Annotated in this window: 60 protein-coding genes, 1 pseudogene and 1 riboswitch (1 of these 62 cut by a window edge); of the genes and pseudogenes, 38 read left to right on the top strand and 23 right to left on the bottom strand. The window is 76.6% G+C overall.

Annotated elements, in window-relative coordinates:
* From topA to AB8M62_RS11530, 6 genes are all read left to right on the top strand, one after another.
* Window positions 1-2,463: the 3' portion of a type I DNA topoisomerase gene (topA, locus tag AB8M62_RS11555; protein ID WP_369052605.1), read on the top strand. Its footprint begins 396 nt before the window's first position; only the last 2,463 of its 2,859 coding nucleotides appear in the window; the start codon falls outside the window, past its left edge; it ends in the stop codon at window positions 2,461-2,463.
* A 65-nt stretch (window positions 2,464-2,528) separates the two neighbouring features.
* Window positions 2,529-3,200, top strand: a complete 672-nt coding sequence (gene tmk / locus AB8M62_RS11550) for a dTMP kinase (protein ID WP_373694919.1) — start codon at window positions 2,529-2,531, stop codon at window positions 3,198-3,200.
* Entirely contained in the window at window positions 3,197-4,438 is a 1,242-nt protein-coding gene (locus AB8M62_RS11545) for a DNA polymerase III subunit delta' (protein WP_369052603.1), read from the top strand. The genes tmk and AB8M62_RS11545 overlap by 4 nt, the downstream gene beginning before the upstream one ends.
* Window positions 4,439-4,582: 144 nt before the next feature.
* Window positions 4,583-5,575 carry a dihydroxyacetone kinase subunit DhaK gene (gene dhaK / locus AB8M62_RS11540; protein WP_369052601.1) on the top strand — a complete coding sequence of 331 codons (993 nt, stop codon included), beginning with the start codon at window positions 4,583-4,585 and terminating at the stop codon, window positions 5,573-5,575.
* The gene (gene dhaL, locus AB8M62_RS11535) at window positions 5,563-6,231 is read left to right on the top strand and encodes a dihydroxyacetone kinase subunit DhaL (protein WP_373694923.1); all 669 of its coding nucleotides are present in this window, start codon (window positions 5,563-5,565) and stop codon (window positions 6,229-6,231) included. Before dhaK ends, dhaL begins: the two co-directional genes overlap by 13 nt.
* Complete coding sequence (locus AB8M62_RS11530) at window positions 6,228-6,623, top strand: PTS-dependent dihydroxyacetone kinase phosphotransferase subunit DhaM (protein WP_369052600.1); 396 nt, start codon at window positions 6,228-6,230, stop codon at window positions 6,621-6,623. Before dhaL ends, AB8M62_RS11530 begins: the two co-directional genes overlap by 4 nt.
* 196 nt (window positions 6,624-6,819) lie before the next feature.
* Here the strand turns inward: AB8M62_RS11530 and AB8M62_RS11525 are convergent, their stop codons facing one another.
* Both AB8M62_RS11525 and AB8M62_RS11520 read right to left on the bottom strand, forming a co-directional pair.
* Window positions 6,820-8,370, bottom strand: a complete 1,551-nt coding sequence (locus AB8M62_RS11525; RefSeq protein WP_369052598.1) for a GAF domain-containing protein — start codon at window positions 8,368-8,370, stop codon at window positions 6,820-6,822.
* A 152-nt stretch (window positions 8,371-8,522) separates the two neighbouring features.
* The gene (locus AB8M62_RS11520; RefSeq protein ID WP_369052596.1) at window positions 8,523-9,446 is read right to left on the bottom strand and encodes a ribonuclease Z; all 924 of its coding nucleotides are present in this window, start codon (window positions 9,444-9,446) and stop codon (window positions 8,523-8,525) included.
* Between the two features lie 177 nt (window positions 9,447-9,623).
* On the opposite strand from AB8M62_RS11520, the gene AB8M62_RS11515 reads away from it, so the two are divergent.
* Window positions 9,624-10,163, top strand: coding sequence for a cell wall-binding repeat-containing protein (locus tag AB8M62_RS11515; RefSeq protein ID WP_369052594.1), 540 nt, complete (start codon window positions 9,624-9,626; stop codon window positions 10,161-10,163).
* 259 nt (window positions 10,164-10,422) lie between these two features.
* On the top strand, window positions 10,423-13,071 hold the full coding sequence (gene clpB, locus AB8M62_RS11510) for an ATP-dependent chaperone ClpB (protein ID WP_369069646.1): 2,649 nt from the start codon (window positions 10,423-10,425) through the stop codon (window positions 13,069-13,071).
* Window positions 13,072-13,134: 63 nt separating this feature from the next.
* Here the strand turns inward: clpB and AB8M62_RS11505 are convergent, their stop codons facing one another.
* Window positions 13,135-13,962: an AraC family transcriptional regulator gene (locus AB8M62_RS11505; protein WP_369069644.1), complete on the bottom strand. Its 828-nt coding sequence runs from the start codon at window positions 13,960-13,962 to the stop codon at window positions 13,135-13,137.
* 48 nt (window positions 13,963-14,010) lie between these two features.
* On the opposite strand from AB8M62_RS11505, the gene AB8M62_RS11500 reads away from it, so the two are divergent.
* From AB8M62_RS11500 to AB8M62_RS11485, 4 genes are all read left to right on the top strand, one after another.
* Complete coding sequence (locus AB8M62_RS11500) at window positions 14,011-14,466, top strand: DUF2000 family protein (protein ID WP_369069643.1); 456 nt, start codon at window positions 14,011-14,013, stop codon at window positions 14,464-14,466.
* A 51-nt stretch (window positions 14,467-14,517) separates the two neighbouring features.
* Window positions 14,518-15,444: an aminoglycoside phosphotransferase family protein gene (locus tag AB8M62_RS11495; protein WP_369069642.1), complete on the top strand. Its 927-nt coding sequence runs from the start codon at window positions 14,518-14,520 to the stop codon at window positions 15,442-15,444.
* A gap of 42 nt (window positions 15,445-15,486) precedes the next feature.
* The gene (locus tag AB8M62_RS11490; protein ID WP_369069641.1) at window positions 15,487-16,074 is read left to right on the top strand and encodes a DUF1684 domain-containing protein; all 588 of its coding nucleotides are present in this window, start codon (window positions 15,487-15,489) and stop codon (window positions 16,072-16,074) included.
* Between the two features lie 113 nt (window positions 16,075-16,187).
* The gene (locus tag AB8M62_RS11485; protein WP_369052587.1) at window positions 16,188-16,997 is read left to right on the top strand and encodes a DUF892 family protein; all 810 of its coding nucleotides are present in this window, start codon (window positions 16,188-16,190) and stop codon (window positions 16,995-16,997) included.
* A gap of 38 nt (window positions 16,998-17,035) precedes the next feature.
* On the opposite strand, the gene AB8M62_RS11480 is transcribed toward AB8M62_RS11485, so the two are convergent.
* Entirely contained in the window at window positions 17,036-17,590 is a 555-nt protein-coding gene (locus AB8M62_RS11480; RefSeq protein ID WP_369056058.1) for a tetratricopeptide repeat protein, read from the bottom strand.
* A gap of 106 nt (window positions 17,591-17,696) precedes the next feature.
* Window positions 17,697-18,515, bottom strand: coding sequence for an exodeoxyribonuclease III (locus AB8M62_RS11475; RefSeq protein ID WP_369056057.1), 819 nt, complete (start codon window positions 18,513-18,515; stop codon window positions 17,697-17,699).
* A gap of 60 nt (window positions 18,516-18,575) precedes the next feature.
* Here AB8M62_RS11475 and pyrE point away from each other — a divergent pair, with 60 nt between their 5' ends.
* The 4 genes from pyrE (at window position 18,576) to AB8M62_RS11455 (ending at window position 21,394) form a co-directional block, all read left to right on the top strand.
* Window positions 18,576-19,157: an orotate phosphoribosyltransferase gene (gene pyrE, locus AB8M62_RS11470; protein WP_369056056.1), complete on the top strand. Its 582-nt coding sequence runs from the start codon at window positions 18,576-18,578 to the stop codon at window positions 19,155-19,157.
* Between the two features lies 1 nt (window position 19,158).
* Complete coding sequence (locus AB8M62_RS11465; protein ID WP_369056055.1) at window positions 19,159-19,503, top strand: hypothetical protein; 345 nt, start codon at window positions 19,159-19,161, stop codon at window positions 19,501-19,503.
* A 50-nt stretch (window positions 19,504-19,553) separates the two neighbouring features.
* Window positions 19,554-20,381, top strand: a complete 828-nt coding sequence (locus tag AB8M62_RS11460) for a putative RNA methyltransferase (RefSeq protein ID WP_373694922.1) — start codon at window positions 19,554-19,556, stop codon at window positions 20,379-20,381.
* Between the two features lie 173 nt (window positions 20,382-20,554).
* On the top strand, window positions 20,555-21,394 hold the full coding sequence (locus AB8M62_RS11455) for a DUF559 domain-containing protein (protein WP_369069640.1): 840 nt from the start codon (window positions 20,555-20,557) through the stop codon (window positions 21,392-21,394).
* Between the two features lie 131 nt (window positions 21,395-21,525).
* Here the strand turns inward: AB8M62_RS11455 and AB8M62_RS11450 are convergent, their stop codons facing one another.
* The 5 genes and pseudogenes from AB8M62_RS11450 to AB8M62_RS11430 form a co-directional block, all read right to left on the bottom strand.
* The gene (locus AB8M62_RS11450) at window positions 21,526-21,747 is read right to left on the bottom strand and encodes a hypothetical protein (protein WP_369069639.1); all 222 of its coding nucleotides are present in this window, start codon (window positions 21,745-21,747) and stop codon (window positions 21,526-21,528) included.
* Window positions 21,748-21,841: 94 nt separating this feature from the next.
* Window positions 21,842-22,117 (bottom strand): annotated as a pseudogene (locus AB8M62_RS11445) (YigZ family protein); the annotation flags it as partial.
* Between the two features lie 32 nt (window positions 22,118-22,149).
* Window positions 22,150-22,773 (bottom strand): DedA family protein, encoded by a 624-nt coding sequence (locus AB8M62_RS11440; RefSeq protein WP_369056052.1) that lies wholly within the window; start codon window positions 22,771-22,773, stop codon window positions 22,150-22,152.
* Window positions 22,774-22,809: 36 nt separating this feature from the next.
* Window positions 22,810-23,241, bottom strand: coding sequence for an acyl-CoA thioesterase (locus AB8M62_RS11435; protein WP_369056051.1), 432 nt, complete (start codon window positions 23,239-23,241; stop codon window positions 22,810-22,812).
* A gap of 48 nt (window positions 23,242-23,289) precedes the next feature.
* Window positions 23,290-24,015, bottom strand: a complete 726-nt coding sequence (locus AB8M62_RS11430) for a DedA family protein (protein WP_369056050.1) — start codon at window positions 24,013-24,015, stop codon at window positions 23,290-23,292.
* 255 nt (window positions 24,016-24,270) lie between these two features.
* Here AB8M62_RS11430 and AB8M62_RS11425 point away from each other — a divergent pair, with 255 nt between their 5' ends.
* The 7 genes from AB8M62_RS11425 (at window position 24,271) to AB8M62_RS11395 (ending at window position 30,915) form a co-directional block, all read left to right on the top strand.
* Entirely contained in the window at window positions 24,271-25,728 is a 1,458-nt protein-coding gene (locus tag AB8M62_RS11425; RefSeq protein ID WP_369056049.1) for an amidohydrolase family protein, read from the top strand.
* A gap of 44 nt (window positions 25,729-25,772) precedes the next feature.
* Window positions 25,773-26,576, top strand: a complete 804-nt coding sequence (locus AB8M62_RS11420) for an IclR family transcriptional regulator domain-containing protein (protein ID WP_369056048.1) — start codon at window positions 25,773-25,775, stop codon at window positions 26,574-26,576.
* 78 nt (window positions 26,577-26,654) lie between these two features.
* Window positions 26,655-27,875, top strand: coding sequence for a CaiB/BaiF CoA transferase family protein (locus AB8M62_RS11415; RefSeq protein WP_369069638.1), 1,221 nt, complete (start codon window positions 26,655-26,657; stop codon window positions 27,873-27,875).
* Window positions 27,868-28,671 (top strand): citryl-CoA lyase, encoded by an 804-nt coding sequence (locus tag AB8M62_RS11410; RefSeq protein ID WP_369069637.1) that lies wholly within the window; start codon window positions 27,868-27,870, stop codon window positions 28,669-28,671. Before AB8M62_RS11415 ends, AB8M62_RS11410 begins: the two co-directional genes overlap by 8 nt.
* A gap of 45 nt (window positions 28,672-28,716) precedes the next feature.
* On the top strand, window positions 28,717-29,580 hold the full coding sequence (locus tag AB8M62_RS11405) for a DODA-type extradiol aromatic ring-opening family dioxygenase (RefSeq protein ID WP_369056045.1): 864 nt from the start codon (window positions 28,717-28,719) through the stop codon (window positions 29,578-29,580).
* Complete coding sequence (locus tag AB8M62_RS11400) at window positions 29,577-29,939, top strand: hypothetical protein (RefSeq protein WP_369069636.1); 363 nt, start codon at window positions 29,577-29,579, stop codon at window positions 29,937-29,939. The genes AB8M62_RS11405 and AB8M62_RS11400 overlap by 4 nt, the downstream gene beginning before the upstream one ends.
* A gap of 22 nt (window positions 29,940-29,961) precedes the next feature.
* Entirely contained in the window at window positions 29,962-30,915 is a 954-nt protein-coding gene (locus tag AB8M62_RS11395) for a zinc-binding dehydrogenase (RefSeq protein WP_369069670.1), read from the top strand.
* Between the two features lie 32 nt (window positions 30,916-30,947).
* On the opposite strand, the gene AB8M62_RS11390 is transcribed toward AB8M62_RS11395, so the two are convergent.
* From AB8M62_RS11390 to AB8M62_RS11370, 5 genes are all read right to left on the bottom strand, one after another.
* Window positions 30,948-31,799, bottom strand: coding sequence for an SDR family oxidoreductase (locus tag AB8M62_RS11390; protein WP_373694921.1), 852 nt, complete (start codon window positions 31,797-31,799; stop codon window positions 30,948-30,950).
* A gap of 50 nt (window positions 31,800-31,849) precedes the next feature.
* Complete coding sequence (locus AB8M62_RS11385; RefSeq protein WP_369069634.1) at window positions 31,850-32,605, bottom strand: SDR family oxidoreductase; 756 nt, start codon at window positions 32,603-32,605, stop codon at window positions 31,850-31,852.
* Window positions 32,606-32,767: 162 nt separating this feature from the next.
* Complete coding sequence (locus AB8M62_RS11380; RefSeq protein ID WP_369069633.1) at window positions 32,768-33,742, bottom strand: helix-turn-helix domain-containing protein; 975 nt, start codon at window positions 33,740-33,742, stop codon at window positions 32,768-32,770.
* Between the two features lie 119 nt (window positions 33,743-33,861).
* Window positions 33,862-34,980: a Gfo/Idh/MocA family protein gene (locus AB8M62_RS11375; protein ID WP_369056039.1), complete on the bottom strand. Its 1,119-nt coding sequence runs from the start codon at window positions 34,978-34,980 to the stop codon at window positions 33,862-33,864.
* Complete coding sequence (locus tag AB8M62_RS11370; protein ID WP_369069631.1) at window positions 34,977-35,765, bottom strand: sugar phosphate isomerase/epimerase family protein; 789 nt, start codon at window positions 35,763-35,765, stop codon at window positions 34,977-34,979. The genes AB8M62_RS11375 and AB8M62_RS11370 overlap by 4 nt, the downstream gene beginning before the upstream one ends.
* Window positions 35,766-35,970: 205 nt before the next feature.
* Between AB8M62_RS11370 and AB8M62_RS11365 the strand changes: the two genes are divergently transcribed.
* The 3 genes from AB8M62_RS11365 to AB8M62_RS11355 all read left to right on the top strand — a co-directional run bounded on the left by AB8M62_RS11365 (window position 35,971) and on the right by AB8M62_RS11355 (window position 38,377).
* Window positions 35,971-36,393, top strand: a complete 423-nt coding sequence (locus AB8M62_RS11365) for an ankyrin repeat domain-containing protein (RefSeq protein ID WP_369069630.1) — start codon at window positions 35,971-35,973, stop codon at window positions 36,391-36,393.
* Window positions 36,390-37,055 (top strand): TrmH family RNA methyltransferase, encoded by a 666-nt coding sequence (locus AB8M62_RS11360; protein WP_369069669.1) that lies wholly within the window; start codon window positions 36,390-36,392, stop codon window positions 37,053-37,055. Before AB8M62_RS11365 ends, AB8M62_RS11360 begins: the two co-directional genes overlap by 4 nt.
* A gap of 128 nt (window positions 37,056-37,183) precedes the next feature.
* Window positions 37,184-38,377: a Gfo/Idh/MocA family protein gene (locus AB8M62_RS11355; RefSeq protein WP_369069629.1), complete on the top strand. Its 1,194-nt coding sequence runs from the start codon at window positions 37,184-37,186 to the stop codon at window positions 38,375-38,377.
* 75 nt (window positions 38,378-38,452) lie between these two features.
* On the opposite strand, the gene AB8M62_RS11350 is transcribed toward AB8M62_RS11355, so the two are convergent.
* The 3 genes from AB8M62_RS11350 to AB8M62_RS11340 all read right to left on the bottom strand — a co-directional run bounded on the left by AB8M62_RS11350 (window position 38,453) and on the right by AB8M62_RS11340 (window position 42,719).
* On the bottom strand, window positions 38,453-39,112 hold the full coding sequence (locus tag AB8M62_RS11350) for a LysM peptidoglycan-binding domain-containing protein (protein ID WP_369056035.1): 660 nt from the start codon (window positions 39,110-39,112) through the stop codon (window positions 38,453-38,455).
* A 1-nt stretch (window position 39,113) separates the two neighbouring features.
* Window positions 39,114-39,294, bottom strand: a riboswitch (cyclic di-AMP (ydaO/yuaA leader).
* 200 nt (window positions 39,295-39,494) lie between these two features.
* Entirely contained in the window at window positions 39,495-40,289 is a 795-nt protein-coding gene (locus AB8M62_RS11345) for a lysophospholipid acyltransferase family protein (protein ID WP_369056034.1), read from the bottom strand.
* 135 nt (window positions 40,290-40,424) lie between these two features.
* Window positions 40,425-42,719 (bottom strand): SDR family oxidoreductase, encoded by a 2,295-nt coding sequence (locus tag AB8M62_RS11340; protein ID WP_369069628.1) that lies wholly within the window; start codon window positions 42,717-42,719, stop codon window positions 40,425-40,427.
* Window positions 42,720-42,795: 76 nt separating this feature from the next.
* Here AB8M62_RS11340 and AB8M62_RS11335 point away from each other — a divergent pair, with 76 nt between their 5' ends.
* From AB8M62_RS11335 to AB8M62_RS11310, 6 genes are all read left to right on the top strand, one after another.
* A complete protein-coding gene (locus AB8M62_RS11335) occupies window positions 42,796-43,593 on the top strand; it encodes a nitrilase-related carbon-nitrogen hydrolase (protein WP_369056032.1) in 798 nt (265 codons plus the stop codon).
* A gap of 106 nt (window positions 43,594-43,699) precedes the next feature.
* Window positions 43,700-45,880 carry a carbon starvation CstA family protein gene (locus AB8M62_RS11330; protein WP_373694918.1) on the top strand — a complete coding sequence of 727 codons (2,181 nt, stop codon included), beginning with the start codon at window positions 43,700-43,702 and terminating at the stop codon, window positions 45,878-45,880.
* On the top strand, window positions 45,877-46,053 hold the full coding sequence (locus AB8M62_RS11325) for a CstA-like transporter-associated (seleno)protein (protein ID WP_369056031.1): 177 nt from the start codon (window positions 45,877-45,879) through the stop codon (window positions 46,051-46,053). Before AB8M62_RS11330 ends, AB8M62_RS11325 begins: the two co-directional genes overlap by 4 nt.
* Before the next feature lie 56 nt (window positions 46,054-46,109).
* Window positions 46,110-46,355, top strand: coding sequence for a hypothetical protein (locus AB8M62_RS11320; protein ID WP_369056030.1), 246 nt, complete (start codon window positions 46,110-46,112; stop codon window positions 46,353-46,355).
* Window positions 46,356-46,419: 64 nt separating this feature from the next.
* Complete coding sequence (locus tag AB8M62_RS11315; RefSeq protein ID WP_369056061.1) at window positions 46,420-46,767, top strand: metallopeptidase family protein; 348 nt, start codon at window positions 46,420-46,422, stop codon at window positions 46,765-46,767.
* A 58-nt stretch (window positions 46,768-46,825) separates the two neighbouring features.
* Window positions 46,826-47,173 (top strand): tetratricopeptide repeat protein, encoded by a 348-nt coding sequence (locus AB8M62_RS11310; RefSeq protein ID WP_369056029.1) that lies wholly within the window; start codon window positions 46,826-46,828, stop codon window positions 47,171-47,173.
* A 27-nt stretch (window positions 47,174-47,200) separates the two neighbouring features.
* On the opposite strand, the gene AB8M62_RS11305 is transcribed toward AB8M62_RS11310, so the two are convergent.
* The 3 genes from AB8M62_RS11305 to AB8M62_RS11295 are packed head-to-tail and all read right to left on the bottom strand — an operon-like array spanning window position 47,201 to window position 50,194.
* Entirely contained in the window at window positions 47,201-47,941 is a 741-nt protein-coding gene (locus tag AB8M62_RS11305; protein WP_369056060.1) for an HAD-IIA family hydrolase, read from the bottom strand.
* Between the two features lie 58 nt (window positions 47,942-47,999).
* Window positions 48,000-48,686, bottom strand: coding sequence for a deoxyribose-phosphate aldolase (deoC, locus tag AB8M62_RS11300; RefSeq protein ID WP_369056028.1), 687 nt, complete (start codon window positions 48,684-48,686; stop codon window positions 48,000-48,002).
* Entirely contained in the window at window positions 48,683-50,194 is a 1,512-nt protein-coding gene (locus AB8M62_RS11295) for a GGDEF domain-containing protein (RefSeq protein ID WP_369069626.1), read from the bottom strand. Before AB8M62_RS11295 ends, deoC begins: the two co-directional genes overlap by 4 nt.
* Window positions 50,195-50,301: 107 nt before the next feature.
* Here AB8M62_RS11295 and dprE1 point away from each other — a divergent pair, with 107 nt between their 5' ends.
* The 3 genes from dprE1 to AB8M62_RS11280 are packed head-to-tail and all read left to right on the top strand — an operon-like array spanning window position 50,302 to window position 52,664.
* On the top strand, window positions 50,302-51,714 hold the full coding sequence (dprE1, locus tag AB8M62_RS11290) for a decaprenylphosphoryl-beta-D-ribose oxidase (protein WP_373694917.1): 1,413 nt from the start codon (window positions 50,302-50,304) through the stop codon (window positions 51,712-51,714).
* 22 nt (window positions 51,715-51,736) lie between these two features.
* Window positions 51,737-52,369, top strand: a complete 633-nt coding sequence (locus tag AB8M62_RS11285; protein WP_369069624.1) for a cyclase family protein — start codon at window positions 51,737-51,739, stop codon at window positions 52,367-52,369.
* 1 nt (window position 52,370) lies between these two features.
* A complete protein-coding gene (locus AB8M62_RS11280) occupies window positions 52,371-52,664 on the top strand; it encodes a hypothetical protein (protein WP_369069623.1) in 294 nt (97 codons plus the stop codon).
* A 9-nt stretch (window positions 52,665-52,673) separates the two neighbouring features.
* Here AB8M62_RS11280 and AB8M62_RS11275 read toward each other — a convergent pair whose 3' ends face one another.
* The gene (locus tag AB8M62_RS11275; protein ID WP_369056024.1) at window positions 52,674-53,051 is read right to left on the bottom strand and encodes a VOC family protein; all 378 of its coding nucleotides are present in this window, start codon (window positions 53,049-53,051) and stop codon (window positions 52,674-52,676) included.
* Between the two features lie 92 nt (window positions 53,052-53,143).
* Between AB8M62_RS11275 and AB8M62_RS11270 the strand changes: the two genes are divergently transcribed.
* The 3 genes from AB8M62_RS11270 to AB8M62_RS11260 all read left to right on the top strand — a co-directional run bounded on the left by AB8M62_RS11270 (window position 53,144) and on the right by AB8M62_RS11260 (window position 55,016).
* On the top strand, window positions 53,144-53,920 hold the full coding sequence (locus AB8M62_RS11270) for a TetR/AcrR family transcriptional regulator (protein ID WP_369056023.1): 777 nt from the start codon (window positions 53,144-53,146) through the stop codon (window positions 53,918-53,920).
* Window positions 53,921-54,012: 92 nt separating this feature from the next.
* Window positions 54,013-54,549, top strand: coding sequence for a dihydrofolate reductase family protein (locus tag AB8M62_RS11265; protein WP_369056022.1), 537 nt, complete (start codon window positions 54,013-54,015; stop codon window positions 54,547-54,549).
* Window positions 54,546-55,016, top strand: coding sequence for a GyrI-like domain-containing protein (locus tag AB8M62_RS11260; protein WP_369056021.1), 471 nt, complete (start codon window positions 54,546-54,548; stop codon window positions 55,014-55,016). Before AB8M62_RS11265 ends, AB8M62_RS11260 begins: the two co-directional genes overlap by 4 nt.
* A 6-nt stretch (window positions 55,017-55,022) precedes the next feature.
* Here AB8M62_RS11260 and bla read toward each other — a convergent pair whose 3' ends face one another.
* On the bottom strand, window positions 55,023-55,997 hold the full coding sequence (bla, locus tag AB8M62_RS11255; protein ID WP_369069622.1) for a class A beta-lactamase: 975 nt from the start codon (window positions 55,995-55,997) through the stop codon (window positions 55,023-55,025).
* Window positions 55,998-56,023 lie beyond the last annotated feature (26 nt).

Below are 56,023 nucleotides of genomic sequence, written 5' to 3'. Positions count from 1 at the left end.
ATGGTGTTCGGCGAGATCACCCGCGAGGCGATCCGCCAGGCCGCGCAGGAGATGCGCGACATCGACGACCGCCTCGTCGACGCGCAGGAGACCCGCCGCATCCTGGACCGCCTGTACGGCTACGAGCTGTCGCCGGTGCTGTGGCGCAAGGTGCGCGCGGGCCTGTCCGCCGGGCGCGTGCAGTCGGTGGCGACCCGCCTGTGCGTGGAGCGCGAGCGCGAGCGCATGGCGTTCCGGGCGGCCTCGTACGCGGACGTGACGGGCCGCTTCAGCCCCCAGGGGGAGGCGGGCGAGTTCTCCGCGCGCCTGGTGCAGCTGGACGGCGCCCGCGTGGCCACGGGCCGCGACTTCGAGGACACCGGCGAGCTGAAGCGCTCCTCGGCCTCGGCGGGCGTCGCGCACCTGGACGCGGCGGCCGCCCAGGCGCTGGCGCGCTCGCTGGACGACGCGGCGTTCGCGGTGCGCTCGGTGGAGGAGAAGCCGTACTCGCGGCGCCCGGCGGCGCCGTTCATCACCTCCTCCCTGCAGCAGGAGGCCTCGCGCAAGCTGCGGCTGAACGCGCGCGCCACGATGCGCGCGGCGCAGCGGCTGTACGAGGGCGGCTACATCACCTACATGCGCACCGACTCGATCCAGCTGTCGGCGCAGGCGCTGTCGGCGGCGCGGGCGCAGGCCCGCGAGCTGTACGGGCCCGAGTACGTGCCGGACGCCCCGCGCGCGTACGCCTCGAAGTCGAAGAACGCGCAGGAGGCGCACGAGGCGATCCGCCCCGCCGGTGAGACGTTCCGCACCCCGGCGCAGGTGTCGGGGGAGCTGCGCGGGGACGAGTTCCGCCTGTACGACCTCATCTGGAAGCGCACGGTCGCCTCGCAGATGCACGACGCGCGGGGCACGACGGCCACGGTGCGCCTGGGCGCGACGTCGGCCGACGGGCGCGACGCGGAGTTCTCCGCGAGCGGCACGATCATCACGTTCCGCGGGTTCCTCGCCGCCTACGAGGAGGGCCGCGACGAGGTCCGCGACGCCGGACCGGACGCCGCGGACACCGAGCGCCGGCTGCCGCCGCTGGAGCGCGGGCGGGCGCTGAGCGTGGCGGACCTGGCCGCGGACGTGCACGAGACGTCCCCGCCGCCGCGCTACACCGAGGCGACGCTGGTGAAGACGCTGGAGGAGAAGGGGATCGGTCGCCCCTCCACGTTCGCCTCGATCATCTCCACGATCGTCGACCGCGGGTACGTGCGCTACAAGGGTTCCGCGCTGGTGCCCACCTGGCTGGCGTTCGCGGTGACGCGGCTGCTGGAGGAGCACTTCCCGCGGCTGGTGGACTACGACTTCACCGCCGAGATGGAGAACGACCTCGACGCGATCAGCCGCGGCGAGGCCGAGCGGGTGGACTGGCTGACGCGCTTCTACTTCGGCGCGGGCGGCCCGGCGGGTCCGGCCGGCGCGGCCGCGGCCCCGGACGGCGCTCCGTCCGGCGGTGCCGCCACCGGTGCCGCGGAGGGCATCAAGGGCCTGGCCGACGACCTGGGCTCGATCGACGCCCGGGAGATCTCCACGGTCCCGATCGGCGAGGGCATCGTCCTGCGGGTGGGTCGCTACGGCCCGTACCTGGAGGGCCCGGACGCCGAGACCGGTGAGCTGCTGAAGGCGTCGGTGCCCGAGGACGTCGCGCCGGACGAGATGACGGTGGAGAAGGCGCGCGAGCTGCTGACCTCCCAGTCCGACGACGACCGCGTGCTGGGGCAGGACCCGGCGAGCGGCCGCACCGTGGTGGCGCGGGTGGGCCGCTACGGCCCGTACGTCACCGAGCTGATCGAGGACGACGCGCCGGCCACGGCCGTCGAGGAGCGCGCCGCGGCGAAGAAGACCGCCAAGAAGGCGGCGAAGACCAAGCCGCGCACGTCGTCGCTGTTCAAGGACATGTCCGTGGAGACCGTCACGCTGGAGCAGGCGCTGGCGCTGCTGTCGCTGCCCCGGGTGGTCGGCGCCGACCCGGAGTCCGGCGAGGAGATCACCGCGCAGAACGGCCGCTACGGGCCGTACCTCAAGCGCGGCACCGACTCGCGGTCGCTGGCGAGCGAGGACCAGATCTTCGACATCACGCTGGCGGAGGCGCTGGCGGTGTACGCGCAGCCCAAGACGCGCCGCGGGCAGGTGGCGCGGCCGCCGCTGAAGGAGCTGGGCCCGGACCCGGAGACGGGGCAGCCGATCGTCGTCAAGGACGGCCGCTTCGGCCCGTACGCGACGGACGGGACGACCAACGCGACGCTGCGCAAGGACGACGACCCGGAGACGCTGACGCTGGAGCGGGCCGCGGAGCTGCTGGCGGACAAGCGCGCCAAGGGCCCGGCGCCGAAGAAGACCGCGGCGAAGAAGACGGCTCCGGCGAAGAAGACGGCCGCGAAGAAGACCGCCGCCCGGAAGACGGCGGCGAAGAAGACGGCGCCGGCGGAGGGCTGAGCGGGCCCGGGCGGGTCCGGGGCGGTCCCGGGGCGGTGTCGGCGCCGGGTCCTACCCTGGCGACCGTGACCGATACCGCCCTCCCGGGGACCTTCGTCGCCCTGGAGGGCGGTGACGGCTCGGGCAAGTCCACGCAGGTGCGGCTGCTGGCCGAGCACCTCGCCGGCACCGGCCGCGAGGTGGTCGTGACGCGCGAGCCGGGCGGCACGGAGCTGGGCCGCGAGGTGCGCGCGCTGGTGCTGGCCGCCCCGGGCGGGCCGGCGCTGGACCCGCGCGCGGAGGCGCTGCTGTTCGCCGCCGACCGCGCCCAGCACGTCGCGCAGGTCGTGCGCCCGGCGCTGGCGCGCGGCGCGGTGGTCGTCACCGACCGGTACGTGGACTCCTCGCTGGCCTACCAGGGCGCCGGGCGCGCGCTGGCGGTGGACGAGGTGGAGCGCCTGTCGGCGTGGGCGACGGCCGGGCTGCTCCCGGACCTGACGGTGGTGCTGGACGTGGACCCGGCGACGGCCGCGGCCCGGCGGGGGCGCGACACCTCCCGGGCGGGGGAGGACCGGCTGGAGGCGGAGTCGCGGGCCTTCCACGCGCGGGTGCGCGAGCAGTTCCTGCTGCTGGCCCGCCGCGACCCCGCCCGCTACCTGGTCCTGGACGCGACGGCGCCGGCGGACGTGGTCGCGGCGCGGGTGCGCGGGCGGGTCGCGGAGCTGCTGGGGGCGGCCACCGGGGCGGGGCGGGCGTGAGCGCCGCGCCGCCGGGGGCCCCGGGCGCGACGAGCGGCGTGTGGTCGCAGGTCGTCGGCCAGGAGCCGGCCGTGGCGGTGCTGTCGCGCGCGGCCGCGGCGGCGCGCGCGGCGGCCGCCGCCACGACCGCGAGCGCCGCGGCCGTGGCCGGGGTCGCGGCGGCGGGCATGACGCACGCCTGGCTGCTGACGGGCCCGCCGGGCTCGGGGCGGTCCGTGGCCGCCCGCGCGTTCGCCGCGGCCCTGGCGTGCGAGGACCCGGCGCGGGTGGGCTGCGGGACGTGCGCGGGCTGCCGCACGGCGCTGTCGGGCGCGCACGCCGACGTGACGGTGTTCGCCACCGAGCACACGTGGATCCGCCGCCAGGACGTCGAGCCGCTCATCGCCACGGCGCAGCGGCGCCCGTCGGTGGGCCGCTGGCGGGTGATCGTCGTGGAGGACGCCGACCGGCTCAACGAGACGTCCGGCAACGTGCTGCTGAAGACCATCGAGGAGCCGCCGCCGCAGACGGTGTGGCTGCTGTGCGCGCCGGCCGTCGACGACGTGCTGCCCACGATCCGCTCGCGCGCCCGGCACGTGCCGCTGCGGGTGCCGCCGGCCGACGCGGTGGCCGAGCTGCTGGTGCGCCGCGACGGCGTGGACCCGGCGATGGCGGCGTTCGCGGCGCGCGCGGCGCAGAGCCACGTCGGGCTGGCCCGGCGCCTGGCCCGCGACGAGGGTGCGCGCATCCGGCGCCGGGAGGTCCTGCGGCTGCCGGAGCGGCTGCGCGGGGTCGGCGACGCGGTCGTGGCGGCCGGGGAGCTGGTGGAGGTCGCCGCGGAGGAGGCGAGCGCGTCCACCGCCGAGCGCGACGCCCGGGAGAAGGCGGAGCTGATGCGCTCGCTGGGCGCCGACGGCCCCTCCCCGGTGCCGCCGGCGGTGCGCGCGCAGGTGCGGGCGCTGGAGGAGGACCAGAAGCGGCGGGCGCGGCGCGCGCAGAACGACGTGCTGGACCGCGCGCTGGTGGACCTGCTGGGCTTCTACCGCGACGTGCTGGTGGTGCAGCTGGGCGCGCCGGTGGAGCTGGTCAACGGCGACGTGGCCGCGGCGCTGCGCCGGGCGGCCGCCGAGTGCTCCCCGGAGGAGACGGTGCGCCGCACGGAGGCGGTCCAGCTGGCCCGCGAGCGCCTGGCGCAGAACGTCGCCCCGCTGCTGGCGGTGGAGGCGATGGCCCTGCAGCTGCGCCCGCGCGAGCGCTGAGGACGGCCCGCGCGAGCGCTCCGGCGACCGCCCGGGCGGCCCCGCCGGAGGTCCGTTGACACCCGTCGGCGGCGTGCCTAGCTTGCCGATCACGTCAGCGCGGACGCTCCCGGCGGCCGCGGCGTCGCGCCTCCTGGAGGAACCGTGGCCCAGCTGCTCAACGACCCCGCCGAAGCCGTCCCCGACGCGCTGCGCGGCATGGCCGCCTGCCACCCCGACCTGCACGTTGACCTGGAGAACCGGGTGGTGCGCCGCGCCGGCGGGCCCCGGCCGGGCAAGGTCGGCCTCGTCTCCGGGGGCGGGTCGGGCCACGAGCCCCTGCACGCGGGGTTCGTCGGCCACGGGATGCTCGACGCCGCCTGCTGCGGCGCGGTGTTCACCTCGCCCGTGCCGGACCAGGTGCTGGCGGCCACGAAGGCCGTGGACTCCGGCGCGGGCGTCCTGCACGTGGTGAAGAACTACACCGGCGACGTCCTGAACTTCCGGATGGCGGCGGAGGAGGCCGACGAGGAGGACGTGCGGGTGGAGACGGTGCTCGTCGACGACGACGTGGCCGTCACCGACAGCACGTGGACGGCGGGCCGGCGCGGCACGGGCGCCACCCTGTTCGTGGAGAAGGTCGTGGGCGCCGCGGCGGAGGAGGGGCTGGAGCTGGCGGAGCTGGCCGCGCTGGGCCGCGAGGTGGTCTCGCGCAGCCGCAGCTTCGGGGTGGCGCTGACGGCGTGCACGACACCCGGCTCGGACCGGCCGGGCTTCGACCTGGCGGCCGGCGAGATGGAGGTCGGCATCGGCATCCACGGCGAGCCGGGCCGCGAGCGGGTGCCGCTGGCCCCGGCGCGGGAGGTGGCGCGCACGAGCGTGACGGCGATCGCCGACGACATGCCCCTGGACGGGGAGGTGCTGCTCATGGTCAACGGGATGGGCGGCACGCCGCTGCTGGAGCTGTACGTGCTGGCCGCGGACGTGCGCGCGGCCGTGGAGGAGCGCGGCGGGCGGGTGGTCCGCGCGCTGGTGGGCAACTACGTCACGAGCCTGGAGATGCAGGGCAGCATGGTCAGCGTGTGCCGCCTGGACGAGCGGCTGACCCGCTGGTGGGACGCGCCGGTGCAGACGCCGGCGCTGCGCTGGGGCCGGTGAGCGCGGTGGGGGGGACGGCGCTGGACGCGGACGCCGCGCGCGCCTGGGTGCGCCGGTTCGCCGAGCTGGTGCAGGAGTCCGCGGTCGAGCTGACCGACCTGGACCGCCCGATCGGCGACTCCGACCACGGGGTGAACCTGCGCCGGGGGGCCGTCGCGGTGCTGGCGGCCCTGGACGGCCCGGACGCGCCGGCGACGGCCGCGGACGTGCTGCGCGCGGCGGGCACGACGCTGGTGAGCACGGTCGGCGGGGCCAGCGGCCCCCTGTACGGGACGGCGCTGCGCCGGGTGGGCAAGGCGCTGGTGGGGGTGGACGCCGCGGGCGGGCCGGAGCTGGCGCGGGCGCTGCGCGCGGGCGTGGACGCGGTGGTGCGCCTGGGCGGCGCGGAGGTCGGCGACGCGACGATGGTCGACGCCCTGCTGCCGGCCGTGGAGGCGCTGGAGCGGGAGGTGGCGGCGGGGACGGCGCTGCCGGAGGCGGTGGGGGCCGCGGTGCGCGCGGCGCAGGAGGGCGCGGAGTCCACCGACGCGCTGGTCGCGCGCAAGGGCCGGGCCAGCTACCTGGGCGAGCGCAGCGCCGGGCACCGCGACCCGGGCGCGGTGTCGTCGGTGCTGCTGCTGCGGGCGCTCGCGGACGCGCTGGGGGGTCCCGCGTGAGCGTGCGGCTGGTCCTGCTCTCGCACAGCGCGACGGCGGCGGCGGGGGTGGCGGAGCTGGCCGGTCAGGTCGCCGGCGGGGCGGTGCTGGAGGCGGTGGGCGGCACGGCGGACGGGCGGCTGGGCACGGACGCCGGCGCGCTGGAGGCCGCCGCCCGCCGCGGCCTGGACGCCGGCGACGACGTCGCGGTCCTGGTGGACCTGGGCAGCGCGGTGCTGATGGCGAAGGCGTGGCTGGCCGACCTGGACGACGAGGAGCTGGAGCGGGTGGCGCTGGTGGACGCGCCGTTCCTGGAGGGCGCGGTGGCCGCCGCGGTCACCGCCGCCACCGGCGCGGACCTGACCGAGGTGGTCGCCCGCGCCGAGGAGGCCCGCGCCCTGCGCAAGCGCTGACCCGCACGCCAGCCTCCACCCGCGTCCACCCGCCTGCGGTTCCGCCGCCCCTCCTCGCTCTCCACCCGCCGTGATCATGCACGGTTGAGTCCTCACCCATCCGTGATCACCGTGATCTCGCTGGGAATCCCAGCAAGATCACGGTGGGGTGGAGGGGGCGGGGAGGGGAGCCGGCAGCGGGGGCGGCCGGGAGGGGTCAGTCGAGGATCGCCCGGGTCGTCGAGCGCTGCTCGGTCAGGACTCCGCTGATGAGCTCCTGCGTGCGGTTGATCTCCGCGACGGCGCTGTGGATGTCGCCGAGGGAGGCCACGACCTCCTGGACGCGCGCCTGGATCGCCGCCACGGTCGCGCTGACGTCGGCCGTGGCGCGGGCCGTCTCGGTCGACAGCTCCTTGACCTCCCCGGCCACGACGGCGAACCCGCGGCCGGCGTCCCCGGCGCGCGCGGCCTCGATGGTCGCGTTGAGGGCGAGCAGGTTGGTCTGCGCGGCGATCGACTGGATGGCCCGCACGACCTGGTCGATCTGCTGGCTGGCCTCGCCGAGGGCGGCGACCTGCGCGTTGGCCTCGTCGGCGAGCTGCTCGCCGCGCGCGGCGACGGCGGAGGCGGAGGCGACGTTGGCGTCGACCTCGTCGATGGAGGCCAGCAGCTGCCCGCCGGCCTCGCGCAGCCGCGCCTCGGAGGCGAAGCGCTCCAGCGCCTGGCCGACGAGGAAGGCGGTGTTGCGCAGGGCGCTCTGCCGGCTCGGGTGCATGATCAGCGTGCGGGTGGCGAAGAAGTCCATCGTGCCGATGAACTTCCCGCCGACGGTGATGGGCAGGCACACGCCGGACTTCACGCCCGCGGCCTGGGCGGCGGGGCGGCGCACGCAGTCGGTGAGCTCACCGAGGTCCTCCACGAAGACGAGGTCCTGGCGGGCCCAGGTGCGCCCGGACAGCCCGACGCCCTTGGCGAAGGAGGCGCTGCGGGTGACGCGGCGGAACTCCTCGCCGGCGTCGCCGGACTCCTGCGCGAACCGCAGGACCTGCGCGTCCTCGTCCAGGCGCCAGAACGAGCCGTACTGCCAGTCGAAGTCGCGGCGGATGGTCTCCAGCGCGGTCGTCAGGGCCTGCTGCTCGTCGCGGGCGGTGACCAGCTCGCGGATGACGGTGGAGACGGCCTCGGTGTCCTGCGCGGACTTCTCGCGCCGCACGGACTCGGCGACGCGGGTGATGGCCTCGGAGACGAGGACGCCGACGGTGCGCAGCACGGCCAGGCGGCCGGGGGAGGGCTCGATGCGCTCGGTGGTGAAGAAGTCCATCGTCCCGACGACCTGCCCGTCCTCCACGACGGGGAAGCAGATGCCGCTGCGCACGCCGGCGCGCACGGCGGCGGGGGCGCGCACGCAGTCGGCGAGCTCGCCGAGGTCGGGGACGAAGACGAGGTCGCGCTGGCGCCAGGCGCGCCCGGACAGCCCGACGCCCTCGGCGAAGCTGGCGTCCAGCGTCACCCGGCGGAACTCCTCGCCGGCGTCGCCGCGCTCGACGGCGAAGCGCAGGACGCGGGCGGCGGGGTCCAGGCGCCAGTAGGAGCCGTACGCCCAGTCGAAGCGGTCGCGCACGACGTCCAGGGCGGTGCCGACGGCCTGGTCGACGGTCGTGGCGGCGGCCAGGGCGACGACGACGGCGGTGACGGCCTCGACGTCGGCCTGCTGCTCGGCGAGCTGCTTGAGGGTCTGCGGGGCGGGGTCGCGGCGCTTGGCGAACATCGGGTTCCTCCGGGTGTGGGGAGCACGGCGGCGGTGCCGGTCGGTCGTCCCCGGCGCCCGGGGCCGGACCCGCGGAGGAGCGTCCACGGTGTCGTCGGCGGTGCACGGGCCCGCCTTGAGGGGCGTGTGAGCCGTCTCACGCGCCCGCCGGGTCAGCGGCGCGCGGGGACGGGCACGACGTCGAGGTCGGCGGCCACGTGCACCTCGACGTCCGCGCCGGCGTCGGCGAGGGCCGCGCGGGCCTCGGCGGCGAACTCACCGGGGTCGGTGTAGCGCTGGGAGAAGTGGGTCAGGACGAGGCGGCGCACCCCGGCGCGCGCGGCGGCGGTCGCGGCCTGGCGGGCGGTCAGGTGGGCGTAGCGCTCGGCGAGGTCGCGGTCGCGGTCCAGGAACGTGGACTCGACGACGGCGAGGTCGGCGCCGCGCAGGACGGCGTCGAGGGCCGGGTGGTCGCGGGTGTCCATCGCGATGGCGAACACCTGCCCGGGGCGCGGCTCGGTGACGTCGGCGAGCCGCACGCCGCGCAGGACGCCCTCGCGCTGCAGGCGCCCGACGTCGGGGCCCGCGACGCCGGCGGCGGCCAGCGCGCCGGGGACGAAGCGGCGCCCGTCGGGTTCGGCGAGGCGGTAGCCGACGGCGGGGACGCGGTGGTCGAGCAGCCGGGCGCTCAGGCGCGCGCCGGCGACCTCGGCGACGGGGACGTCGTCGTCGTGGGTGGCGTCGACGGCCTCGACGAGGGCGTGGACGTCGGCGTCGGCGACGGCCGCCAGCGCCCGCAGGTGGGCCTCGGCGTCGCGGGGTCCGTGGACGGTGACGGTGCGGCCGGGGGCGTCCAGGGCCATCCGGGCCAGCACGCCGGGCACACCGAGGCAGTGGTCGCCGTGCCGGTGGCTGACGCAGACGCGCTCCACGCGGGGGGAGGCGACACCGGCCAGGACCATCTGGCGCTGGGTGCCCTCGCCGGCCTCGAAGAGGACGGAGGTGCCGTCCCAGCGCAGCAGGTAGCCGTTGTGGTTGCGCGTGCGGGTGGGGGCCTGGCTGGCGGTGCCGAGGACGACCAGCTCCCGCGCGGACACGGCGCCCACTCTGCCAGCGCTGGGACGTCCGGGTGACGCCCGGTGGCGCCCGGGTGACGGCGTCACCCGCCCGGCCCTCCCGCGGACGGGTGCCCGGGGCATCGAGCTCACGCAGCGCGCACGCTCGTCGCACGGCCCGCCGCCCCCGGCGGCGGGTTCCTCGAGACGGGAGTCACCGTGCAGCGCAAGAAGATCCTCGCCGTGTCCGCCGCCGTCGCCGTGACCGCGGGGCTCGCCACCGCCGGCAGCGCCGTCGCCGTCGGCACCGGCAAGAGCGACGCGGCCCGCTCCTCGGCCGCCGTGCAGGCCCTGCGGGCGAGCGGCGCCACCCCCGCGGGGGCGGGCCCGGAGGCCACCACCGCCGCGACCGACGTGGGCGCCGGTGCCGTGCGCCTGTCCGGCCGGGACCGCTACGAGACCGCGGCCGACGTGTCCTCGACGTTCTGGGACGCCGAGACGACCGCGATCGTCTACCTGGCCTCGGGCACCTCCAGCGCTGACGCCCTGTCGCTGGGCCCCTCGACGATGCTCGCCGGGCCGCTGCTGCTGACCGAGCGCGACCGGCTGCCGGAGGTGACGCGGGCGGAGCTCGTGCGGCTGCAGCCCTGCTACGTCGTCGTCGCGGGCGGTGCGGCCGTGGTCTCGGACGCCGTGGTCCTGGACGCCGAGCAGTACGCCGACCCCGCCAAGTGCGGCGACGTCCCCACCGCCCCCTGACCCCGGTCCCGCTCTCCCGCCACCCCCTCCCGTGGATCCGCCCCACCCCTCCGTGATCTTGCTGGGAATCCCGGCAAGATCACGGGGGAGGAGGCGGTGAGGTCCGCCCACCCCTCGTGATCATGGATGGGTGAGCGCTCGACCGTCCATGATCACCGCGGGGGCGGGACTTCCGGTCCTGTGAGTTGAGCGGAACAAGCTCAACTCTGGCAGTGTTGTGCCCAGCGACCCCGCACACGCACTCGCCAGGAGGTAGCCCGTGGACCTCAAGCTCACGACCCGCGCGCAGGAGGCCCTGGCCGACGCCGTCGGCCGCGCCACCACGGCCGGTCACCCGCAGGTCGAGCCGCTGCACGTGCTCGCCGCGCTCGTCGCGCAGGAGAACGGCGTCGCCGGCCACCTGCTCACCGCCGTCGGCGCCGACCGCGCGACGCTCGTGCGCCGCGTCGACGGCGCGCTGGCCTCGCTGCCCAGCGCCTCCGGCAGCGCCGTGGCCCAGCCGCAGCTGTCGCGCCCCGCCGTGCAGCTCATGCAGGCCGCCGGCGACGAGGCGCGCGCCCTCGACGACGCCTACGTCTCCACCGAGCACCTGCTGCTCGGCGCCGCCGCCGGGCAGTCGGCGGCCGGGGAGGCGCTGCGCGCCGTCGGCGCCACCCGCGACGCCCTCCTCGACGCGCTGCCGGACGTGCGCGGCGGCGCGAAGGTCACCACCCCCGACCCCGAGGGCACCTACCAGGCGCTGGAGAAGTACGGCGTCGACCTCACCGCGCAGGCGCGCGAGGGCAAGCTCGACCCGGTCATCGGCCGCGACGCCGAGATCCGCCGCGTCGTGCAGGTGCTGTCGCGGCGCACCAAGAACAACCCCGTCCTCATCGGCGAGCCCGGCGTCGGCAAGACCGCCGTCGTGGAGGGCCTGGCCCAGCGCATCGTCGCCGGGGACGTGCCGGAGTCGCTGCGCGGCAAGCGCCTCATCGCCCTGGACCTGGCCAGCATGGTCGCCGGCGCGAAGTACCGCGGGGAGTTCGAGGAGCGCCTGAAGGCCGTCCTGGAGGAGATCCGGCGCAGCGAGGGGCAGGTCGTCACGTTCATCGACGAGCTGCACACCGTCGTGGGCGCCGGCGCCGCCGAGGGCTCGATGGACGCGGGCAACATGCTCAAGCCGATGCTCGCCCGCGGGCAGCTGCGCCTCGTGGGCGCCACCACCCTCGACGAGTACCGCGAGCGGATCGAGAAGGACCCCGCGCTGGAGCGCCGCTTCCAGCAGGTGTTCGTCGGCGAGCCGAGCGTGCCCGACACCATCGGCATCCTGCGCGGCCTGCGCGAGCGGTACGAGGCGCACCACAAGGTCGCCATCTCCGACGCCGCCCTCGTGGCCGCCGCGACGCTGTCCGACCGCTACATCTCCGGCCGCCAGCTGCCCGACAAGGCCATCGACCTCGTCGACGAGGCCGCGTCCCGGCTGCGCATGGAGATCGACTCCTCGCCCGTGGAGATCGACGAGCTGCGCCGCGCCGTGGACCGGCTGCGGATGGAGGAGCTGGCGCTGTCCAAGGAGGACGACGCCGCCTCGCGCGAGCGGCTGGACGCGCTGCGCGGTCAGCTGGCCGACCGGCAGGAGCAGCTGACCGCGCTGACCGCCCGCTGGGAGCAGGAGAAGGCCGGGCTGAACCGCGTCGGTGAGCTGAAGCAGCGCATCGACGAGCTGCGCTCGCAGGCCGAGCGGCTGCAGCGCGAGGGTGACCTGGGCGGGGCCAGCGAGGTCCTGTACGGGCGCATCCCCGCGCTGGAGCGCGAGCTGGAGCAGGCGCAGGCCGCCGAGAGCCAGGCCGCCGAGCACAAGCCGATGGTCGCCGACGAGGTGGGCCCCGACGACATCGCCGAGGTCATCGCCGGCTGGACCGGCATCCCCGCCGGCCGCCTCCTCGAGGGCGAGACCGAGAAGCTGCTGCGCATGGAGGAGTTCCTCGGCGCCCGGCTCATCGGCCAGGCCGAGGCCGTGCGCGCGGTCTCGGACGCGGTGCGCCGCAGCCGGGCCGGGGTCGACGACCCCGACCGCCCCACGGGTTCCTTCCTGTTCCTCGGCCCGACCGGCGTCGGCAAGACGGAACTGGCCAAGGCGCTGGCGGACTTCCTCTTCGACGACGAGCGCGCCATGGTCCGCATCGACATGAGCGAGTACTCGGAGAAGCACGCGGTGGCCCGCCTCGTCGGCGCCCCGCCCGGGTACGTCGGCTACGAGGAGGGCGGCCAGCTGACCGAGGCCGTGCGCCGCCGGCCGTACTCGGTGGTGCTGCTGGACGAGGTGGAGAAGGCCCACCCGGAGGTGTTCGACATCCTCCTGCAGGTCCTCGACGACGGTCGCCTGACCGACGGGCAGGGCCGCACGGTGGACTTCCGCAACGTCATCCTCGTGCTCACCTCGAACCTGGGCTCGCAGTTCCTCGTCGACCCGGAGCTGTCGCAGGCCACCAAGCGCGACGCGGTGATGAGCGCGGTGCGGGCGAACTTCAAGCCGGAGTTCCTCAACCGCCTCGACGACGTCGTGGTCTTCGACCCGCTGTCGACGCAGGAGCTCAGCCGCATCGTCGAGCTGCAGGTGCAGCGGCTGGCCGGGCGTCTGGCCGACCGCCGCCTGAGCCTGGACGTCAGCGACGCGGCGAAGGACTGGCTGGCCATCACCGGCTACGACCCCGCCTACGGGGCGCGGCCGCTGCGCCGGCTGGTGCAGCGGGAGATCGGCGACCGGCTGGCCCGCGCGATCCTCGCCGGCGACGTCCGCGACGGCGACACCGTCGAGGTGGACGTGGAGGACGGCGGTTTCTCCGTCGACCTCGACGCCCCCGGGCAGGGCGCCGGGTCCTCCGGGCTCGTCGTGCGCCGGGCCGAGAGCGGCGTCACCGCGCGCTGACCCCGCGCGGGGCGGGCCCGCCGGACCACCCGGTCCGGCGGCCCGCCCCGTCCTCGCGGGGGTTCACCCCTCCGGCCGCACCGCCCCGGCGAACCGCGCGGGCGTGGTCCCCAGCACCCGCCGGAAGTGCCGCGTCAGGTGCGACTGGTCGTGGAAACCCGCCCGCGCCGCGGCCTCGGCGGGCCGGGTCCCGGCCAGCAGGAGCCGCCGGGCCAGGTCCACGCGCCGGGCCGTCAGGTAGGCGTGCGGCGGCAGGCCGTGGTGGTGGCCGAACGCCCGCACCAGGTGCGCGGGGCTCGCGCCCAGCAGCGCCGCCGCGTCGGCCAGGGCGATCCCGTCCACCACGTGCTCGTCGAGCAGGTCGCGCAGCCGGCGGGCCAGCGGGCTGTCCGCGTGCCGCACCGGTTCCGCCCGCCCGGCCGCGCGCGAGCGCAGCGCGTCGACGACCAGCGCCGCCCGGGCCGCCGCCTCGAACTCCTCCCCGGGCCGGCTGGCCGCCTCGTGCAGCGCGGAGACCGCGTCCCACGCGCGCGGGTCGCCCAGCGCCGGGTCGCCCGCGAAGAACCCCGCCGCGGCGGCCGGCAGCGCGTCCGGCTCCAGGTAGACCACGCGCTTGCGGAAACCCTCCGGCGTCGCCGCCCGACCGTCGTGGGCGACGTGCGGGGGCAGGACCGTCACCGCGCTGCGGTCGCCGGCGTGCCGGTGGCGCTCCAGCCCGTAGTCCACGGCGCCCTCGTCGACGAGCAGGACCGTCCAGGTGTCGTGGGTGTGCATCGGGTAGGCGTGACGGGTGAAGCGCGCCCGCAGGACCTCCGCGACCCCCGGCACGCCGGGGCGCCGGCTGCGGACGAACTCGCCCGGGCCCGGACCCGCCGCAGCGCTGCTCGCCACCGCAAGAACGTACAAGACCGGCCCGCGACCGGTCCGCACGATCGAGGGGTGAGCACCGAGACCACCACGGCCCCCGCCACCGGGGACGCCCCGCCGCGCCCGGCCACCAAGACCGCCGTCCTGCTGCGCGACGACCTCGCCCCCTGGCAGCGCCTGAACGTCACCGCGTTCCTCGCCTCGGGGGTCACCGCCCGCCACCCGGACCTGGTGGGGCTGCCGTACGCGGACGCCGACGGCCAGGCCTACCTGCCCCTGCTCGGTCAGCCGGTCCTCGTCTTCGAGGCCACCGGCGCGCTGCTGGCCACCGCCCGGCAGCGCGCCCTCGTCCGCGGCGTCGACGTCGCGGTCTTCACCGCCGACATGTTCGCCACCGGCCACGACGCCGCCAACCGCGCCGTCGTCGCCCGCGTGGCCGGCGCCGACCTGGACCTCGTCGGCCTGGCCGTGCACGGCGCGCGCGGCGCCGTCGACAAGGTCGTCAAGGGCGCCCGCCTGCACCCGTGAGGCGGGCGGAACCCCGTGGAGGTGCGCGGTCCGTCCTGCCAGGCTGACCGCGTGCGCGGTGAGGGAGGGGCCAGGCTGCGGTGGCGGGACCTGCCGCCGCACGTGCGCGACGGGGTCGGCGACGTGCTCGGCTCGCCGGTCGTGCGCGCCGACAGCCAGGCCGGCGGGTTCTCGCCCGGGTCCGCCGACCGGGTCGTCACCGCCACCGGACGCCGCGCGTTCGTCAAGGCCGTCGGACCGGAGCCGAACGCGCACAGCCCGCAGCTGCACCGCCGCGAGGGACGCGTCAGCGCGGGGCTGCCGCCGTCCCTGCCGGTGCCGCGGCTGCTGGGGACGGTCGACGACGGCGGCTGGGTCGCCCTCGTCCTGGAGGAGGTCGACGGGCACCAGCCGGCCCTGCCGTGGCGGCCGGCCGACGTGGCCGCGGTGCTGGACGCCCTGGCCGCGCTCGCCGCCGGGGCGACCCCGTGCCCGGTGCCGGACCTGCCCGCGGCCGCCGACGCCCTGCGCGAGGACTTCGCCGGCTTCGACCGCCTGGCCGCCGACGGTGTCCGGCTGCCGGCCCTCGGCGAGCTGCGGGGGCTGGCCCGCCGGGGCGTCGCGAGCCTGGGCGGCGACACCCTGGCGCACGCGGACCTGCGCGCCGACAACGTGCTGCTCACCGCCGGCGGCGCCGTCCTCGTCGACTGGCCGCACGCCTGCCGCGGCCCGGTCTGGCTGGACGCCCTCCTGCTGCTCGTGGAGGTCGAGCGGTACGGCGGTCACGACGTCGACGCCCTGCTGGCCACTTCGCCCACGACCCGCGACGCCGACCCCGGTGAGCTGACCGCGGTCCTGGCCGGGCTCGCCGCGTACTTCCTCGACGGTGCCCGCCGGCCCGCGCCGCCGGGCCTGCCGACGCTGCGGGAGTTCCAGCGCGTGCAGGGGGAGGCGCTGCTGGCGTGGGTGCGGCGGCGGGCGGGACTGGCGGCCGGCTGAGCCCGCCGCGCCGCCCACCGGCCGCTGCGCGAGGGTGGTCCGGTGAGCCGACTGGACGTCCTGGACTGGCGCCGCCGCACCGCGGCCCTGTACGCCGCGGTGCGCGCCGCGCCCGACCCGGCGACCGGGCACGGCCTGTGGCGCGCCGGGCGCGACGAGCTGTTCGCCACCCACCCCGCCTCCCCGCTGGCGCCCGAGCGCCGCGCCGCGTTCACCGGGCTGCCCGTCGCGCCGTACGACCCGGCGCTGCGCGCCGAGGTCGCCGTCGAGCACGCCCCGCCGCAGCGGCACGACGTGGCGACCGGTACCGACGGCACCGTGCACCTCGAGCGCGTCGGCCGGGTGCGGCTGCCGGACGTGGGGACCCTCGACGTGTGGTGGCTCGACCAGTACGGCGGAGGGCTGTTCCTGCCGCTGCGCGACCCCGGGCCCGGCTACGGCGGTGGGCGCTACCTGCTGGACACCGTCAAGGGCGCCGACCTCGGCGGGCGCGACGGCCGCCTCGTCGTCGACCTGAACTTCGCCTACGCGCCCAGCTGCGCCCACGACCCGGCGTGGGCGTGCCCGCTGCCCCCGCCGGGGAACGTCGTCGACGTGCCCGTGGTGGCCGGGGAGCTCGCCGCGCCCTGAGCCGGTGGGTGCGGCCGGCCCGTCGCGCTCGGGGCGCGGACCCGGCCCCCGCGTGCCAGGGTCGGGGGCGGTCGAGCAGCAGGCCTCCCACCCCCCACGTCGAGGAGCGAACGATGTTCGACCGGCTGAACACCCCCGAGAAGATCTTCAGCTACAAGCTGGGCGCCGCGCTGACGATGGAGCGCGACGTCCTGGCGCTGCTCGGCCGTCTGGAGGAGGCCGCCCAGCGCCCCGAGCTGAAGCAGCTGCTGCGCGAGCGCGCCGCCGAGACCAGCGTGCAGGTCGAGGCCCTCCAGCAGTGCTTCTCCCTGCTCGGGGAGGAGGTCGACGACTCCCCGTGCCCGGTGACGAAGGCGCTGGCCGCCGAGGCCGAGGCCACGCTGAAGAAGACCGACGACTCCCTCGCCGACGCCGTCGTCCTGGCCGCCGCCCTGGAGACGGCGCACCACGAGCAGGCCGTCTACGAGACGCTCGCCGTGCACGCCCGCGCCCGCGGCGCCCGCGAGGTGGCGACCCTCCTGGGGTCCAGCCTCGCGCAGGAGCAGACGGCCGCCTCGAAGGTGAAGGCGCTCGCCGAGCGGATCGCGATGTCCGGTGTCGCCACCGAGGTCGAGGGCGGCAGGAGCACCGGCGTGAAGGCGGGCATCGCCGCCGGGGTGGCCGCCACGGTCGGCGTGGCCGCGGCCGCCGCCTCGAAGGTGGCCGACGAGAGGGCGAAGGGGCAGGCGCGCGAGGCCGCGGAGGAGTCCCTGCGGACGGAGGCGGCCACCACGACGGCCACCACGACGGCCACCACGACGGTCACCGCGCCGGCCACCGCCCCGGTCACCGACCCCGGGGCGACCGGGGCGGAGAAGTTCGACGACAGCGCCCTGCAGGCGCGCATCGCCGAGAGCGAGGAGCGCGGCGGCTCCCAGCACTGACGGCAGCCCCGCGGCCGGTCCGGGAGCGGGCCGCGGTCTCAGTCGACGGGCAGCGACGGCGCGGGCAGGCCCCCGCGCAGGTCCACCACGGAGGGTCGCCCGCGCCCGCGCCGCCACGCCCCCAGCAGCGCCTCCACGGCCTCCTCGTCGGCGCTGCAGCGGAACAACCCCTGCGTGTAGACGCGCTGGGCCTCCTCCGGCTGCCGGTGCCAGGCGAACTCCTCGCCGAGGAACAGGTAGGCCTCCACGTCGCCGGCGCGCTCGCGCAGCACCTGCTCGGCCAGCGCGACCGCCTCGGCCAGGTGCCCGCACACCAGCAGCGCCGACACCACGTAGCAGCGCGTGTCGGGGCTGACGTGGTCGCCGGTGCCCAGGGCCTGCCGGGCCAGGCGCAGCGCGCGGGCCCCGTCCCCGGCGAACGCGGCGTGCTCGCTGGCCGCGACCAGCAGCCGCCCGCGCGAGACGGAGTCGCCGGGCACGGCGCCCAGCGCCCAGGACTCCAGCAGCTCGGCGACGGCCCGCTGGCCCGGCGCGTCGTTCGCCGCGCTCAGCTCGACGGCCTCGAGGTCGGTGGTGCTGACAGGTGCTCGCACCGTCGCGAATCTAGTGATCCGGCCCCGGCGCGTCTGCCCCGCGCACGCCGTCCGGCCGCTGTTCAGCCGTTCGGCGCAACCCCGCGGAGTCCCCGGGAGCGCGCTCTCAGTACAGGGAGGGCAGCGGGCCGGTGCCGTCCAGCTCCACGAGGACGGGCGCGTGGTCGGAGGCGCCCTTGCCCTTGCGCTCCTGCCGGTCCACCGTCGCCCCGCTCACCCGCGCCGCCAGGGCCGGCGAGCCGAGCACGAAGTCGATCCGCATGCCCTGCCGCTTGGGGAAGCGCAGCTGCGTGTAGTCCCAGTACGTGTAGACGCCCGGCCCGGGCGCGTGCGGGCGCACCACGTCGGCGTACCCCGCCTCCTCCAGCGCGCGGAACGCCGCCCGCTCCGGCCCGGACACGTGGGTGGCGCCCGCGAAGAACCCCGGGTCCCACACGTCCTCGTCGGTGGGGGCGACGTTGAAGTCGCCGACCAGCGCCACCTGCGCGGCCGGGTCCTCGGCCAGCCAGCGCCGCCCCGCCTGGCGCAGGGTCTCCATCCACACCAGCTTGTAGGCGTAGTGCGGGTCGTCCAGGCCGCGGCCGTTGGGCACGTACAGGCTCCACACCCGCACCCCGCCGCACGTGGCGCCGATCGCGCGGGCCTCCACGACCGCCGGGTCCCCGAAGACCGGCACGTCCGGCGCGAAGGTCGTCGCGACGTCCTCCAGGCCCACCCGCGAGGCGATCGCCACCCCGTTCCACTGCGACAGCCCGTGGTGGGCCACCTCGTAGCCCAGGTCGCGGAACGCCTGCTCGGGGAACTGCTCGTCCTTGCACTTGGTCTCCTGCAGGGCGACGACGTCGACGTCGCTGCGGTCGACCCAGGCGAGGACGCGGTCCAGGCGGGCGCGGACGGAGTTGACGTTCCAGGTGGCCAGGCGCACGCCCCGGACGCTACCCGCCGCGCCCGACACCCCCGCCGGCGCTGACTAGGCTGGGGCCCCGTGACACCCCCCGCCGCCAGCTCCGCGCGCGAGCGCCTCGCCGCCCTCATCGCCGCCGAGGCCGTCGTCCGCGGCCGCGTGACGCTGTCCAGCGGCGCCGAGGCCGACCACTACGTCGACCTGCGCCGCACCACCCTGGACGGGGAGGCCTCCGCCCTCGTCGGCCCGGTCATGCTCGACCTGGTCGCCGACTGGGACTTCGCCGCCGTCGGCGGGCTGACGATGGGCGCCGACCCGGTGGCCCTGGCGATGGTGCACGCCGCCAACGCCACCGGCTGGGCCGACGCCCACGGCGCTGCCCTGGACGCGTTCGTGGTCCGCAAGGCGGAGAAGACGCACGGCCTGCAGCGGCGCATCGAGGGCCCCGACGTGGCCGGGCGCCGCGTGCTGGCCGTGGAGGACACCTCCACCACCGGCGGGTCGGTGCTCACGGCCGTCGAGGCGCTGCGCGCGGCGGGCGCGCAGGTCGTCGGCGTCGCCGTCATCGTCGACCGGGACACCGGCGCGCGCGAGCGCGTCGAGGCCGCCGGCCTGCCCTACCGCGCCGCGTTCGGGCCGGCCGACATCGGGCTGGGGGGCTGAGGTGGGCACCGCCGGCACGGTGGTCACCGTCCTCGTCGTCCTCCTGCTCCTCGTGGCCGTGGTGTGGTCGCTGAGCACGCGCGCGGCCCTGGTGCGCCTGCGCGACCTGGCCGTGGAGGCCGGGGCGCTGGCCGAGCGGCGCCGCTCGCGGCTGGCCGAGCTGCACGCCGCCGGCGCCGCCGACGAGCGCGCCGTGAGCGACGCCGAGCACCGGCTGGCCGGGGACGTCGCCTTCCACGCCGCGGCCGTGCGCGCCTACGACGCCCGGCTGGCCCGGCCCCCGGCCTCGTGGGTGGCGGCCCTGTCGGGCATGCACCCGCTGGGCGCGGCGGCCGACCGGTCCTGAGCGCGGGGCCCGTGGCGCCCGCCGGGGGGTCCCGGCCGCTGCCGGCGGCCCTGAGCGCGGTGCTGCCGCGGCTGCGCTGCCCCGTGTGCGGGCAGCCGCTCACCGCCCGGGAGCGGACGCTGACCTGCCCCGCCGGGCACGCCGTCGACGTCGCCCGGCAGGGCTACGTCAACCTCGCCGTGGGCGCCGGCGCGCACCCCGGTGACGGGCCGGCGATGGTGGCGGCCCGCGAGGCGTTCCTCGGCGCCGGCCACTACGCGCCCGTGTCCGCGGCCCTGGCCGCGGCGGCCGCCGCGGAACCGGGGACCGGGCTGGTCGTGGACGTCGGCGGCGGCACCGGGCACCACCTGGCCGTCGTCCTGGACGCGCTGCCCGGCGCGGCGGGCGTGTGCGTGGACACCTCCGTGCCGGCGCTGCGCCGCGCCGCCCGCGCCCACCCGCGCGCCGCCGCCGTCGGCGCGGACGCCTGGCGCGGCCTGCCGCTGGCCGACGCGTGCGCCGACGCGGTCCTCACCGTCTTCGCCCCGCGCGGCGCGGCCGAGGTCGCCCGCGTCCTGCGCCCGGGCGGGCGCTGGCTCGTGGTGACCCCGCGCCCGGAGCACCTGGCGGAGCTGCGCGGTCCGCTGGGCACGCTGGCCGTGGACCCGCGCAAGGACGAGCGGCTGGCCGCCGACCTGGCCGCGTTCGAGGTGCTGGGCCACGAGGACGTCACCGTCGTCCGCGACCTCGACCACGCCGCCCTGCGCGCGCTGGTGGGGATGGGACCGAGCGCCCACCACCTGAGCGCGGACGAGGTCGCCGCCCGCGCGGCGGACCTGCCCGACCCGACCCCCGTCACCGTCGCCGTGCGCCTGACCACCGCCCGCCGCCCCGGCTGACAGCCAGCCCGCTGCCCCGGCTGACAGCCAGCCTGCACGACCGGCGCGACACGCCGTCCCCGCCGTCGTCCGCAGCGGCGTGTCGGCGAGCGCCCGCAGGCTGGCTGTCAGCCCCCGCTCGTCGTCCACAGGCCGTCCCCGCGGGAGCGCCGCTGCGGGCAGGGTCTGGCGGCGTGGAACCGGTCGCCGCCCTCGGACGCCTCGGCGGCGCGGCCCGCACCGCGGAGCTGACGGGCCTGGTGGCGCGGGGCACGCTGCTGCGCGCGGTGGCCCGCGGGGAGGTCCTGCGGCCGGCCCGCGGCGTCTTCGCCCTGCCCTCCTGCGAGCCCGAGCACCTGGCCGCCGTCGGTGCCGACGGCGTCCTGACGTGCGCGTCCGCCGCCCGCGCGCACGGTCTCGACCTGCTGGCACCGCCCGGCCGGCCGCACCTGCGCTGCCCGCGCGGCAGCGAGCTGACGTGGCCGCGCGCCCTCGTGCACCGCCGGGGGGCCCGCGCGGACGGCCGGGTCGCCGACGTGCTCACCACCGTCCTGGACTGCGCCGGCTGCCTGCCCCTGCCCGAGGCCGTCGCGGTGGCCGACAGCGCGCTGCGCCGCGGGCTGCTGCCGGCGGACGACCTGGACGCCGCGGTCGCGCACCTGCGCCCCGGCGACCCGCGCGCCCGTCTGGCCCGCGCGGTGGACGGGCGCTCGGAGTCGCTGCTGGAGTCGGTCGTGCGCGTGGAGCTGCGCGCGCGGGGGCTGAGGGTGGAGCTGCAGGTGGTGCACGAGGACGTCGGCCGGGTCGACCTGCTGGTCGACGGCTGGCTCGTGGTGGAGCTGGACGGGTTCACCCACCACGCCGACCGCCGCTCCTACCGCGAGGACCGGCGGCGCGACGTGGAGCTGGCGCGTCGGGGCCGGGTCGTCCTGCGCTTCACCTACGAGGACGTGCTGCGCCGCCGCGCCTGGCTCGTCGACGCCGTCGCCGACGTCCTGAGGACCGGCCGGCCGGGCGCGCTGGGCCGGAGCTGACAGCCAGCCCGCCGCTCCGGCTGACAGCCAGCCCGCCGCTCCGGCTGACAGCCAGCCTGCGGCGTGCGCGCGACACGCCGGTCCGGCCCCGCTCCCGGGCGGCGTGTCGGCCAGCACCTGCAGGCCGGCTGTCAGCCCCGCACCGGCCGGACGGCCCGGCCGAGCGGCGTGGCGGTGGCCGGCAGGCCCGCGGCGGCCAGCTCGGCGGCCGCGTCGGTGCCCGGCGGCAGCAGGAGCACCGCCCGCCAGCCGTCCCCGGACCAGGTGACGTCCTCCACGTCGTGGCGGCGACGCAGCTCCGCCTCGACGCGGCCGGCGTCGGCCGGGCCGGCGTGCACGGCGACCAGGTCCACCCAGCGGCGCGGCGCGGAGCCCGGCCTCCTCCAGCGCACCGGTGACGGCGCCGCCGTAGGCGCGCACGAGCCCGCCGGTGCCCAGCAGCGTCCCGCCGAACCAGCGGCTGACGACGGCCACCGCGCCGGTCACCCCGGCGCCCTCCAGGGCCGCGAGCATCGGCGCTCCCGCCGTCCCGGCCGGCTCCCCGTCGTCGCCGGAGCGGCGCAGCGACCCGTCGTCGCCGAGCACCACGGCCGTGCAGTGGTGCCGGGCGTCGGCCAGCTCCCGGCGCACGGCGGCGACGACCGCCTCGGCCGCGGCCTCGTCGGCGACGGGCCGCAGCGTGCAGACGAAGCGGGAGCGCTCGACGACGGTCGTGGTGCGCACCGCCCGGGCGGGCACGGGCCGCGGCGGCCCGCTCACGGGGTGCGCGCGGCGCGGCGCCGGCGCGCCCACGCCACGAGCGGGGCGACGACGGAGAAGGCCACCGCGGTGATCGCGATGCTGTAGGCGACGGTGCGGATCCACGGCAGCGACTCCGCGCCGTAGCCGGCCAGCACGAGCGCCGCGCCCCACGTGAGGGCGCCGACGACGTTGGCGCTGGCGAACTTCGGGTACGACATCGCGGAGATCCCGGCGATGACGGGCACGAAGGCCCGCAGCCACGGGATGTAGCGGCAGGCGACGACGGCGAACCAGCCGTAGCGCTCGTAGAAGGCCTCGGCCCGGGGCAGGTGCGCGGCGGCCTTGCCGGCGCGCCGCTGCAGCCAGGGCCGGCCCAGCCGCCGCCCGCACCAGTAGCCGACGGTGTCGCCCGCGACGGCGGCGAGGAAGACGCCGACGACGAGGACGGTCACCGAGACGGGCGAGCCCTCCCGCCCCGAGATGAGGCCGGCGGTGAACAGGACGGTGCTGCCGGGCAGCCAGAAGCCGACGAGGGTGCCGGTCTCGGCGAAGACGATGCCGAAGACCAGCGCGTACAGGCCGAACGCCCCCAGGCCCTCGAGGTTCGGGTCGGCGAGCTGCGCGAGCCAGTCGGACACCCCCCGATCCTCGCAGCCGCCCGGCGGGGCGCCTCCTCAGCTGCGCAGCGCGGGCGGCTCGTCGGCCAGGGCGTCGAGGCGGGCGCGCTCGTCCTCGCGCAGGCGCCGGGGCCGGCCGGTGGCGAAGTCGTAGCTGACGCAGGTGGTGGAGGCGCGCGCGTAGACGCGGCTGCCGTCGGGTTCGAGGACCTCGTAGCCGACGCGGAAGCTGGCGCCGCCGACGGCGTGGACCCACAGGTCCACGGCCACGGGCTCGGTGCGGTAGTCCAGGGGAGCGGTGAAGTCGACCTCGTGGCGGGCCACGACCATGCCGGTGGCGAGCATCGGCGCGGACCCGTCGTCGGCGGGGACGCCGAACGCCCGGACGCGCGCCTCCTCCAGCAGCCGCATGAGCGCGACGTTGTTGACGTGGCGGTAGGCGTCCATGTCCGCCCACCGCAGGGTCAGGAGCTGGCGCTGGCGGGGCACCGCCTCATCCTGCGGCACGCCGGGCGCGGGCCCGGGGCGGGGTCCGGCTCAGGCGCCGGGGACGGTGCGGGGGGTGTCGGCCTCGCGCTCCTGGCGGGGCAGGACGGTCGCGGCGGCGCGGCGCTCGCGGCGGCGGCCGCGCCACAGCTCGATGCCGATCGGCACGACGCACAGCACGACGAGGACCAGCAGCCCCAGCTCGATGTTGTGCCGGATGAGCGGGATGGTGCCCAGCGCCCAGCCGAGGACGGTGACGCCGGTGGCCCAGAGGACGGCGCCGACGGCGGAGAAGACGAAGAAGGTGCGCCGCGGCATCTTCCCGGCGCCGGCGGCGACGGTGATGAAGGTCCGCACGACCGGCACGAAGCGGGCCAGGACGATGGCGCGCGCCCCGTAGCGGGCGAAGAAGGCGCTGGTGCGCTCGACGTGCTGGCGCTTGAAGATCCGGGACCCGGGCCGGTCGAAGATCGCGGGTCCGGCGGCGCGGCCGATCTCGTACCCGGTGACGTTGCCGGCGAAGGCGGCGACCGTCAGGACGGCGCAGACGAACGGCAGGCTGTGCGGGACGACGCCCTGGTGGGTGAACAGCCCGACGGTGAACAGGAGCGAGTCGCCGGGCAGGAAGAAGCCGACGAGCAGGCCGCACTCGGCGAAGACGATGGCGGCGGCGCCCCACAGGGACCACCCGCCCAGGGACTGCAGGAGGCTGTCGGGGGACAGTGCCTCTGGCGTCAGCGCGGGGAGGGCGGCCGAGAACTCGGCGAGCAGGGGCACGGCCCGAGGGTACGTCGCGTTCCTGGGAGCTCCCAGGGCCTCGGCCGGATCTCATCCGGGAGGCGGAGGCCGCGCCACCCGGGCGGCGGCGCGGGTCGTCCCGCGGTCGGACGCGGACGGCGGTGGCGGGGTCTTGACAGGGCGGGTGCGGGCGCGGACAGTGCCATCGACGACGGTCTGTCCGTCAGACGGACGCCTGACCGCTCAGCGGATCCCCAGCTCGTGGACGAACCTGCTCGTGGACGAAGGAGTCTCATGCGCGCACCAGCCCCGACCCCCGCCCCCCGCCCCGGGCAGCCCGTCGTCCTGCGCGGCGGGACCGTCCTGCCCGTGGACGCCCGCCGCTCAGTGCTGCCCGACACCGACGTGCTGGTCGTCGGCCAGCGCATCGAGGCCGTCGGCCCGCACCTGGACGTGCCCGAGGGCACCGCCGAGGTCGACGCCACCGGCGGCATCGTCATGCCCGGCATGGTCGACACCCACCGGCACATGTGGCAGACCGCGATGCGCGGCTACGGCGCCGACTGGACCCTGACCCAGTACTTCGTCTGGTACTACCTCGAGCACGGGCGGGCGTTCCGCCCCGAGGACGTGCACGCCGGCAACCTGCTGTCGGCGGTGGAGGCCCTGGACGCCGGGGTGACCACGACGGTCGACTGGTCGCACGGCCTGCAGACCCTCGACCACGCCGAGGCCGCCGTCGACGCCCTGGAGGCCGTGCCCGGCCGCTTCGTCCTGGCCTACGGCAACATCCAGGCCGGCCCGTGGGAGTGGTCGCGCTCGCCGGGGTTCCGCTCCTTCGTCGAGCGGCGCCTGCGCCGCAGCGACATGCTCGGCTTCCAGATGGCCTTCGACGTCACGGGCGACCCGGCCTTCCCCGAGCGCGCCGCCTTCGAGGTCGCCCGCGAGCTCGACGCGGCCGTCACCACGCACGCCGGCGTGTGGGGCGCGACGGGCGACGACGGAGTGCGGCTGGTCCACGAGAACGGCTTCGCCGACGAGCGCACCGTGTGGGTCCACGCGGCGACGCTGAGCGAGGACTCCTACCACCGCATCGCCGCCACGGGCGGCACGGTCTCGGTGTCGACCGAGAGCGAGCAGAGCTGCGGGCAGGGCTACCCGCCCACGTGGATGCTGCGCTCGCACGGCATCCCGGTGGCGCTGTCGATGGACACCAGCGTGTGGTGGAGCGGGGACCTGTTCAGCGCGATGCGCGCCACGCTGGGCGCGGACCGCTCCCGCGAGCACCTGGAGGCGCACGTCAAGGGCGACACCGTGACCAACTGCCACCTGCGCGCCGACCAGGTCGTGGAGTGGGCGACGATGGGCGGCGCGCGGGCGCTGGGGCTGCAGGACGTGGTGGGCAGCGTCGAGGCGGGCAAGAAGGCCGACCTGGTGCTGCTGAAGAACGACCGCTCGCCGGTGATGTTCCCCGTGCTGCACCCGTACGGGCACGTGGCGTTCCAGGCCCAGCGCGGGGACGTGCACACCGTCCTGGTCGACGGGCGGGTGGTCAAGCACGAGCACGAGCTGGTGGGCGTGGACCTGCCTGCGGTGCGCCGCACCGTGGAGGCGACCGTGGAGCACCTGCGCTCGGCCCTGGGCCCGGAGGCGTGGGAGCGGGGGATGAACCCCGAGGTGCCGACGACGGACGTGCTGGACAACCCGTACACGTACACGGACTTCCGCACCGCGGCCACGCACAGCGCGTGAGCTGGACGTCACCCCCGGCGCGGGCGCGCGTGTAGCGTGCGCCCGTGCCGCGCGAGGGGACCGGGCCCGACTTCATCGAGGCGCTCGCCCGCGGGCTGGAGGTCATCGCCTCGTTCGGCCGGGACCGCCCCGCGATGTCGCTCACCGAGGTGGCGGCCGCGACGGGGCTGGCCCGGCCGACGGCGCGCCGGATCCTGCTGACGCTGCAGGAGCTGGGGTACGTGCGGGCCGTCGAGCGCGGCTTCACCCTGACCCCGCGCGTGCTGGAGCTGGGCGTGGCGCACGTGGCGGCCACGGGCCTGTGGGACGTGGCCCGCCCGCACCTGGAGGAGCTGTCGCGGCGCACGGGGGAGTCCTGCTCGATCGCGCAGCTGGACGGCCCGGACGTCGTGTACGTCGCGCGGGTGGCGGTCCCGCGCATCGTCACGCTGGCCGCGACGGTGGGCACCCGCTTCCCCGCGCTGGCGACGTCGCTGGGCAAGGTGCTGCTGGCCGCGCTGGACGAGGCGGAGGTCGAGGAGCTGCTGGCGCAGCCCAGCCGCTCGGGCGTCGAGCCGCGCTGGCACCCGGACGCCGCCGAGCGCCGCGCCGCGCTGCGCGAGGTGCGCGAGCGCGGCTGGGCGGTCACCGACGAGCAGCTGGCGCTGGGGATCCGCTCGGTGGCCGTGCCGCTGCGCGGCGCCGACGGCGAGGTCGTGGCGGCCCTGAACGTCAACGCCCACGCGGCGGAGACGTCGTTGGAGCGCCTGCTGTCCGAGCACCTGCCGGTGCTGCGGGAGGCGGGGGAGGCCGTCAGCGCGGACTTCGCGCGCCGCGGCAGCCTGCCGGAGGTCGTGCGCCCCTCTTGACCACCGTCCCGCTCCGGCGCACACTGCCGGAGAGCGGACAGTCGTCCGCACAGCGGACCACGGAGAGGTGGTGGCGCGGTGAGCCCCACGGACCCCGGCCCCGGGGAGAGCGCCCCGACCGGCCCCCTGGCCGGCCTGCTGGTCGCGGACTTCTCCCGCGTCCTGGCCGGCCCCTACGCCACGATGCTGCTGGCCGACATGGGCGCCGACGTCGTCAAGGTGGAGGGCCCGGCCGGCGACGAGACCCGCTCGTGGACGCCGCCGCAGCGCGGTGAGGTCTCCACGTACTACCTGGGCGTCAACCGCGGCAAGCGCTCGATCGCGCTGGACCTGCGCGATCCGGACGACGCCGCGGCCGCCCGCGAGCTGGCCCGGCGCGCGGACGTGCTCGTGGAGAACTTCAAGCCCGGCGGCATGGCGAAGTTCGGTCTCGACCACGCGTCCGTCAGCGCGGAGAACCCCGGGATCGTGTACGCCTCCATCACGGGGTTCGGCACCGGCGCCGGGCGCGACGTGCCCGGCTACGACCTCATGGTGCAGGCGATCTCCGGCCTCATGAGCCTGACGGGCGACCCGGACGGCCCGCCGTTCCGCGCCGGGATCTCCGTCTTCGACGTCATGGCCGGCAACCACGCCACCATCGGCGTGCTCGCCGCCCTGCGCCACCGCGAGGTCACCGGCCGCGGCCAGCACGTGGAGGTGAACCTGCTGTCCTCGGCGCTGACCGGGCTGGTCAACCACAGCTCCGCCTACGTCGCGGGCGGCGTCGTGCCGCTGCGGATGGGCAACGCCCACCCCAGCGTGTTCCCGTACGAGCCGCTGCCCACCGCGGACACCGAGCTCATCGTCACCGCCGCCAACGACCGGCAGTTCCGCCGGCTGTGCGAGGTGCTCGGCGTGCCGGAGCTGGCCGACGACGCGCGCTTCGCCCGCAACGCCGACCGCACGCAGCGGCGCGGGGAGCTGCGCCCGCTGCTGGTGGAGCGGCTGCGCACCCGCCCGGCGCTGGAGTGGTTCGACCTGCTGGTGGCCGCGGGAGTCCCCTGCGGGCCCATCAACACGATCGACGGGGGTTTCGCGATGGCCGAGCGGTTCGGCCTGGACCCCGTCGTCGAGGTCGGCGAGGGGGAGGCGGCCGTGCCCACGACCCGCCACCCCATCCGGTTCTCGGGCACCCCGGCCTCCTACCGGCTGCCCCCGCCGGGGTTGGACGAGCACGGCGAGGAGCTGCGCCGCTGGCTCAGCGCCCCGGCCGGGAACCCCGCCGGTGCCGCCGAGGGGGGCGCGGGCCGTGGCTGAGGAGGACGGCTACCCGACCGCGCTGGGCGCGGCGGACCTGCGCACCATCACGCTGCTGGGGCACGACCTGGCGCGCGACGTCATGGGCGAGGTGGGTTTCGGGGAGCTGGCGTTCTGGCTGGCGACCCAGCGCCGCCCCTCGCGCGGGCAGGTGCGGGTGTTCGAGGCCGTCCTGGCGGCGCTGGCCGACCACGGGTTCACCCCGACGGCCATCACGGCGCGGCTGACGTTCCTGTCCGCGCCGGACTCGGTGCAGGGCGCGCTGGCCGCCGGGCTGCTCGGCGGCGGGTCGCGGTTCCTCGGCGTCACCGAGGACACCGGCCGGTTCCTGCACGACGTCCTGGCCGGGCTGGAGGAGCTGCCCGGCGACGACGCCGCGTGGGACGACCTGGCCGAGCAGGTGGTGCGCCGGCAGCGCGAGGCCGGGCGGTTCATGCCCGGGCTGGGCCACCACCTGCACAAGGAGGGCGACCCGCGCACCCCGCGGATGTTCCGGATCGCCGAGGAGGAGGGCGTGTCGGGCCCGCACCTGGCGCTGTTCGCCGCCGTCGGCCGCGCCCACCCGCGGGTCCTGGGCCGCGCGCTGCCGCTGAACGGCGCCGGGGTGTGCGGGGCCGCGCTGGCCGACCTCGGCCTGCCGCTGGAGCTGCTGCGGGGCTTCGCGCTGCTGGCCCGCACCGCCGGCCTCATCGGCCAGCTGGCCGAGGAGCTGCGGAACCCCGTCGCGCAGCGGGTGTTCCTGTCCGTGGACGGCGCCACCCGTCCCGTCCCGCCCGACCCGCTGCCGCAGCCCTGAACCCGCCCGCACCCGACTGGAACCACCCCGGACGAGGAGGTCCCGATGGCCCGACTGGTCGCCGTCGTCGCGTCGACCCACCACCCCTTCTACTACCGCACGAGCACGATGCCGCTGGAGCAGCGGCCCTCCTTCGCCGCGGAGTGGATCCGCGAGGTCGAGGCGTTCCGCGAGACGCTGACCCGCGCCCGCCCCGACGTGCTCGTCATGGTCGGCTCCGACCACTTCCACCAGCTGTGGCTGGGCAACATGCCGCAGTTCCTCGTCGGGCACGCCGAGCGGTACGACGCGAACTGGTACAACGAGGAGCGCGAGTTCGGGATGCCGCGCATGCTGCTGCGCGGCGACCGGGACCTGTCCGGGCACCTGCTGCGGAACGGCCTGGACGCCGGGTTCGACCTGGCGTTCAGCAACGAGCTGCGCGTCGACCACAGCGTCACCTGCCCGATCATCACGTTGCGCCCGCAGAACGACCTGCCGATCGTGCCGGTCTACACGAACATCTTCGCCCCGCCGCTGCCGCAGCCGAAGCGGTTCGTGCAGCTGGGCCGGGCGATCCGCGAGATGGTCGAGTCCTGGCCCTCGGACAAGCGGGTCGCCGTCATCGGCACCGGGCACCTGTCGCTGGAGCTGGGCGGCCCCCGGCAGTTCGGCCCCCACGGGCCCGACCCGGAGTTCGACCGCCGCGCCGTGGAGTGGATCTCCACCGGCGACATCGAGGGCTGCCTGTCGGAGGTGACGCTGGACAGCCTGCACGCCCCCGGCAACGCCACCCACGGGTTCATGGACTTCATGCTCATGATGGGCGTGGCCGGCGAGGGCGCGAAGGCCGACCACGTGGGCACCGTCGACCTGTTCCACACCATGGAGGCGTACTTCACCTGGTACCCGCAGGGGGAGCCGTCGTGAGCCGCTACCTCGTCGACAAGTTCCTGTTCACCGTCGACCGCGACCCCGAGCTGGTCGAGCGCTACCGCGAGGAACCCCGCGCCACGGTGGAGTGGTGGGAGGCCGAGCGCGCCGGGGAGCTGCTGGGCTGCACCGGTCCCGAGCGCACGACGTGGCTGGCGTTCGAGCCCGCGGAGCGGGAGGCGCTGGCCACCCACGACCACGTCGCCCTGTTCGAGATGGGCGCGCACCCCTTCCTCACGCTGACGCTGTTCATCGCGATGTTCGAGCGCGACCACGAGGAACCGCTGGCCTACCAGCTGGCGTACGCGCGGGCGCTGGCGCACCTCAGCCTGCCGTACCCGGACATCGCGACGTGAGCCCCCGAGGAGGTACCGCGTGATGCGCGCCGCCGTCCTGCGCGCGCCCGGGCAGGCGCCCGACGCGCTGGAGCACCCGGACCCGGTGCCCGGGCCCGGCCAGGTCCTCGTGGAGGTGCTGGCCGCGCCCGTGACGCCGCTGGACCTGCTGTGCGCCTCGGGCACCTCCTACCTCGGCGTGCCCGCCGTCCCGTACGTGCCGGGCGTGCAGGGCGTGGGCCGCGTCGACGGGCGCACCGTCTGGTTCCCCACCCCCGCCGGCACCGCGCCCGGCGACGGCAGCATGGCCGAACGCGCGGCGGTCGCGCGCGACGACCTCGTCGACCTGCCCGACGGCGCGGACCCGGTGCGGGTGGCGGCGCTGGGGCTGTCGGCGGTGGCGGCCTCCGCGGCCCTGCACCGGCGGGGCGAGCTGGCGGCGGGGGAGCGGGTGCTCGTGCTGGGCGCGGGCGGGACCGTCGGCCAGGCGGCCGTGCAGCTGGCGCGCCTCGCCGGGGCGGGCCGGGTCGTGGCCGCGGCCCGCTCGGCCGGGGCGCGCGAGCGCGCGCGGGCCGCGGGCGCCGACGCCGTCGTCGCCCTCGACACGGGCGAGGTGGACGAGCTGGCGCGCCGGTTCCGCGAGACCGCCGGCGGGGACGTCGACCTCGTCGTCGACACGCTGTTCGGCCCGGCCGCGGTGGCCGCCTGCCGCGCGCTGGCCCCGGGCGGGCGCCTGGTGAACCTGGGTTCCTCCGCGGCGCCCACCGCGGAGCTGGAGTCCGGCGTCCTGCGCGGGCGGTCTCTGCGCGTGCTGGGCTGGACGAACCTGGAGCTGACGGGCGCCGAGCGCTCGGCGGCCGTCGAGCGGGTCGCGGCGCTGTCCGCGCGCGGCGAGCTGTCCGTCCCGCACGAGGCGGTGCCGCTGGCGGACGCGGCGACCGCCTGGGCCCGCCAGGCCGCCGGGGCCGCCGCGGCACGCCTCGTGCTGGTGCCCTGACTGCTGGTGCCCCGACGCCGACCCGCGCCCGCTCAGCCGCCGTCCGTTCGCACCGACAGCAGGTCCGCCAGCCCGGTGCGGCGGTAGAACTCCTCGCGCACGCGGTCGCCGAGCGCGTTGACGCGCTCGGCGCCGTCGTCGGCCGGGTCGACGTGCACCCGGAACGGCCGCGACCCCCGCGGCGCACCGACCACGTCGACCACCCTGCGGGCGACCTCCTGCGGGTCGGCGTCCGGCGGGGCCAGGTCGGCGAGCGCGCCCGCGACCCGCTCCACCAGCCCGGCGTGCTCGGTCTCGTAGGCCAGCGCCCGCTCGCGGTCGGCCGGCGCGCCGGCGTGGGCGAAGTGGTTCGTGCCCGTGGTGAACGACCCCGGCACCACGATGGTCGTCTCCACGCCGAAGGGCGCCAGCTCGGCCGCGTACGAGACGGCCAGGGAGTCCTCGGCGGCCTTGGCGGCGAAGTACGGCGCCAGGTACGGCGGGGTGCCGCCGCGGGTGCTCGTCGAGCCGATCCACACCACCAGCCCCTCGCGCCGCGCCCGCAGGTGCGGCAGGACCGCCCGGTTCAGGCGCTGGGTGGAGACGGCGTTGACGTCGAACACCTCGTGCAGCTGCTCGGGGGTGAACGCCTCCGCGGGCCCGAGGACCATGTGCCCGGCGTTGTGCACGAGGACGTCGATCCTCCCCGCGTCGGCGAGCACCTGCGCGACGGCCGCGTCGACACCGGCCTGCTCGCCCACGTCCAGCTCCACGGCCCGCAGCCGGACGCCGTGCTCGCGGGCGTGCTCCTCCAGCTCGGCCACGGCCGCGGCGTTGCGCCCCGCGGTCGCGCGGATCCCCGCGAACACGGTGTGCCCCGCGCCCGCGAGCGCCCGCACGGTCATCGCGCCGAAACCGCTGGAGGCCCCCGAGACGAGGACGACGCTCCCGCCGCTCACGCCATGCCCCCGTTGGCGAACAGGACCTGCCCGTTGACCCAGCGGCCCGGGCCGGCCAGGAACGAGACGACCTCGGCGACGTCGTCGGGCTCGCCGAGCCTGCCGCGCGGGTTCATCGCCGCCATCCGGGCGATCGTCTCCTCGTCCTTGCCGTCCAGGAACAGCGGCGTGGCGGTCGGGCCGGGCGCCACGGTGTTCGCGGTGACGTCGCGCCCCGCCAGCTCCTTGGCCAGCACGAGGGTCATCGCCTCCACCGCCGCCTTCGTCGCCACGTACGCGCCGTAGGTGGGCAGCGACAGGCGGGTCACGCTGGTGGAGAAGTTCACCAGGGCCCCGCCCTCCCGCAGCCGCCGCACGGCCTCGGCGGACACGACGAGCGCCCCGCGCAGGTTGGTGCGGACCATGGCGTCGACCTCGTCGAGGTCTGCCCGCGCCAGCGGCGCCAGGCGCATCACCCCCGCCGTGTTCACCACGACGTCGACGCCGCCGAAGGCCTCCTCGGCGGTGTCGAACAGGGCCCGCACCTGCTGCTCGTCGGCCACGTCGGCGCCGGCCGACACGGCTGACCCGCCCGCGGACCGCACCTCCTCGACGACCTCGTGCGCCCGGCCGGGGTTGCCCGCGTAGTGGACGAGGACCGCCTGCCCGTCGGCGGCCAGCCGCCGGGCGACGGCGCGGCCGATGCCGCCCGAGGCGCCCGTGACGACCGCGACCCGGCGCGCGCCACCGGGCGCGCTGCTCGTCGTGCTCATCCCGCTCCTCCGCACGGGGCTCCCGGACGCTCCTGGTCGTTCCAGGTGGTCGCCGGGCGCTCCCGCGCCGATGGTCACCGGCGCGCGGGCCCGGGGTCGTCCCGCACCGTGCGCGGTCCGCGCCCCCGCGAGTGCGCGGCCGGGGACGGTGGCCGGCCGGGTTCAGCCGTGGGCGCGCCGGTAGGCGGTCGGGGTGCAGCCGTGCCGGCGGGCGAACGCCTCGGCGAAGTGGCTGGTGCCGGCCCAGCCGCAGGCGACGGCGACGTCGAGCACGCTGGTGCCGGTGGTGCGCAGCAGGTGCGCCGCCCGGTCCAGGCGCAGCCCGACGAGGTAGCGGTGCGGCGTGGTACCGGTGGCCGCGGTGAAGGCCCGCAGGAAGTGCGCGCGCGAGCAGCCCACCAGCGCGGCGCACTCGGCCAGCCCGACCGGCTCGGCGAGGTGGGCGTGCAGGTGCTCGACCACCCGGCGCACCTGCGCCGCGCCCAGGGGCCGCGTGCGGCGCCGCCCCGTCCGGTCGGCCGCGGCCGCGGCGGCCGCCGTCCTCGCCCGGCCCCCCACCGCCGCGAGCAGCTGCGCCGCCAGCGCCTCGGCCAGGGCGTCCGCGGCCAGCCGCGGCGCCCCCTCGCGGGCGGCGACCCCCAGGGCCCGGGCCGTGGCGAGCGCGCCCGGGGCGTGCAGCTCCAGCGCGCCGGTGCCCGCGCCGGGTTCCCACGGGCGTCCCAGGGCCCGGGCGGTCTCGGCGACGAGCCCGGCGGCGAGGTGCACCTGCAGCGTGGTCGCGACCTGCGCCCCGGGCGGGCCGGCGCCCTCCAGGGGCCTCCACCGCAGGACCGACCGGGCGCCCGGCGCGGTCAGGCCCATCGAGCCGGGCACGTAGTCCGCGCCGGCCCAGCGGCCCGCGCGCCGGCTCTCGAGGCGGTAGCGGCCCGCCTCCTGCACGACCAGCAGGAGGTCGCCGGAGGCGGCGGTGGTGAACTCCTCGGCGGCCTCCGGCTCGCGGTAGCGGCGCACGAGCACCGAGCGCCAGGACGCCGGGCTGCTGGTGATCGCGCGCTGGGCGGGCAGCGCGCGCCACGCCTCGAGGCTGGCGGGGTCCAGGCCGGGGCCCGCCCGGCCGGCGACCGTCCCGGTGTCCACGGCCGACCACCTCCCCCGTCCGGCGCGTCCCGACGATGGTGCACCGCCGCGACGCACGACGGGGCGGTACCGCGTCACCGCGGTACCGCCCCGTCGCGGTCGGCCCCGTGGGGCGCGGGTCAGACGGTGCGGGCCGTCGGGTCCCAGTCCGCCGGCAGCAGCTCGGCCGCCTCGACGGTGCTGGCCACGTCGACGAACCGGCGCTCGCGGATCGACTCGTCGACCGACTCCAGGACGTCGACGACGTGGTGGGCCAGCGCGCCCTGCACGCGGTGCGGGCGGCCCTCGCGCAGCGCGCGCGCCATCTCCAGCACGCCGGTGCCGCGCGTGGAGCGGGCCTTCGTGCTCGTCAGCAGCTCCCACTCCTCCGAGCCGCGGCGCGTGATGCGCACGTCCCCGTCGAAGTTGTTCGGGTCCGGCACCTGCAGGGTCGCCTCGGTGCCGCTGATCTCCACGAAGCCCTGCCGCTGCAGCTGCGAGTCGAAGCTGTAGGTGCTGTTGGCGCTCTGCCCGCTGCGGAACTGCGTCAGGACGCTGACGTGCGTGGGCACGGTCACCTCGAACGACTCCCCGGCCTTCGGGCCGGAGCCGATGACGCGGTTCTCCTGCGCCTTCGAGCCGAGCGCGGCGACGGAGGCCACGGGCCCGAACGCCTGCACCAGCGCGGTGACGTAGTAGGGACCGATGTCGAACAGCGGGCCCGCGCCGCGCTGGAACAGGAACGCGGGGTTCGGGTGCCACGCCTCGGGGCCGGGCTGCTGCATGAGCGTCAGCGCCGACAGGGGCACGCCGATGTCGCCGCGGCGGATCGCCGCGAGGGACTCCTGCAGCCCGGAACCCAGGAAGGTGTCGGGCGCGCAGCCCAGGCGCACCCCGGCGGCGGCGGCCTGCGCCAGCAGCGTCTCGCCGCCCGCGCGGTCCAGCGTCAGCGGCTTCTCGCTCCACACGTGCTTGCCGGCGGCGATGGCCGCCGAGGACACCTCGACGTGCGCCTGCGGGATCGTCAGGTTGACGACGATCTCCACGTCGGGGTGCTGCAGCACGGTGTCGATGCCGCCGTGCGAGGGCACGCCGTGCTCGGCGGCGCGCTTGGCGGCCGCCTCGGGGAACAGGTCGCCGATCGCGTGCACCTGCACGTCCGGGAAGGACGTGAGGTTCTCCAGGTAGGTGCCGGAGATGACGCCGGCGCCGATGACGCCGATGCCGACGGGACCGGTGCGGGGCTCGGGAGCGCTCACGCCTGCACCTGCCCGCCGGTGAGGTAGGCGTACCCGGCGGCGACGGCCTGCTCGAGGTCGCCGGAGGAGTCGTCGAGCTCGACGACGCCCAGCTCGACGTCCACCTCGGGGGAGGTGGCGGCGGCGAGGATGCCGGCGACGTCGACGCTGCCGGTGCCGAGGGCGACCTGGTTCTTCGTGTCGCGGGTGCCGTCGCCGTCCTTCAGGTGCACGGCGGCCACGCGGGTGCCCAGGCGGCGCAGCAGGGCGGGTACGTCCGCGACCCCGCCGACGTGCGCCCAGTAGGTGTCGACCTCCAGGACGACGGCGTCGTCGAGGGAGTCGGCCAGGACCTCCAGGGCGGTGCGCCCGCCGATGAGGTTCTCCAGCTCGAACCAGTGGTTGTGGTAGCCCACGCGCAGGCCGGCGTCGGCGGCGCGCGCGGCGGCGGCGTTCAGCTCGGCGGCCACGGCGGCCACGTCCTCGGCGGTCGTCCAGCGCGCCGGGTCGACGAACGGCTCGATGACGAGACCGGTGCCGGTGGCCGCGGCCGCGGCGAAGGTGGCGTCGAGGTCGACGGGGGAGGCCCCGGCGACGAGGGAGGTGTGGGCGCTGGGGGCGCTCAGCCCGTGCTTCGCCAGCAGCGGGGCCAGCTGCTCCGCGCGCTCGGCCAACCCGAACGGCTCCACCTGGGTGAAGCCGACGGCGGCCAGCCGTCCCAGCGTCGCGTCGGCGTCCGCGTCCAGCGCGTCGCGCAGCGTGTACAGCTGCACGGAGATGCGCCCGGGGTCGATGGTCTGCGTCACGTCGTCCTCTCACGTCCCGCGGGAACGTCCCGCTGCGGCACCGCCCGGGTGCCCGCGCCGCCGGCGGCGACGCTGACCCGAACCGGTTCAGCAACGGTACGGGCAGCCGTCTCCGGCGCGCCAGGGGCCCGGCCGGACTCACAGGTGGCCCCCGGCGGAGGGCCGTCCGGGAGCCGCGCCCGGCGGTACCGCCTAAGCTCACCGCGTGCCCGAGGCGCTGACCGACGAGGAGCTGCGGTTCCTGCAGGAGACCTTCGACCTGGCCCGCGAGGGCGCGACCGCGGAGCTGACCGCGCGCGTGGACGCGGGCGTGCCGGTGGACCTGACGAACTCGGTGGGGGACACCCTGCTGCTGCTGGCCGCCTACCACGTGCACGAGGACACCGTGCGGGCGCTGCTGGAGCGCGGCGCCGACCACGCCCGGGTCAACGACAAGGGGCAGACCGCGCTGGGGGCGGCGGTGTTCCGGCAGGCGCGCGGGGTCGTCGAGCTGCTGCTGGCCGCGGGTGCGGACCCGGCGCTGGGCCGGCAGTCCGGCCTGGCCGTCGCGCAGGTGTTCGACCTGCCGGAGATGGCGCAGCTGCTGCGCGGCGGCGGTCCCGCTCCCGACGGCCGCCCGAGCTCCTGAGCACCGCGGACGGCCGGCGCCCCGACGAGCACCCCGACGAGCGCGTCGTGGGCGTCGGCCCGTGGGAGGGCCCGTGGCCGGACGACCCGCGCTACGACCCCGAGCTGCTGCGCGACGGCGACCGCCGCAACGTCGTGGACCGCTACCGCTACTGGTCCAACGAGGCCGTCGTCGCCGACCTCGACACCCGCCGGCACCCCCTGCACGTGGCGGTGGAGAACCACCAGCACGACGCGAACATCGGCTCGATCGTGCGCACGGCCAACGCGGCGAACGTCGCCGGCGTGCACGTGGTCGGCGCGAAGCGCTGGAACCGGCGCGGTGCGATGGTCACCGACCGGTACCTGTCGGTGCACCACCACCCGGGCGCGGAGGCGCTGGCCGCGTGGGCCGCCGAGCGGGACCTGCCCCTGGTGGGCGTGGACAACGTCGAGGGCTCGGTGCCGCTGGAGACGTACGACCTGCCCCGCGGGTGCGTCCTGCTGTTCGGGCAGGAGGGGCCGGGCCTGAGCCCGGAGGCGCTCGCGCGCTGCCGCGCGGTGCTCGCGATCGGCCAGTACGGTTCGACGCGGTCGATCAACGTGGGCGCCGCGGCCGCCGTCGCGGTCCACGCCTGGGTGCGCCGGCACGTCTTCGGCCAGGTCCCGCACCCGCCCGCCTGACTTCCGCGGTGGAACACGAGCGGCGACGAGGCGCCGTACCGTCGCGCGCGAGACGGTCCTTGACGGCCCGAGAGGTTCCGGCGTAGAACTCGGGAGTCCTGCTCGACGACGAGAGAGCCCTCCCTGACATGACCTTCAGCCTCGCCGTCATCGGCGCCGGCCAGTTCGCCGGGTCCTTCACCAAGCTCTGGTCCCTGCACCCCGGCGTCGGCGACATCCACGTCACCGACCTCCTGCCCGAGCGCGCCGAGGCGCTCGTGGCCGAGCAGGGACTGGCCGGCACCCTGCCCTCGGTCGAGGACGTCCTGGCCTCCGACGTCGACGCGGTGGCGGTCTTCACCCAGCGCTGGACGCACGGGCCGCTCGTGGCCGCGGCCCTGGACGCCGGCAAGCACGTCTACTCCGCGGTCCCCATGGCGATCACGGCCGAGGAGGTCGCCGCGGTCGTCGAGCGCGTCGAGCGCACCGGCCTCGTCTACATGATGGGCGAGACCAGCTACTACAACCCGGCCGTCGTCTACGTGCGCCAGCGCCTGGCCGAGCTCGGCGACGTCTTCTACGCCGAGGGCGACTACGTCCACGACATGGACCTGGGCTTCTACGACGCCTACCGCTACTCCGGCGGCGAGGGGTGGAAGGCGACCGCCAGCTACCCGCCCATGCTCTACCCCACCCACGCCGTCGGCGGGGTCCTGGGCGCCCTGCCCACGCGCGCCACGAGCGTCAGCTGCATCGGCACCCCCGACCGGCGCGGCGACGGCGTCTTCGACCGCTCGGTGAGCATGTGGGACAACGACGTGTCCAACGCGACGGCGCTGTTCGAGCTGGCCGGTGGCGGCGCGATGCGCACCAACGAGTTCCGCCGCGTCGGCTACCCCTCGCACCTGAAGGAGTCGCGCTTCAGCTTCTTCGGCACCGAGGCCAGCTTCGAGCAGACCGCCCGCAGCAGCGTCTGGCAGGACAAGGAGCAGGTGCACGACGTCACCGACCACCTGCACGCCCGCTCCGGCTCCGCCGACGACCCGGCCCTGGCGGAGGTCTCCCCGGCGCTGCGCGCGGCGTTCACCTCCGGGTGCGCGCCCGTGCACGACCGCAGCCGCCTGCCCGCGGAGTTCGAGGGCGCGCGCAACGGCCACGAGGGCAGCCACCACTTCCTCGCCGACGACTTCGTCCGCTCGGTGACCGACGGGACGCTGCCGCCGGTCAACGCGTGGGTCGCGGCCCGCTTCACGCTGCCGGGCATCGTCGCCCACGAGTCGATGCGCCGCGGCGGCGAGCGCCTGCCGGTGCCCGACCACGGCGAGCCGCCCGCCCGCCGCTGAGCGCGCACGAGGCCCCGGACGCGTCGCGTCCGGGGCCTCGTGCGTGGCGGGGGGCGCTCAGCCCTCAGGGGTCCCTCAGGGGAGGACGAGCACCTGCCCGACGCGGATGTGCGCGGGGTTGGCGCCGATGGTGCCGCGGTTGGCGTCGTACAGGGCCGCCCAGCCGCCGGCCACGCCGTTGCGGGCCGCGATGCGGTACAGGGTGTCGCCGGGGGCGACGACGGCCGTGCGGCCACCGGGGGCCGCGGCGGGGGCGGCCTCGGCGGGCGCCGCCGCGGGGATCGGGGCGGGGGCGGACTCCCACACCGGCGCCGGCGGAGCCGGGTTCAGCAGGCGCTGCTCGGCGCCCACGGGGTCGGCCGCGCCGCGCAGGCCCAGCTTGCGCGAGCAGGAGGGCCAGGCGCGCCAGCCCTGCTTGGCCAGGACGCGCTCGGCGACGACGATCTGCTGCTCGCGGGTGGCCTGGTAGGCGTAGCGGGCGAACTGCCCGCCGCCGAAGCCGGACCACGTGCGGGGGCTGAACTGCAGGCCGCCGTGGTAGCCGTTGCCGGTGTTGATGGCCCAGTTGCCGCCGGACTCGCAGACGGCCAGGCGGTCCCACTCGGACTCGGGCGCGGCCGAGGCGGAGGAGACGGGGCCGACGAGGGCGGCACCGGCCGCACCGGCGGCGGCCGCGGCCAGCAGGGCGCGGCGCAGGGTGCGGGGGCGTGCGGGGGTGCGACGGGTCGCGGGCATGGCTGTCTACCTCCAACGCCTGCGAGGTGAGCTGTCGGGTTCGGGTCGAAGGTGGTTGACCCGGCCGCCCGTGGGCGGCTTCACCCCGAGGACTCCCGTCCGGCGGTGCCGGCCGGTCGTCCGAGGAACCATGGGTCCCCCGCTCCTGCCCGTCGGAGATCGTGAACCGGCGCGGTGGGCAGGACTCGGCGTGTCCGCGGCCGTGCCCCCGATCGCCTCGGGAGCGGAGCGACGGTAACAAGCCCGAGCGCTCCCGTACACCTCCCCGTGGCCCGATCGTGACCTGCGGGCCCGTCCACGGCGCGGACGGCGCAGCGCGGGGGCGGTGCGTGTGGTGCATCTCACGCAGCGCGAGGCCCCGGCGGGGCCGCGCGGCGGCCGCTCAGCTGTTGGCGAGCAGCTTGGCCACGGCCTCCTCGATGCGCGGGGTGAAGTCCCCCGCGCGCTCGCCCGGGCGCCCGCGCAGGGGCTCGCCGAAGGTCACCGACACCCGCGGGCGCCCCTTCGAGGGCCAGTTCTGCTTGGGGGGCATCGCCTCGTACGTGCCGCGCAGCGCGACCGGCACGACGGGCACCCCGGCCTCCAGCGCCAGGTAGGCCGCGCCCTTCTTGAACGGGCGCATCTCGCCGGTGTAGCTGCGCCCGCCCTCGGCGAAGATCACCAGGCTCCAGCCGTCGGCGAGCAGCTTCGAGGAGGCCTGGGCACCGCGGCCGCCGCGCCGCTCCAGCGGGAAGGTGCCGATGACCAGCCCCGAGGGGGCCGCGCGCCACCACACGTCGAAGAAGTAGTCCGCGGCCGCCGCCACGGCCACCCGCCGGCGCCGGCGCGGGCCCAGGGCGTCGAGGATGACGGGCGCGTCCAGGTGCGAGGAGTGGTTCGCCACGAGGACCGCGGGCCCGCCGATGGCGTCCAGGCGCTCGGCGCCGTGGACCTCCAGGCGCAGCTCGGCCGTCAGCAGGGGGTGCAGCACGGCGCGCTGCAGCGCCGAGCGCACGGCCGTGGCCGGGCCCGAGCGCACCCAGTCGTTGCGGTGCACGCGGTGCTGGTCGTCCCCGCCGGGGCCGCCCGGGGCGCCTCCGGGGGCGGCCGCACCGCGGCCGGGGAGCCTGCCGCGCAGCGCGGGCAGCACCCGCCGCCGCCCGCCGGCGGCCATCAGCGTGGTCGTGAGCGTCGTCATCGACGGACCTCCTCGCGCGCGGTGCCGGGCGCGTTCAGCAACGGTGACGGCAGCACCCGCGCATCCTCCCACGACCGGCGGGCACCGCCCCCGGACGGGCGCGCCGGTCAGCCGGTGCCGGTCAGTCGGTGCCGGTCAGTCGGTGCCGGCGAGCACCTGCTGCGGCACGCGCAGCCGCAGCGTCGGCGAGGTGGCCGCCCAGTCCGCCACCGGCCAGCGCGAGGCCCGCGCGACCCGGAACAGCGGGACGTCGGGGGAGACGGCCGTCGGGTTGCCGACGACCTTCAGCAGCGGCAGGTCGGAGTGGGAGTCGGCGTAGGCGTAGGAGGCCGCCAGGTCCGCGCCCTCGACCTCGGCGTAGCGGCGCAGCCAGGCCGCGCGCGCCTCGCCCACCAGCGGCGGGGAGGTCAGGAAGCCGGTGGCGCGGCGCACGCCGTCGGCGCCGACCTCCTCCTCCAGCTCGGTGCACACGACCTCGTCGAACAGCCCGGACAGCGGCCGCGTCACGGTGCGCACGTCGCCGGTCATGAGGACGGTGCGGTGGCCGGCGTCGCGGTGGGCCTGGATGCGCTTGAGGGCCTCGGAGCTGACGCGGTGCAGCAGCTTGGGCCCGTGCACGTCGTCGACGAAGCGCTCGAGCACGTCGAGGTCGACCCCGGCGTAGCCGCGGAACAGCGAGCGCAGGAAGCTGCCGCGGTCCTTGCGCTCGGCGGCGATCCAGCCGGGCAGGTTGCGCACCACGCGCCCGAACTCGGCCACCCGCGCGGGCGCGCCCAGCCCGGACAGGCGCAGCTCCAGGTAGGTGTCCACGACGGTGCCCGGCAGCAGGGTGCCGGCGAGGTCGAAGACCGCCAGGACGGGCGGGCCGCCGGGGGCGGCGGGCACCAGGTCGCGCGGGCCGGAGCGCTCGGCGGCCTTGCGGCGGGCGCGGATCTGCTCGTACTTGCGCATCTGCCCGGTGACGCTGGGGCAGTGGGTGTCCTCCCAGTACCGCTTCCAGTCGATGACGGAGGTGTCGAAGCCGAACTCCTCGACGTCGGCGGGGTCCAGCGACCGGTGCAGGGCCAGGGTGTTGTCGTCGACGAAGCGCAGCTCCGCCTCGGTGTACGCCTTGTACAGGTCCATGTAGCGGCGGGCGAACTCCACCTGGCGGCGGGTGCCGTCGATCTTGCGGGAGACCTGCCGCACCCGCTCCGAGCGCGGCGCCAGCGCCAGCGCCCGCTCCCCGGCGGCCGTCAGCAGCTCGCCGGCGCGGACCTTGCGCTCGACCTTGCCGACCCCGGGGAACTGCCACGTCGGCATGACCTCGGGGGAGGAGTCGAAGGGGTGCTGGACGAAGTAGTTGCGCACGTGGGTGTACAGGCCGCGGAAGGTGATGGGGTTCCGGTTGCCCGAGGACACGTGGTAGTACGCCGGCTGCGACAGCGGCGGCGGTGCGGCCGAGGCGGCGATGATCGCGTTGACGACGTGGTCGATCGGCACGACGTCGAGCACGGAGTCGGGGGCCGCCGGGAACTCGGTCAGCTCGCCCTTGCCGTAGGCCAGGATGATCGGCTCGGCCATCTTGAAGCCCTCGATCCACCCCGGGTGCGGGTGCTGCAGGGCCGACTCGACGATGCTGGGGCGCAGGATCGTCGTGGGGACGACGGGGGCCGCGACCTCCTCCACGAGGCGCTCGCCCATCGCCTTGGTGAACGTGTAGCAGTCCGTCCAGCCCAGGGTGCGGGCGCGCTCCTTGCCCGCGGCCTTCTGCTGCTCCACGACCCAGCGCACGCGCCGCTCCTCGGCGCCGGCGGCCACGCTCAGCGGCCCGGCGCGGCCGTGGTCGCGCTCGGCGGCGCGCAGGAACTCGCGCAGCCGCGGCTCCAGGCGCGAGTCCTCCTCGACGCGGGCGGCCAGCTGCAGCCCGGCGGTGGTCTCCTTGCGCCAGTCCACCTCGTGCTCGACGGCGCGCTCGGGGACGGCGCCGCGGCGGCGCCCGCCCACGTAGGCCGTCGACACGTGCACGTAGTGCACGGGGCGGCCCGAGGCGGCCGCGGCCTCCAGCGTGCGGTCGACCATCGCCTGCGTGCCCAGCACGTTGGTGGTGAACGCGTCCTGGATGAGCGGGTCGAAGGAGACGTCGCCCGCGCAGTGCACGACGACGTCGACGTCGGTGGGGAACTCCGGCACCGAGGCCAGGTCGCCCTCGAGGACCTCCACCCGCGTCTTCAGCAGGTCGTCGACGTCCCCGGCGGCCGCGAAGATCGGCTTGCGCAGCAGGGAGCGCACGCGGTCCTCACCGCTCTGACCGGGCTTGGGGCGCACGAGCACCACCACGCGGGTCCCCGGCAGGTCCACCAGCAGCCGTTGCACCAGCGCCTCACCGATGAAGCCGGTGACACCGGTCAGCAGGAGCCGCTTGCCGTCGAGCTGGTCAGCCAATCGCACCGGGCGATCCTGCCACGACCGCGGTCCCCGGCCCGAACGCCGACCGCCCGCGGACCCGGCGTCCTACCCTGCCCGCGTGGAGCTGGCGTGCTGGCAGACGGCGGGGGCGGCCGGGGAGCCGGGGGACCCCGCGGTGGTGGAGGCGAACCTCGCCGCGCTCGACGCCGCGGCCGCGGAGGCCGCCGCCGGCGGGGCGGACCTGCTCGTCACCCCCGAGATGGTCCTCACCGGGTACGCCGTGGGCCGGGAGGCGGTGCACCGCCTGGCCGCGCTGCCGCTGGCCGAGCGGGTCGCCGAGGTCGCCCGCCGCCACCGCCTGGCCGTGGTCGCCGGCCTGCCCGAGCTCGACGGCGGCGCCTGCTGGAACACCGCCCTGGCCGTCGGCGCCGACGGCGAGGTCCTGGCCCGGCACCGCAAGGCCCACCTGTTCGGCGAGCTGGACCGCGGCGTCTTCGCCCCCGGCGCCCGCCTGGTCACCACGTTCGACCTGCCCGGTCCCGAGCGGGTCCGCGTCGCGCTGCTGATCTGCTACGACGTGGAGTTCCCCGAGGCCGTGCGCGCCGCCGCGCTGGCCGGCGCCCACCTCGTCGCCGTGCCCACCGCGCAGATGGAGCCGTTCGCGTGGGTCGCCGAGGAGCTGGTCCGGGTGCGCGCGTGGGAGAACCAGCTGCACCTGGCCTACGTGGACCGCACCGGCGCCGAGGGCGACCTCGTCTACGTGGGCCGCAGCAGCGTCGTCGACCCCTCCGGCGCGGTCCTGGCGAGCGCCCGCGACGGCGAGGCCCTGCTGCGCGCCACCGTCGACCCGCGCCGGGTCGCCGCCGCGCAGCGGGCCAACCCCTACCTCGCCGACCGGCGCACCGACCTGTACTGAGGCGCGGTTCCCCGGGGAGGCTCACCGGCGCGTCCGACTCGACGACCGAGCGTGACGGGTCCACCATCTGGCGCGGACCACCCCACGGACCGCGAGGAGGCGGACGGTGCCCAGTCACACCCCCACGGAGCACGAGGCAGGACCAGGACCGCTGCGCCGGCGGCCCTCGCCGCGCTCGGTCGTCGTCTGGACCCTGGTGGCGCTCGCCGGCGCCACCTGCTGGACGGTGCTCGCCCTGGCGCGCGGCGAGGAGGTCAGCGCGCTGTGGATCCTGTTCGCGGCGCTGGCCTCCTACGCGATCGCCTACCGCTTCTACGCCCGGTTCATCACCTACCGGGTGCTGCGCGCCGACGACTCCCGCGCCACGCCGGCCGAGCGCCTGCACAACGGCGTCGACTACGAGGTCACCGACCGGCGCGTGCTGTTCGGGCACCACTTCGCCGCCATCGCCGGCGCCGGCCCGCTCGTCGGGCCCGTGCTCGCGGCGCAGATGGGCTACCTGCCCGGGACGATCTGGATCGTCGTCGGCGTCATCTTCGCCGGGGCCGTGCAGGACCTGACGGTCCTGTTCTTCTCGATGCGCCGCGACGGCAAGAGCCTGGGGCAGATGGTGCGCGAGGAGATCGGCCCGGTCGGCGGCGCCGCGGCCCTCGTCGCCGTGTTCGCCATCATGATCATCATCCTGGCGGTGCTGGCGCTCATCGTCGTCAACGCCCTCGCCGAGTCCCCGTGGGGCGTGTTCTCCATCGCCCTGACGATCCCCATCGCCCTGTTCATGGGCGTCTACCTGCGCTTCCTGCGGCCCGGCAAGGTGCTGGAGGCCACCGGGATCGGCGTCGTCCTGCTGCTGGCGGCCATCGTCGGCGGCGGCTACGTCGAGCAGCTGGGCCTGGCCGAGAGCCTGACCCTGAGCAAGGAGACGCTCGTCCTGGCGCTGGTGGCGTACGGGTTCGTCGCCTCGGTGCTGCCGGTGTGGCTGCTGCTGACCCCGCGCGACTACCTGTCGACGTTCATGAAGATCGGCGTCATCGTCCTGCTGGCCGCCAGCCTGCTCATCGCGCGGCCCGTGCTCGCCAACGACGCCGTGAGCTCCTTCGCCCGCGAGGGGAACGGCCCGGTCTTCGCCGGCTCGCTGTTCCCGTTCGTGTTCATCACCATCGCCTGCGGCGCCCTGTCGGGGTTCCACGCCCTCATCGCCTCCGGCACCACCCCGAAGATGGTCGCCAAGGAGCGGCAGGTCCGCCTCATCGGCTACGGCGGCATGCTCATGGAGAGCTTCGTCGCGATCAGCGCCCTCATCGCCGCCTCGGTCATCGACCAGGGCGTGTACTTCGCGATGAACTCCCCGGCCGGTGCCACCGGCGGCACCCCCGAGTCCGCCGCGCAGTTCCTGGCCGGCATCGGCATCAGCACCCCGCCGGAGGTCCTGACCGCCACCGCGCTGGCCGTGGAGGAGGAGGTGATCTCGCGCACGGGCGGGGCGCCGACCCTGGCCCTGGGCATCTCGCAGATCTTCGAGAGCGCCTTCGGCGGCGGCCTGCAGGCGTTCTGGTACCACTTCGCGATCATGTTCGAGGCGCTGTTCATCCTCACCGCCGTCGACGCCGGCACCCGCGTGGGCCGGTTCATGCTGCAGGACACCGTCGGCAACGTGTGGAAGCGCTTCGGGGACCTGTCGTGGCGGCCGGGCAACCTCGTCGCCAGCGCCGTCGTCGTCGCCGCCTGGGGCTACTTCCTGTACGCGGGCGTGACCGACCCGCTGGGCGGCATCAACCAGCTGTTCCCGCTGTTCGGCATCGCCAACCAGCTGCTGGCCGCCATCGCCCTGACGCTGGCCACGACGCTGCTCGTCAAGCACGGCCGCGCCCGCTACGCCTGGGTGACCGGCGTCCCGCTGGCCTGGGACCTCGTGGTGACCATGACGGCCAGCTGGCAGAAGGTGTTCTCCGACAACCCCGCCATCGGCTACTTCGCCCAGGCCGACCTGTACCGCGAGGCGCGCGACGCGGGCCGGGTCCTCGGCGCGGCGCAGGACGCCGGGCAGATGCAGCAGGTGATCACCAACTCCACCGTCAACGGCGTCCTGCAGTCCGTCTTCGCGCTGCTGGTGGTCGTCGTGGCCGTCAACGCGGCCGTCGTCGTGGTCCGCGCCCTGCGCGCCGGGTCGCTGCCGACCACCGAGGTGCCGGCCGTGCCCTCCCGCCTGCGCGAGCCGGCCGGTCTGCTGGCCACGGCCGAGGAGAAGCGGGAGCTGGCCGCGGGCGCGCGCGAGGAGGCCGTGCGGTGAGGGCGCTGCTGCGCGAGCTGCGCTGGTACCTGCACCAGGTGAGCGGGGAGGCGCGCTGGGAGGCCTACCTGGCCGGGTGCGCCGAGCACGGCCACCGGCCGCTGTCCCGCCGGGAGTTCGAGCGGCGCCGCGCCGACGCCCGCGCGGGTGCCGCGGGGGCCCGCTGCTGCTGAGACGACCCTGAGGGCCGTGTCTGGACAGCCGGTGGTGCGCCGGGCACGATCCGTGCATGGCTCGCTTCCGCGTCACCGTGCTCGGTCACCGGCCCGCCTCGCCCGCGCTGGGCGGCGCCGCGGTCTTCGAGACCGTCTCGCTGCGCGCGCCGGACGCCGCCGCGGCCCGCGACCTCGCCGTGCGCGGCGTGGAGCGGGCCGCGGGGCGGGCCGCCGCGGGTGCGCCGCCCGTGGCCGTCGACTCGGTGAGCGTGGAGCGGCTGCGCTTCGGCCGCGCGCCCGTCCTGGTGGCCGACCGCTGAGCCGCCCGTCCCCGCGCCGGACGCCGGTGCCCGCGTGAGCGGTGCCGGCCCGCACGGCGCCGCGATGAGCGAGGAGGAGTTCGAGGACGCCGTCGCCGACGCCCTCGACGAGATCCCCGCCGAGCTGGCGCGGCTGGTGGACAACGTCGTCGTCCTCGTGGCCGACGACCCCGAGCCGCCGCTGCCGCCGGACCTGCTGGGCCTCTACGAGGGCACCCCGCTCACCGAGCGCGGTTCCTGGTGGGCGGCCGGGTCGCTGCCCGACCGGATCACGGTGTTCCGCAACCCCACGCTGGCGGTGTGCGCCGACCGCGACGAGGTCGTCGAGGAGGTGCGCACGACGGTCGTGCACGAGGTGGCCCACCACTTCGGCATCGACGACGAGCGGCTGCACGAGCTGGGCTGGGGCTGACCCGCGCCCGTCCGCGCGGCCCGGGGAAGCCCGGCGGGCGGGCCCGCGTTGCACCGGCATGACCACGCAGGCCCCCGGCCGCACCCCCGGTTCCTTCGACGCCCTCAGCTTCGACCTGGCGCGCGGGGCCGTCGAGGAGCGCCGGTTCACCGAGGCGGTCTCCGCGCTGGAGCCGCTGCTGGAGCGCCACCCCGACGACCGCGCCCTGCGCGAGCTGCTGGCCCGCGCCTACTTCGGCGCCGCGATGCTCGCCAAGGCGGAGGCCCAGGCGCGCGAGCTGGTGCGCCGCAGCCCCTCCGACGGCTACGCGCACCTGCTGCTGTCGCGCTCCCTGGAGCGGCAGAGCCGGCACGCCGAGGCGCGCGGGCACCGCGTCATGGCGCACGTCCTGGGCGCCGGCGCCTGACGCCGCGGCGGCGCCCCGGCGCGCCGGTCAGACCAGCGCGACGAGGTCCTGCACCGAGTCCACGACGCGGTGGGGGCGGAACGGGAACCGCTCCACCTGCTCCCGCCGCGTCGACCCGGTGAGCACCAGGAACGTGCGCAGCCCCGCCTCGATGCCGGCCACGACGTCGGTGTCCATCCGGTCGCCGATCATCGCGGTCGTCTCCGAGTGCGCCTCGATGCGGTTCATCGCCGAGCGGAACATCATCGGGTTCGGCTTGCCGACGAAGTAGGGCTCGGCGCCCGTGGCCCGCGTGATGAGCGCCGCCACCGACCCCGTCGCGGGCAGCGACCCCTCCGCCGAGGGGCCCGTGGCGTCGGGGTTCGTCGCGATGAACCGCGCCCCGCCCTCGACCAGGCGGATCCCCCGGGTGATGGCCTCGAAGGAGTACGTGCGCGTCTCGCCGAGCACGACGTAGTCCGGGTCGCGGTCGGTCATGGTGAACCCCGCCTCGTGCAGGGCCGTCGTCAGGCCGGACTCGCCGATGACGTAGGCGGAACCGCCCGGCATCTGCCGCGCCAGGAAGTCGGCCGTGGCCAGCGCCGACGTCCAGATCGCCTCCTCGGGGACCGTGATGCCGCTGCGCGCCAGGCGCGCGGCGAGGTCGCGCGGGGTGAAGATCGAGTTGTTCGTCAGGACGAGGAACCGGCGGCCGGTGTCCACCAGCCGGGCCAGGAACTCCGCCGCGCCGGGCAGCGCGGCGTCCTCGTGGACGAGGACGCCGTCCATGTCGGTCAGCCAGCACTCGATGCCCTCGTGGGCCCCGTTCTCGCTCACCACAGCCTCCTCAGGCCGGTCCGTCGTCGAGACCCGCCAGGACCGTCGCCGACCCGGACAGCCCGAGCCGGGTGGCACCGGCGTCCAGCAGCGCGAGGGCGACCTCCGTGGTGCGGATGCCGCCGCTGGCCTTGATGCCCAGGCGCCCGCCGACGGCCGCGTGCATGACCTCCACGGCGTGGACGCTGGCCCCGCCGTCCGGGTGGAAGCCGGTGGACGTCTTGACGAAGTCGGCGCCGGCCTCCTCGGCCGCGCGGCACACGTCGGTCAGGACGCCGTCGGGCAGCGCGGCGGACTCGACGATGACCTTGAGCACGCCGGGGGCGGGCACGGCGGCGCGCACGGCGGCGATGTCGGCGCGCACGGCGTCCACGTCACCGGCCAGCGCGGCACCGACGTCGATGACCACGTCCACCTCGTCGGCGCCGGCGCGCACGGCCTCGGCGGCCTCGGCGGCCTTGACCGCGCTGGTGTGCTTGCCGGAGGGGAACCCGGCCACCGTGGCGACGACGAGGCCCTCGCCGTCGACGGCGTGCAGCATGTTCGGCGAGACGCACACGGCGAGGACGCCGAGCTCGCGGGCGGCGTCGCACAGCAGGCGCACGTCCTCGGCGGTGGCCTCGGGCTTGAGCAGCGTGTGGTCGACGAGGCGCGCGACGTCGGCGCGCGTGCGGACGGGGGACCCGGGGGCGCTCACGCGGGGGAGTCTGCCAGTCCCGCCGCCGGGTCGGTCAGGGGCGCGTCCGCGGCGACCAGGCGGTCGCGCCCGCCCGTCTTCGCGGCGTACAGGGCCTCGTCGGCGCGGTGCAGCAGGGCGGCGGGGTCCTCGGTGCCGTCCCAGCGGGCGACGCCGACCGAGCAGGTCTGCCCGTCGGGCACGACGGCGCGCAGGCCGTCCAGGCGGGCCAGGGCGGCGACGGCGTCCTGCCCGGGCGCGGACGGCAGCAGGACGGCGAACTCCTCCCCGCCCCAGCGGGCGAGGAACCCCTCGGCGCCCAGGTGCTCGGACCAGGCCGCGGTGGCCGCCTTGAGCAGCTCGTCGCCGGCCTGGTGGCCGCGGGTGTCGTTGTAGCGCTTGAACAGGTCGAGGTCGACGAGCGCGACGTGCAGGTCGCCGCCCTCGCGGCGGGCGCGCGCGCACGCCCGGGACAGCTCGTGGTCCCACGTGCGGCGGTTGGCGATCCCGGTGAGGGGGTCGGTGCGGGCCAGCGCGGCCAGCTGCACGGCCTGGCTGCGCACCTGCTGCAGCAGGTCGTGCACGCGGGCGACGACCAGGCACACCAGCGCCACGGACCCCGCGGCCAGCCACGCGGTGGGCGTGGGGCGCCCCGTCACGGCCAGGGCGCCGAGGACGCCGGAGGGCAGGACGGCCGCCAGGGCGAGCAGCACCAGCCGCCCGACGGTCAGGCCGCCGCCGCCGTCGGGCTTCTTCTCCGCCAGCGTCGGCGCCGAGGCGGTGCACGCGGCGACCGCGCTGCCGACGTAGAACAGCTGCCACAGCCCGTTCATCAGCCGCGTCGTGGTGCTGCCGCCGTCGCCGAACTGCTGGAAGGTCATGAGCACGTCGGCGGTCACGGTGCAGGTGATGCCGCCCGTGAGCCACCAGAACGCCGCGGTGCGCGCGCCCGGGCCGGTGACCATCCGCGCGAGCAGGAAGATCCACAGGACGTCCGCGACGGGGTAGACGGTCGCCACGAGGCGGGTCAGGAGCGGCTGGGTGCTGTCGGCGGCGGCGGGCAGGGCCACGAAGACGCCGAAGAGCACGGCGGCGCTGAGGGTCAGCACGGCCGCGTCGAGCAGGTCGCCGCGCCGCCCGCCCCCGCCGCGCTGCCGGTTCAGCCCGAGCAGGCCGACCGTCACCGGCAGGTAGGCCAGCAGGTAGACGGCGTCGGCCGGGGTCGGCCACGCGTCGTTGCCGCGCAGCTCCAGCGCCGTGAGCAGGGACTCGCCCAGCAGGTACAGGCCCTGGGCGCCCAGCAGCCACCGCCACGGCCCGCGCCGGGTGCGGGGCACGCGGTGGACGGCGACGGCCATGAGGACCGTGGCCGCCAGCACCGGCACCAGGTAGGCGAGGGCTCCCGCCGTCGTCCCGGGCGTGACCACCGCGGCCAGCGGCACGGTCAGCACGGTCAGCGCCGCGGCCGCGAGCAGCCCGCGCGGTGCGGCGGCCGGTGCGGCGGCGCTCCCGGCGCGGTCGGTGCTCACGAGGTCCCCTTCGGCAGGGCCGGCGCCCCGCTGGAGCCCGGGCGCGCCGCCGGCGGCCGCCGTCACCGGTCCGGAGCAGCGCCCCGGCGCGGCGTTAGGCTCTCCCGGTGGCGACCACGACTGCGAGCGAGACCCCGGGCACGACCGCGACGGCCGGTGCGCAGAGCACCCGCCGGCGCCTGACGGGCTGGGGGCGCACCGCGCCGACGACGGCGACGGTCCTGCGCACGGGCGACGTGGACGTCATCGCCGAGGCCGTGCGCACGGCCGGCCCGCGCGGCGTCATCGCGCGCGGCCTGGGCCGCAGCTACGGCGACCCGGCGCAGAACGCCGGCGGCCTCGTCGTCGACATGACGGGCCTGTCGCGCATCCACCGCATCGACGTCGACGGGGCCTTCGCCGACGTGGACGCCGGGGTGTCGCTGGACACGCTGCTGCGCGCGGTCGTCCCGCACGGGCTGTGGGTGCCGGTCCTGCCGGGCACCCGCCAGGTGACGGTCGGCGGCGCGATCGGCGCGGACATCCACGGCGGCAACCACCACACGCAGGGCACCTTCACCCGGCACGTGCTGTCGATGGACCTGCTCACCGCCGACGGCGAGGTCCGCACCCTGACGCCCGACGGCCCGGAGCGCGAGCTGTTCCTGGCCACCACGGGCGGCATGGGCCTGACGGGCATCGTGCTGCGCGCGCGCATCCGTCTGGACCGGGTGGAGACCTCGTACTTCATCGCCGACGTCGAGCAGGCCCCCGACTTCGACGACATGCTCTCGCGGCTGCAGAAGAACGACGAGAACTACACGTACTCCAAGACGTGGTTCGACTCCGTCACGACGGGCGAGCACATGGGCCGCGGCTTCCTGCTGCGCGGGTCCTCGGCGAAGCTGGAGGACCTGCCGAAGAAGCTGCGCAAGGACCCGCTGAAGTTCGACGCGCCGCAGCTGGCGAGCTTCCCGGACCTGTTCCCGCCGGGGATGCTGAACCGGCTGACGGCCAAGGCGCTGAACGAGTTCTACTACCGCAAGGCGAAGACGCAGCAGGGCGTCGTGCAGAACATCACGCAGTTCTACCACCTGCTCGACCTGTTCGCGGACTGGAACCGCGCCTACGGCCCGCACGGGTTCCTGCAGTACCAGTTCGTCGTGCCGTTCGAGCGCACGGACCTGCTGCGCCGCAGCATGGAGACGATCGTGGAGTCCGGGCACATCTCCGCCCTGAACGTCCTCAAGCGCTTCGGCCCGGGCAACGACGCGCCCCTGTCCTTCCCGCAGGAGGGGTGGACGCTGGCGGTGGACCTGCCGGTGCGCAAGGGCCTGGCCGAGCTGTGCGACACCCTCGACGAGATGGTGCTGGAGGCCGGCGGCCGCCTGTACCTGGCGAAGGACTCGCGCACCACGGCCGACCGGTTCGCGCGCATGTACCCGGACCTGCCGGCCTGGCGGAAGGTCCGCGACGCCGTGGACCCCGAGCGCACGTTCGCCTCCGACCAGTCCCGCCGCCTGGACCTCGTCACCGGCTGAGGACAGCGGCGGGGGTGCCGGGGTGGCGCTGCTGGACGTGACGGTGCCGCTCGTACCCGGGCGCACGCCGGTCTGGCCCGGCGACCCGGATCTCGTCGTGCGCCGGGTGCTCTCGCGCGCGGCGGGCGACGTCGCGGAGGTGTCGCTGCTGTCGTGCTCGACGCACTGCGGCACCCACGTGGACGCCCCGGCGCACCTCCTCGACGGCGGCGGCGGCGTGGACGCCCTGCCGCTGGAGGTCCTGGTGGGCCCGTGCGTCGTGGTGGACGTGCGCGAGGACCCGCGCGGCCTGGACGCCGCCGGCGTCGCGGGCCTCGGCCTGCCGGCCGGGACGGCGCGGGTGCTGCTGCGCTCGCGCGGCGCGCGCTCGTGGGACGCGCCCGGCCCGGCGCTCACCCCGGACGGCGCGCGGGCGCTGCTGGCGCGCGGGGTGCGCCTGGTCGGCGTCGACCGGCTGTCCGTCGACGCCGACGACGACGCCGACGGCGCCCTGCCCGTGCACGAGGTCCTGCTGGGCGCCGGCGCCGTCGTCGTGGAGGCGCTGGAGCTGGGCGCCGTCGCCCCGGGCGCCTACGAGCTGCTGTGCCTGCCGCTGCTGCTGCCGGGCTGCGACGGCGCCCCCGCCCGCGTCCTGCTGCGCACCGGGGGGAGCTGACGTGGCGGCGGACGCGCAGGGACCGCCGGCCCGCCGCGGGCCGCTGTGGTGGGCGGCGGTCGCCGTCGCGGTCGCCGCCCACCTCCTCGTCGGCCTGCTGGTGTTCGCCTCCGGCCTGCTGGCGCCCCTGTGGGCGGTCGTGCTGCTGGGCCTGGTGTGGTGGGCCGCGCTCGCGCTGGGCGTGCGCTGGGTGCGCCGGGGCGCCTGGTGGTTCCTGCTGGTGCCGCCGGTGGTGCTGCTGGTCTGGTTCACCGCGGTCAGCGCGGGCGAGGCCCTGCTGGGCTGGACGGCCTGAGCGCGCCGGTCAGCCGTTCCAGTCGACCAGCTGCACGACGACGCCGTTGGGGTCGCGGACCTGGAAGGCCCGCTCGCCCCACTCCTCGACGGTCAGCGGCATGGTGATGGCGACGCCCTCGCGCTGCAGGCGGGCCAGCTCGCCCTCGAGGTCGTCGACGACGAGCGCGACGATGACGCCCTGCGCGCGCTCGTCGCGCTGGTCGGCCGGCAGGGTGGCCAGCCCCCGGCGCAGGTAGACGACGGAGGCGCCGGTGTCGGGGCGCGACAGGCTGGCGAAGCCGTCGGCGGCCATCTGCTCCGCGAAGCCGAAGTGCCGCTGCAGGAAGGCGCTGGACGCCGCGGGGTCGTCGACGGTGAGGGAGACGGCGGTGGCGGTGACGTGCACGGGACCTCCTCGGTCGGCGCCGCGCGCACGCGCTGGACCGCGTACGCTGTACGACGTAGAGGGGTCAACGCGCGGCGGGCCAGGATGTTCCCGTGACCGCGGACCGCACCGGCGCCGGCGACCCCGCCCGCACGCTGGCCCTGCTGTGGCGGGACCCGGACGCGGTGCCCCGCCGCGGCCCGCGCCGCTCGCTGGACCTCGACGACGTCGTCGCCGCGGCCACCGCGCTCGCCGACGAGCACGGCCTGGCGGCGCTGTCGATGCGCCGGGTCGCCGAGCGCCTGGGCGTGGGCGCGATGTCGCTCTACACCTACGTCGCCGACCGCGCCGAGCTGCTCGACCTCCTCGTCGACGCCGCCCTGGCCGCCGCGCCCCGCGAGGACACCACCGGCCGCCCCTGGCGCGAGCGCGTGGCCGCGCTCGCCGAGGACGAGCGCCGGCTGTTCGACGCCCACCCGTGGCTGGCGGAGGTGTCCACGCTGCGTCCGCCCCTGGGGCCCGGGCAGACCGCCGCCTACGAGCACCAGCTGGCCGCCTTCGACGGCACCGGCCTGGACGACGTGACGGTCGACGCGTGCTTGACCCACCTGCTCGTCGTCGTGCGCGCCTGCGCCCGCGACGCCGCCGCCGCCCGCGCCGCCGCGCGCGCCGACGGCACCGACGAGCAGTGGTGGGAGCGCGCCGGCCCGCTGCTGGCGCGCGTCCTGGACCCGGCGCGCTACCCGCGGGCCGTGCGCGTCGGCGCCGCCGCCGGTGCCGCCCACGGCAGCGCCCACGACCCCGGCCACGCGCACCGCTTCGGCGTCGAGCGCGTCCTCGACGGCGTCGCCGCGCTCGTCGAGGACGCCCGGCCCGTCCGGCACCGATGAGTCCGGGCCGCGCGCCCGGTCCACCCCGCGAGACCACCGCACGACACCACCGCGCTCGACGACACCGCACCACCGCACCGGGAGGCACCACCGTGGGACGCATCGCCGCCAACCTGTTCACGACGCTCGACGGCTCCGCCGAGCGCCCCGACCGCTGGCACTTCCCCTACTTCGACGACGCGATGGGGCAGGCCGTGGACCGGCACACCTCCCGCTGCGACGCCTACCTCATGGGCCGCGTCCTGTACGAGCAGTGGGCGCAGTACTGGCCGGCCAACGAGGAGGACGACTTCCGCCTGTTCATCAACCCCGTCCGCAAGTACGTGCTGTCCAGCACGCTGGGCGAGGCGACCTGGGAGGGCACCACGGTGCTGCGCTCCCTGGACGACGTGCGCCGCGTGCGCGAGGAGACCGACGGCACCATCGGGATGTCCGGCAGCCTGACGACGGTCCGCTCCCTGCTCGGCGCCGGCCTGCTCGACGAGCTGGACCTGCTGGTCGACCCCGTCGTCGTCTCCGGCGAGCGCCGCTGGACCGACGAGCTGGACCGGGTCCCGCTGGAGCTGGTGTCCTCCGAGGCGCTGCCGGCCGGGGCCCTGCACCTGGTGTACCGGCCGGTGCCGGCGTGAGCGGCGGGGGCGAGCCGCAGCTGGTCGTCCTCGCCCCCGCCCGGGCCGCCGTGGTGCGCGGGCGGGTGGCCCCGGACGCGCTGCGGGAGTTCTTCGACACCTCGTTCGCGGCGCTGGCGGAGCAGTTGCGCGCGCAGGGCGCGCGGCCCGTCGCCGCGGCGCACGCCCTGTACCGCGACCTCGCCGCCGACGCCTGGGACCTGGAGGTGGGGTTCGCGGTGGACCGTCCCGTGCGCGCCGCGGGGGGCGTCGGGCCGGGGTCGCTGCCCGGCGGTCGCGCGGTCACGTGCGTGCACACCGGCGGCTACGACGGGCTGGGCGCCTCGTGGGAGCGGCTGCGGGGGTGGGTGGGGGAGCGAGGGCTCACGGCCGCACCGGAGTTCTGGGAGGTGTACCTGACCGAACCGGGCCCGGACGTCGACCCCGCGCTCCTGCGCACGCAGCTGGTCCAGCCCGTGGCGGGCTGACCGGCGTCAGCCCAGGTGCTCGACCACCACCCGCGCCGCCCCGGCGACGAGCGCGGGGTCGGGTTCCGCGTCGACGTCGGGGCGGTCGGTGAGCACGGCCAGGACCCACGGGGCGCGGTCGCCGGGCGGGTGCACCACGGCGACGTCGTTGAGGTTGCCGTAGTCGCCCGACCGGCCGGTCTTGTCGCCGACGACCCAGCCGTCCGGGACGCCGGCGCGGACCATCTCGTCGCCGGTCTCGTTGCCGCGCAACCACTCCAGCAGCTGCGCGCGGTCCCCGTCGTCGAGGGCGCCGCCCAGCGCGTACGCCCGCAGGGCCTCCGCCAGCGCCCGCGGGGTGCTGGTGTTCGCGACCTGCCCGGGCACGACGTCGTTGAGCGCCGGTTCGACGTCCTCCACCTCGGTGGTCGCGTCCCCCAGCGCGCGCAGGTCCGCCTCCAGGCCGGCCGGGCCGCCCAGGCGCTCCAGCAGGACGTTCGCCGCGGTGTTGTCGCTGACGGTCACCGCGGCCCGGGCCACCTCGCGCAGCGGCAGGCCGTCGCGGGTGCGCCGCTCGGTGACGGGGGAGTGGGGCACGAGGTCCGCCTCGTCCCAGGTCACCACCGCGTCCAGCTCCTCGTCCGTCGTCGCGGCCAGCACGGCCCCGGCGGCGAGCGCCTTGACCGTCGAGGCGAACGCGAACCGCTCGTCGGCCCGGTGGGCCAGGACGCGCCCGGACCCGGTGTCGAGCGCGAACAGGCCCAGGCGGGCGTCGAACTCCTCCTCCAGCGCCGCGAACCGCTCCTGCGCGGCGGCGTCGTCCGGGGTCGCGTCCGGGGTCGCGGGCGGGGTCGCCGGTGCCGTGCTGCTCGTCGTGGCGGGCGCGCTGGTCGCCGGCTCGCCGTCCGGGACCGCGGCGCCGCACCCGGCCAGGACGAGGACCAGCGCGGCCGGTACCAGGGCGGCGGGCTTCGGGACGGCGGGGCTGGGCGGACGTCGCACGGGACGCACTCTGCCCGGTCCCCCCC

Origin of the sequence: Kineococcus terrestris, from assembly GCF_041020755.1 — a bacterium.
GTDB classification, from domain to species: Bacteria; Actinomycetota; Actinomycetes; order Actinomycetales; family Kineococcaceae; genus Kineococcus; species Kineococcus terrestris.
The sequence above is the reverse complement of the archived record's forward strand: the minus strand, read 5'-3'. Positions and strand labels throughout refer to the sequence as shown.

Excerpts from the sequence above, each read along its gene's own strand:
- AB8M62_RS11525 (WP_369052598.1), bottom strand. The coding sequence starts at position 8,370 with ATGTTCGCCAAGCGCCGCGACCCCGCCCCGCAGACCCTCAAGCAGCTC.
- AB8M62_RS11485 (WP_369052587.1), top strand. The coding sequence starts at position 16,188 with ATGTTCGACCGGCTGAACACCCCCGAGAAGATCTTCAGCTACAAGCTG.
- AB8M62_RS11425 (WP_369056049.1), top strand. The coding sequence starts at position 24,271 with ATGCGCGCACCAGCCCCGACCCCCGCCCCCCGCCCCGGGCAGCCCGTC.
- AB8M62_RS11405 (WP_369056045.1), top strand. The coding sequence starts at position 28,717 with ATGGCCCGACTGGTCGCCGTCGTCGCGTCGACCCACCACCCCTTCTAC.
- AB8M62_RS11395 (WP_369069670.1), top strand. The coding sequence starts at position 29,962 with ATGCGCGCCGCCGTCCTGCGCGCGCCCGGGCAGGCGCCCGACGCGCTG.
- AB8M62_RS11390 (WP_373694921.1), bottom strand. The coding sequence starts at position 31,799 with ATGACCGTGCGGGCGCTCGCGGGCGCGGGGCACACCGTGTTCGCGGGG.
- AB8M62_RS11385 (WP_369069634.1), bottom strand. The coding sequence starts at position 32,605 with ATGAGCACGACGAGCAGCGCGCCCGGTGGCGCGCGCCGGGTCGCGGTC.
- AB8M62_RS11355 (WP_369069629.1), top strand. The coding sequence starts at position 37,184 with ATGACCTTCAGCCTCGCCGTCATCGGCGCCGGCCAGTTCGCCGGGTCC.
- AB8M62_RS11350 (WP_369056035.1), bottom strand. The coding sequence starts at position 39,112 with ATGCCCGCGACCCGTCGCACCCCCGCACGCCCCCGCACCCTGCGCCGC.
- AB8M62_RS11345 (WP_369056034.1), bottom strand. The coding sequence starts at position 40,289 with ATGACGACGCTCACGACCACGCTGATGGCCGCCGGCGGGCGGCGGCGG.
- AB8M62_RS11320 (WP_369056030.1), top strand. The coding sequence starts at position 46,110 with ATGGCTCGCTTCCGCGTCACCGTGCTCGGTCACCGGCCCGCCTCGCCC.
- AB8M62_RS11315 (WP_369056061.1), top strand. The coding sequence starts at position 46,420 with ATGAGCGAGGAGGAGTTCGAGGACGCCGTCGCCGACGCCCTCGACGAG.
- AB8M62_RS11310 (WP_369056029.1), top strand. The coding sequence starts at position 46,826 with ATGACCACGCAGGCCCCCGGCCGCACCCCCGGTTCCTTCGACGCCCTC.
- AB8M62_RS11305 (WP_369056060.1), bottom strand. The coding sequence starts at position 47,941 with ATGGACGGCGTCCTCGTCCACGAGGACGCCGCGCTGCCCGGCGCGGCG.